Source organism: Rhizobium sp. PRIMUS64 (genome assembly GCF_023006465.1).
In the GTDB taxonomy this organism is placed as follows: Bacteria; Pseudomonadota; Alphaproteobacteria; order Rhizobiales; family Rhizobiaceae; genus Rhizobium; species Rhizobium leguminosarum.
The window spans coordinates 1-54154 of record NZ_JALBGX010000041.1; the positions used below are offsets into that span (position 1 = coordinate 1).

The following is a 54154-nucleotide window of genomic DNA, read 5'->3' on the forward strand; positions in this document are numbered from 1 at the left end:
ACGGCCCAGGCAAGGGTGGCAATGACGGCCCTGGCAATGGCGGCAACGACGGCCCGAGCAAGGGCGGCAATGACGGTCCGGGCAATGGCGGCAGCGACGGTCCGAGCAAGGGCGGCAATGACGGCCCTGGCAATGGCGGCAGCGACGGTCCGAGCAAGGGCGGCAATGACGGCCCTGGCAATGGCGGCAGCGACGGTCCGAGCAAGGGCGGCAATGACGGCCCTGGCAATGGCGGCAACGACGGTCCGAGCAGGGGCGGCAATGACGGCCCAAACAAGGGTGGCAATGACGGCCCAAGCAAGGGTGGCAATGACGGTTCGCACGAAGGCGGTTCCGGCAAAGGCGGCTCGGGATCTAAGCCGAACTAAGCCGATCAGCGAAAAAACGTGAAAGGTGAGGCCGGTCTCCGGCCTCACCTTTTTGGGGATCGTCGGCTTTGTATGGCAAGCGAGATCGGGAAGGCGGCCAGACGCAGGAGCGAGCCTAGCGGGATGACCCGGCGGCTCGGCCATCACAATACCCGCCCGTCAGGCAATAGTGTCCTCGGCCATCGAGCCATCCGCGGCAGATCATGCCTATGAACGGATCGACACCCGCAAGTTCACGACACGCCTTTCGGCGAGCGCGTGGCGATCGTCTAGCGAACACGAGCCGAACTTACGCCGCGCAAGCCTCACATAGACCGCGGATCTCGATCGTCGTTTTCTCGGGCTTGAACTTCTGCCCGCGCACCCAGCTCATCAGCCTGTGGTCGATCTCATGGTCGTGGAACTCCGTCACCTGGCCGCAGCTTTCGCAGATGGCGAAGGCGACGATGCCGTGGCTGTGGCAGTCGTCGCCCGGATGGGCGCAGGCGACGAAGGAGTTGATGCTTTCGAGCCGGTGCACGACGCCGTATTCAAGCAGCTTCTCGAGCGCACGGTAGACCTGCAGGGGCGCGCGAAAACCGTGGTCGCGCAGCTTGTCGAGGATGGTGTAGGCGCTGAGCGGCCCTTCGGCCTTTTCGAGCACGTCGAAGACCAGCGACTGGTTCTTGGTCAATTGCGGTGTCGTCATGAGCCTTGTCCTTGCATGAGCGCGCGGTGGCGCCTGACGGGAAGCAGGCTGAGCATGAAGAGGATCAGCGCCGCGACCACGATCGAGGGACCCGAGGGCGTGTCGTAGGTAAGCGAGCCGAACAGCCCGCCGACGACGGCGACCGCCCCGATCAGCGAGGCGAGCACCGCCATGATCTCCGGCGTCGGCGAGAAGCGCCGGGCCGCAGCCGCCGGAATGATCAGCAGCGAGGTGATCAGCATGATGCCGACGATCTTCATGGCGATGGCGATGACGACGGCCATCAGCAGCATGAAGAACAGCCGCGCCCGCTCTGGCTTCAGCCCCTCGGCCTCGGCGAGCTCGGCATTGACGGTCGCAGCCAAGAGTGGCCGCCAGAGCCAGACCATTGCCACGAGCACGAAGAGCCCGCCTCCCCAGATCAGCGCAATGTCGGTCGTGGAAACAGCAAGGATATCGCCGAACAGGAAGGCGATGAGATCGATCCGCACCCAGCTCATGAAGGCGACCATGACGAGGCCGATCGCCAGCGTGGCATGCGAGAGGATGCCGAGCAGAGCATCGGCCGACAGCGCCTGGCGCTTCTGCAGGAAGAGCAGCAGCACCGACACGAGGGCGGCGACGGCAAAGACAGCCAGTGTCAGATTGAGTTCGAAGAGCAGCGACAGTGCGACGCCGAGCAGCGCCGAATGGGCGATCGTATCGCCGAAATAGGCCATGCGCCGCCAGATGATGAAGCAGCCGAGCGGCCCCGTCGTCAGCGCCAGGCCGACGCCGGCAAGAATGGCGCGCACGAAGAAATCATCAAGCATGGCGCTCTCCCGCTGCATGCGCGTGCGGATGGGCATGGTCGGTATGATCGTGACCATGTTCATGACCGTCATGCCCATGCCCGTGCGCGTGATGGCCATCATCGGGATGGCAATGATCGGTCACCGTGCCGTCGGCATGTTGCACGCGGCCGTCCGGCAGGTGCGTATGATCGTGGTGATGGCTATAGACGGCAAGTGTTTGCGCCGCCCGGCTGCCGAACAGCTGCACATATTCCGGGCTGCGGCTGACGGCTTCGGGCGTGCCGCGGCAGCAGACATGGCCGTTGAGGCAGATGACCGTGTCGGTCTCGGCCATGACGACGTGGAGATCGTGCGAGATCAGCAGGATGCCGCAGCCAGTCGCATTGCGGATCGATTTGATGAGGTCGTAGAGCGCGATCTCTCCGGAAAAGTCGACCCCCTGCACCGGCTCGTCGAGCACCAGCAGATCGGGTTTGCGGGCAATCGCCCGGGCCATCAGCGCCCGCTGGAACTCCCCGCCGGAGAGGTGCTGGACCTCGGCATCGAGCATATGGGCAATGCCGGCGGATTCGAGCGCAGAGAGCATGTCGCGCTCCGGCAGCGGTCCTGTCAGCGTCATCAGCCGGCGCACCGAAAGCGGCAGCGTCCAGTCGATCGACAGCTTCTGCGGGACATAGCCGACCTTGAGGCCGGCCTTGCGCTCCACCCTGCCCTCATCCGCCTTCAACACGCCGATCGCCGCCTTGGCACTGGTCGACTTGCCCGAGCCGTTCGGCCCGATAAGCGTGACGATTTCGCCCCGCGAGACGGAAAAATCGACGCCGCGCACCAGCCACCGGCCATTGCGCAGGATGCCGACATTTTCAAGCGAAACCAGCGGTTCGGCCCTGATACCAGCGGCGGTCTTTGCGGGAGAGAGCATCAAATTTTCCGAAAGTGCTGTTGCGTCCTGCTATTGCACACGTTATAGCATAACGCAATTGATGTAATAACATAACAGTTGCAATTCAAGCGGAGCATGTTGATGAAACGCGCCTTGGGGCCTGCCCTTAAAATTTTGGCCCTCAGAATGCCCACCCTCGCAATCCCGGCCCTGGCGATCCCCGTCCTGCTCTTCGGCAGCACTATGCGCGCAGCCGATGCGCCTGTCGTCGTCACCTCGATCAAACCGATCCATTCGCTGGTTTCGGCGATCATGCAGGGTGTCGGCGAACCGAAGCTGATCGTCGACGGCGCCGCTTCCCCGCATACCTACAATCTCAAGCCGTCCAACGCCCGCGCCCTGCAGGATGCCAGGGTGATTTTCTGGGTCGGTCCCGGCCTCGAGGCCTTTCTCGAAAAGCCGCTGCAGGCGCTGGGTCGGGATGCCAGCATCGCCGAACTCGACAATGCCCCCGGCCTCGTCAAGCTGCCGTTCCGCGAAGGCGGCGCCTTCGAGCCGCATGATGACGCCCCGGAGCACGAAAGTGCTTCCGGTCAGCACGACAGTGCTTCCGACGCCCCGGAGCACGAACACGATCACGCCGAGGCTGACCACGACCACGACGCCTTCGACACACATCTCTGGCTCGACCCGATGAATGCAAAGGCAATGGCGGCGCTGATCACCACGACACTGGTTGCCGCCGATCCCGCCAATGCACTGACCTATCAGGGCAACGCCAAGGCGCTAAACGACAGGCTGGATGCGCTCGACGCCGAGATCAAGGGTATCGTCGCTCCCGTCAAGGGCAAGCCCTTCATCGTCTTCCATGACGCCTACCAGTATTTCGAGCACCGGTATGGCATCCGCGTCGCCGGCTCGATCACCGTCAGCCCCGAAACCATTCCCGGTGCCGAGCGTGTTTCGGAAATCCGCCACAAGGTCGGTGAACTCGGCGCCACCTGCGTCTTTGCCGAGCCGCAGTTCGAGCCGCGCCTCGTCAATGTGGTCATCGAAGGCACACGCGCCAAGTCAGGCGTGCTCGATCCCGAAGCGGCAACACTGAAGACCGGCCCCGATCTTTACTTCACCCTCATGCGCGGCATCGCCGACAGCATGAAGGACTGCCTCTCCAGCACATGACTCTCATGCGCGCTCCGCGCGTCCTGCCGGACACGCGACGCTCAGGAGAGACCGGAAAACGGACAACCCCGTTCCGCCTTTTTTTCGGCACATCAAAGGTAATGATATAACATAAACTATGATCTTATGAGGTTCCCATGGACAACAGACTTCCCGTCACGGTGCTTTCAGGCTTCCTCGGCGCCGGCAAGACGACACTGCTCAACCATGTGTTGACCAATCGCGAAGGCTTACGCGTCGCCGTTATCGTCAACGACATGAGTGAGGTGAATATCGATGCCACCCTGGTGCGTGACGGCGGCGCCAATCTCTCCCGCACCGAGGAACAGCTCGTCGAGATGACCAATGGCTGCATCTGCTGCACGCTGCGCGACGATCTGCTGAAGGAGGTGCGCCAACTCGCCGATCAGGGCCGCTTCGATTACCTCTTGATCGAATCGACCGGCATCGCCGAGCCCCTGCCCGTCGCCACCACCTTCGAATTTCGCGACGAGAATGGCCAAAGCCTTTCCGACGTCGCAAGGCTCGACACCATGGTGACCGTCGTCGACGCCGCCAATCTGCTTGCCGATTATGCTTCGGCCGATTTCCTTGCCGACCGCGGTGAAACGGCAGGCGATGGCGACAACAGAACCATCGTCGACCTGCTGGTCGAGCAGATCGAATTCGCCGATGTCGTGGTGTTGAACAAGATCGGCACGGCAGCCAAGGAGGAGCGCGACGCCGCGCGCAAGATCGTCACCGGTCTCAACCCGGATGCACGCCTGATCGAGGTGGATTTCGGCAAGGTCGCCTTGAAAGACGTGCTCGGCACTCGCCGCTTCGATATAGACAAGGCCGAGACCCATCCGCTCTGGTACAAGGAACTGCACGGCTTCCGCGACCACCTGCCGGAGACCGAGGAATACGGCATCCGCTCCTTCGTCTATCGCGAGAAGCGGCCCTTCCATCCGGCAAAGCTGCAGGCCTTCCTCGATAGCGTATGGCCGGGCGTCGTGCGCGCCAAGGGCTTCTTCTGGCTGGCGACGCGCCCGCACCATGTCGGCGAGATCAGCCAGGCGGGCGCGATCGTGCGCACCGGCAAGATGGGCCTCTGGTGGGCGGCAGTGCCGCGCGAACAATGGCCTGAGGAACCGGCCTTCATGCGCGCCATCGGCCCCTATCTCGACCCCGTCTGGGGCGACCGCCGCCAGGAAATCGTGTTTATCGGCGCCGATCCGATGGACGAGACCTGGATCAGGAAGGAACTCGACGCCTGTCTTATCAGGACAGATGCCTTCGCGCCCGAGCGCTGGCGCGACCTGCCCGATCCTTTCGCCAGCTGGAACCGGCAGGCGGCATGAAGGCGAAGGCAATCAAACGCTATCGCTGCGTCTGCACCGAATGCGAGCCGCTACCGCCGATCGAAGGGCTTCATCCGCTGACGCACGAGCAGGACACCGACGCTGAAGTCGGAAGACCAAGAGGTTTTCTCGGCATCATTGCTGAACGGGTCATACCTTCACGCAGGCAATCCTAAAGCAGGTCATACCTGCCGCCGGCCCTTCCTCCTCCTCCTCCTCCTTCATTCCTATGCTCGTCACAGGAATGAAGGAGGAGGAGGGTGCGAAACGGCTACGCGCCTCCCAGAGTCAAAAAGGCGGCCGAAGCCGCCCTTTCCTCATATATCGACCGATCAACGGCCGGCAATAATGCTGGAGATGATGCCGCTGGTGACGCCGATCAGCAGGTAGTCATTATCGGCCCGCACCCAGCGATAACCGCGGGGCGGAGGCGCCAGCCGGTAGCGGCGGTAGTCGTTGACATCGGAGAACCGGCGACGTTCGCTGGCGTTGACGCGGTATCCCTTCTTCCAATGCGACCGGACGATCACCTTCTTCTGCACGACGACGGGGGAACGGCGATGATCGTCGGCGCTGGCCTGGGAAACAACCATCGGGGAAAGAAGGAAGGAGGCGGAAAGAAGAGCTGCAAAAATCTTTTTCATGTGGGGTTCCTCGTGTTGGGCACGTGACCAAACTAGGGCCGAAAAGATGAACTGAAACTGAAACAAAAATTAAACTTTTGTAATGGAATCCAATAGCTACGGGTCGAAGCTTATATTTTAGGTTAAGCTTATACACGGTGATCGGGGTTTTAGCGCGGCCGGCTGGCTTCGTTCCTCTGAAGCCCTTCGGCCTCTGGTGCTCATCGCCTAGAAGGCGCGGTCGTGGAGGGTTGCCCTGCGGCAGGCGGCATGCTCTCCATTCGATCTAGTCTCGCCCAAAGGTGCTCAGCGATTTGGCATAACGAGATACATAAAAAACTTGAAACGGGCGCATAATCGAGTTTCGAAGCGACACATCCTAGGAACAGGAGAGTTCTGGATGCGCCCCCGCGAAGGGACGATCAGATCAAGACAACGAAGACCACAATGGAGGAAAACATGCCCGGTATCAGCATGCGCTACATCGTCGACGACGTCGACGCCGCAGTGGAATTCTACACGAGACATCTCGGCTTCTCTGTGGCGCTTCGTCCCGCGCCGAGTTTCGCCATCCTGACCAGGGACGGTTTTCGTCTGTTCGTCAGCGGCATGACGGGACCCGGCGGAGCATCTCAAGCAATGCCAGATGGGAGAAAGCCGGAGCCCGGCGGTTGGAATCGCATCCAGATCGAAGTCAAGGATTTGGAAGCAGACGTCGTCGCGCTGCGTCAGGCCGGCGCGCGTTTCCGCAACGAGATCGTGCAGGGCATAGGCGGCAAGCAAATCCTGCTCGACGATCCGGCCGGAAACCCGATCGAGCTCTTCGAGGCGCCCAAGCGATGAATGGCGCGACGCCGGTCACGTCGTTTGCCACACATTTTTGCGCTCCACATCAACGCGCATAAGCCCGATCATGCGGTGCGCGACACAACTGCGCTCCGCATCCGCAGACCGGTGCCTTGATCTCGATCACGGCGGGCTCCGCCGCGAGAATACCAGCTGCGCCTTGCCACCGGTGTGCGAGCGTGTAGGGTCGGACTCGCATCAATTCAGAGGTAGGGAAATATGTCCGAATCCGCGGGCGGGCTCTTCGACTATGTCGGGATACTAGCCGTGTTACTTCTCGTGGCCGCCAATGGCTTCTTCGTCGCCGCCGAATTCGCGCTGGTATCTGTGAGACGCAGCCGTGTTACCGAACTTGCCGCGGCAGGCCGGATGAATGCCTCCGCACTTCAGCGCGCCGTCGACAATCTCGACGCCAACCTTGCAGCCACCCAGCTCGGCATAACCATCTCGTCGCTCGCCCTCGGCTGGGTCGGCGAACCGGCGCTTGCCCACCTTATCGAGCCTCTGCTGTCCTGGCTGCCGGGGCAATGGGCGACAACAGGCGCGCATACCGTCGCCATCGTCATTGCCTTCGTCATCATCACGGCGCTGCACATCGTGCTCGGCGAGCTCGCGCCGAAAAGCCTGGCGCTTCAGCGCAGCGAAGCCACCTCGCTTGCCGTGGTGCGTCCGCTCGGGTTCTTCCTGGTGCTGTTCAAGCCGGCAATCTTTGCCCTGAACGGCATGGGCAACCTCGTGCTGCGGGGTGTGGGTCTCCGCGCCGGAACCGGCGAATCGTCGTTTCATTCGCCGCAGGAGCTCAAGCTGCTGGTCGCCGAGAGCCAGGAGGCCGGCCTTCTCAACCAGGTGCAGCAGCAGCTCGTCGAGCGGGTGTTCAACATCGGCGACAGGCCGATCTCCGACATCATGACCCCTCGTCTCGATATCGAATGGTTTGATGCCGACGACAGCGAGACCGAGATCCTGAAGACCATCCGCGAATGCAGCCACGAGCAATTGCTGGTCGCCCGCGGCTCGATCGACGAGCCGATCGGCATGGTGTTGAAGAAGGACCTTCTCGACCAGGTTCTCGACGGCGGCAAGGTCCGGCCGATGGAGGTGATCAAGCAGCCGCTGGTGCTGCATGAAGGCACCTCGGTCGTCCGCGTGCTCGACAGTTTCAAGGCCTCACCCGTTCGCCTCGCCATCGTCATCGACGAATATGGCAGCCTCGAAGGCATCGTCACCCAGACCGACCTGCTCGAAGCTATCGCCGGCGATCTGCCGGGATCCAATGAAGAGCCCGACATCGTCGTCAGGGAAGACGGGTCGCTCTTGATCGATGCGATGATGCCGGCCTTCGACGCCTTCGAACGGCTGGGCCTGCGCGATCGTCCAGATGCCGATTTCCATACGCTGGCGGGCTTCGCGCTGCATCAGCTCCAGCACATCCCCGAAGCCGGCGAAACCTTCGTCTTCGACAACTGGCGCTTCGAGGTGCTCGACATGGACGGCATGCGCATCGACAAGATGCTCGCGACGCGCATTCCCGCGGATGGGGCGGAGGCCTAGCCGACTGCCAGCGTCCAGATCATCCCTGCGGCTGCGCAGGCTAGCAGCGTCGCGATCACGGAAGCCTTGAAGCGGAAGATCGCGACGGCGGCGGCGGCAGACAGCGCCATTGCCGCCGGCACGGCCGATTGCAGCACGGGAATATCGAGCCGCAAGCCGCCAAGGCGGACGGTCGCAACCTCGGCAAACAGCGTGTGCAGGGCAAACCAGATAGCGAGGTTGAGGATGACCCCGACTACCGCCGCGGTTATGGCCGACATCGCGCCGGCGAGCGCAATGTTGCCGCGCAGTTTTTCGATGAACGGCGCGCCGAGGAAGATCCAGAGGAAACAGGGCACGAAGGTGACCCAGCTCGTCAGTATCGCCGCAAGGGTTGCCGCAAGCATCGGGTTCAGCGCTCCCGGATCCCGGTAGGCGCCCATGAAGCCGACGAACTGGACGACCATGATCAGCGGCCCCGGCGTCGTCTCGGCCATGCCGAGACCATCCAGCATCTCGCCGGGTTTCAGCCAGCCGAAATGCTGCACAGCCTCCTGCGCGACATAGGCAAGTACGGCATAGGCCCCGCCGAAGGTGACGACCGCCATCTTGCTGAAGAACAGGCCGATCTCGGTAAAGACATTGTCAGCACCGAAGGTTACGTAGAGCGCTGCAAGTGGAGCTAGCCAAAGGGCGATCAGCACGGCCGACATACGCAGCGACCAGGCGAGATTCGGCCGCGCATGCGCCGGTATGCCTTCGCCGAGCGCCGACTCGGCATCCGACAGCACCGGGCCGCTCCCGGCCTTGTGGCCGCCGCCCGTCTGGAAGGCGGCAAGCCCGAACCTGCCGCCGAGGAAGCCCGCAATGGCGGCCGCGAGCACGATCAGCGGGAACGGGACATGGAGAAAGAAGATGGCGATGAAGGCCGCGGCCGCGATGCCGACCATGACGCGATTCTTGAGCGCACGGCCGCCGATGCGGATGACGGCCTGCGCGACGACAGCAAGCACTGCCGCCTTCAGCCCGAAGAAGAGGCCGGCGACGATGCCGACGTTGCCGTAGGCCGCGTAGATATAGCTGAGACAGAGGATCGACAGGAAGCCCGGCAACACGAACAGCAGGCCGGCGACGAGACCGCCCACTGTTCGATGCATCAGCCAACCGATATAGATGGCGAGCTGCTGCGCCTCCGGTCCGGGAAGCAGCATGCAATAGTTCAGCGCATGCAGAAAACGGTGCTCACCGATCCATCGCTTCTCATCGACGATGATCCGGTGCATGACGGCAATCTGGCCGGCGGGGCCGCCAAAACTCAGGGCGGCGACGCGCAGCCACACCCTGAAGGCCTCGCCAAACGAAACGCCGTGGTGATGCCCCTCTCCCGCGTCTTCCTCCGCCATTTTGCCGCCGGGAGCACTATCCGTCATCTCGACCATCTCACACCCTCTTCTTTGGCGCGGGCCAATTGTGGGTTTCCTCGGTCGCATCGCGGCACCAGCGGAAAAAAGCGTCGTAGAGAAGCATCCCAGCCTCGAGTTGCTCCAGATCGTCGGAATACATCCTGGAGAGGCCGAGCGATGCCGCAAGCAGGCCCGCCGCCTCAGGCGCGAGGTCGAGCCTCGCTGTATCTGCCGCCCTGACGATCCGCGCCAGGCGCAGAAGCGGTTCCGACGCCAGTCCGAACTCTTCGATCATGACGTCGAAAGTGCAGAATTCGCCGCGATGACTCCAGAACACGTCTTCGATATCGAAGGGCGTCGCCCCGAAGCGCTCGCCGACGGCCAAAACCTCGGGCGCAGGCACGAACAGGAACACGGCGTTCGGATCGACGAAGCGCCGGATCAGCCAGGGACAGGCGATGCGATCGATTTTCGGCCGCGCCCGCGTCACCCAGACGGTGCGCTCTTCAGCGTCGCGCTGCGGCAGCTTTGCATCGGGCACGGCCGGTCCGCCTGCGATCCACGCCTCGAAGCCACCTTCGAGGCTTTCCGCGTCAATCCCGGCATGGCGGAGATAGGCGGCAACACCATGACTGAGCTTGCCGCCTCTCTGGCACACCACGACGACGGCTTCGGCATCGACGCCGCCACACCAGGACGCGACGTCGGCATGAGCGCGCCGGATCGAGCCCGGCACCAATCGCGGATCGAGCGCGAAGTCCTCCTCAGTGCGAACGTCGATAATGCAGGGCGCACCGGGGGTTCCGATGAGGCGGCTCAGCTTGTCGGGAGAAATTTCGAGAAATGACGGCATGACGCGTCCCTCCGTTGATCGGTTTTACTGGACGCGATTCTTCAGCATGACGCCTCGTGGGGTGATCGCGACCCCATGCAGAAATCATGCGCAAACAGACCCCGGCGTGTCAAGCGCGCTTGCATCGAACCGGCACGCACAATGTTCGTTTCGAGACGAAATGAACTTCCGTGGAGGCCCTTCGCCTCGGGAAGCCGAGCGGCATTGGCTGCCGATTCTGGCCGGTAGCAGCCCGGAAATCCCTGATAACAACCGCTTCCCTGCACCCATATGGAACAAAAAGCCAGCTCCGCCATTATTGTTTCACCGAAAGAGGAGAAAGTACCATGACGTACGACCCCAATAATGCCAACGATCCCAACCGCCCACTGAACCCAAATCTCGATCTGCGCACCACGCCGAGCGCGCGCAGCACTAACACGTGGGTTGTCTGGGTCGCTGCATTGGCCGTGATCGCTGTCGCTGCATTCGCCTATTCGCAGTGGAGCACCCCCGGCACATCGCCGGACACGACAGCCTCCACGACCCAATCCGAGCCGGCGCCGGCCAAGCCGATCGCTCCGACCGACAACAGCGCAACGCCCGCACCGGCACCAGCACCGGCCACTCCGCCGGCTGCCCCGGCCCAGCAGTAACGCCTGCTCGGCCGAAAGAAGCCGGCCATATGCCGGCTTCCTTTCTGCTGCGAGCTCTTGAAGATGTTTAAGCAAACCCTATTTAAGGGATATTGAATCTGTCTCTGACGGCTGACCACGGAGGTACTGGCAGTCGTTATCGAGACCGGTCGAGGAAGGTCGTGCGAATTTCGCCCGGCCTTTTTTCTTGTCCTCGTCATCCATGCCGAACAGCGCTTTGGCAACGCCTGGATCGGGATATTATTTGGGAATCCTGTTATAGAAGGACTGCGGATCGTACACGCACTCGTAGTCGAGGAGGCAAAGCTTGCCATTGGCATCCCTCACCCGTGCGGTGTCGTACTTGTCGCCGAGATTGCACCTGGCCGGCGGATAACGGAAGCTGCGGCCGCCAAAGCCCATCCGCACAAAAACCGCCTTGTCCTTGCGGATGATCTGCGCAAGCTCTTCGCAACGGTGATCCCTGGCATTGACCTCCACCGCCTCGACGGCAAGAGCTGCGGACGGAAACAACACTGCGACGGCCAGAACAACGCTTTTCATGGAAACTCCTGAATGTGAGAGAGCGAAGTTAGGGCATCGCACCCCATGCCGCCAGTCCAGAAACCCTCCGAACTGTACGCCTGGGCACAGCCGCATGCACTTCCCGCTCGCTCCCCGTCTCAACCGGAAGCGCCGAGAACCCCGTGCGTCCTTTCGGACGCACAAAGCACGATGCGCTAGGGAAAATTATAAGGCGACGCAGGGTCAAAAACGCAGGCATAATCCAGCATGCACTGCTTTCCCTCGGCATCGCGAAAACTGGTCGTGGTGCGTTTTTCGCCCATGCTGCATTGGGCCGGCGGATAGCGGAAGCTGCGACCGCCGAAGCCGACGCGGACAAAGACCTTTTTATTCTGACGAATGATCTGCGCGAGCTCGCCGCAGCTATGATCGCCCGCTTTGACCTCCATTGCGCCTGCGGCAAAGGCAGGCAACGGCAGAGACAATGCGACGGCAAAAACAACGCTTCTCATAGACCCCTCCTGATACGCGAGAGGGAGATAGGGCGCGCGGATCGACGCGGCCAGTCCTGCGGATAACGCGAACCATGCCGCTTGCTTCGCGACAGTTTCCCACAGACCGGAAAATCCGGTCTGTGTTCAAATATGTCAATCTTTTCAAGAGATTTGGTGGGTGATGTAGGGCTCGAACCTACGACCCGCTGATTAAGAGTCAGCTGCTCTACCAACTGAGCTAATCACCCGTTCGCGCTTGGCTGCGCGGTGTGACGGGGCGTATAAACAGGATCGGCCGGCTTGTCCAGCGCATAGGCGAAATTTCTTTGGTTAATCGCGAAGATTTTTCGGCATGGCTGAAATGCGGCGCACAACCCCGAAAATCCGAATCCATTTTCGGAAAGGATTATGCGCCGATTCAAAGTGATAGAGCGTCCTAAGCGCGTCCTGTCGGACGCGCGGCCTATCGCACGCGCGGCGGTCTGGTGAAATCAAAGGTCGAGCGTGCCGCTGGCCAGCCGCACTGCCTGGCCGCCGATCCGCGCGTTGGAGATCGCTCCGCCGTCGACATCGATATGCAGGTGGATGAAGGACGGCCGGCCCATCTCTACGCCCTGCTCGATCATGATCGGGTGATGCCCGTCCGTCAGCCGGTCGAAATGGTGGATCGCGCCGGAGAGTGCGGCCGCCGCCGAGCCGGTGGCCGGATCTTCGACGATGCCCATGCCGCTTGCGAACATGCGCGCATGGAACTTTGCCACGTGGTTGACGCCGCCGCGGCAGTACACATAAGCCGAGGCAAGAGCGCCATCGACGAAGGGCACGATCTTTTCCCAGAGTTGCGGATCGAATTCCACTCGCTGCGTGGCTCCGACATCGTGCACCGGAATGAGCAGGAAGGGAACGCCGGCGCTCCAGATCGACGGGACGTGATTTTCGAAGCCGATCTCGGTCACCTTCAGCGATAGCGCATCGGCGATGCCGAGCTTGTCGAGCGGCATGACGGCGGGCTGCGATTTGCGCGGCAGGTCGAATTCGGCAAAGCTCGCCTCGCCCTCCCTCAGCCGCACCGCGCAACGCACCGGCCCGACATTTTCCTCGAGCACCGTGACGAGATCGCGCATCGCGGCACCGTGCGCCCGTTCGGCCAGCGCCACCGCCGTGCCGACCGTGGGATGGCCGGCAAACGGCAGCTCGCGCCCAGGCGTGAATATCCTCAGACGCGCCGCATAGGCGGGGTTGGTTGAAGGCTGCACGAAGACCGTCTCCGAGAGATTGATCTCCCGGGTGATCGCCTGCATTGCCTCGTCGCTGAGATCGTCTCCGTCGAAGATCACCGCCAGCGGGTTGCCCGCAAGCTTTCGATCGGTGAACACGTCATAGACGCTGTAGCTTCGCGCCACATCGGCCTCCCTGAATCGTCATCGCGCCGCCAACCTGCCCGACCGGACGAGCGAGTGCAAGGCGCTAAAACGCGTCACGCCAACCGGATTCACATGTCGCGCTTTCGATCTTTACGTGATGCATGTCGTTATCCCAAAACGCTACACGGCTTTAGGCGGCATAGATCAACTCCGCTCGACCTTGCCGAAATACCAGTCGATCACGGGCAGCATGGCGATATTATAGGGGTGCGCCGAGTGATCGGCCGAGCGGATCGCCGCTGCACCCGCGATCTCCTTATCCTCGGCGACGAGCATGTGGCTTTCGATCCGTTCGACCATCTCGTCCGCCGTCATATCGAAACGGAAGAGCCGCAACACCGTCACCGTTCGGTTGGAATGACTGGCAAAGAGCCCTTGCCCCGCCACCGAACGGCCAAGATCCAATCCGGTTTCTTCATGGACCTCGCGGCGCATGTTCGCCTCGATGTCGCAACGCCCGTCGACGATATCCTCCGGCTCCAGCGAGCCGGCGGCGAAATAGACCTGGCCGGGATTGGCGGTATGGGCGCCCATACGGATCGCCACCAGCGCGCCGTCCGAGGTTTCGAGCACCGGATAGGCGAAGATGTGAACGCCGCCCTGACGCTGCGGCTGTCGGCGCCACCACATGAAGGCGGAAAAGGGAATGACATGGCCCTCGCCCGCAATCCCGTTTTCACTGAGCGAGAGCCGCTGCTGAAACACCATGCGCCCGTCGAACAGCGCCGGATTGGCGGCGGTCTCCCGCGCCCAGTTCTCGCGGATCGCTGCTTCCTCGGCGGCGACCAAAGGATGGGGGCCGGGCAGGATGCGCAGATCCACCCCGGCAATCGGGAAGACCGTCGCCTCCGGCGGCCAGCCGGCGAAATCATCGGATATATTGCTGTTGTTGAAATTCGCGTTCAAATTCGCATTCATGGGAGATCCAGTGTCATGACGACGGGGCAGTGATCGGACGCCTTCGGCCTGTCCCAGCCGGTACGCGGATAACGCTCCACCTCCTGCCCCGGCGGGAAGATGGTGCGGTAAGGCTGGCCACTGCGGATGATTTCCGGCAGGCGGCCGACATTGTGGGCGGCGAGTGCTGGCGAGAGCCAGAGATAATCGAGTTGGCAGAGCCACTGCTCCTGCGGCCCGCGTGCGTGATAGAGCGTCCAGCGGTCGAGGGCGGTGCGACGCCGCATCACATTTTCGGCAAAGCCATCGCGGCTGAAAACGTCGAGTGCGCTTTCGGCCTCATCCTGATGCTCGAAACGATAGCCAGCGCCCCGGCGGCCGATGACATCGACGCGCTCCTGATAATCGTTCATGTCGCCACAGATAGCGAAGCCCTTCGTGCCGGCTTGATCTGCCCCGAAGCGGTCCTCGATGATGCGGCGAACGGCGCGCGCCTCGGCGCGGCGGATCGGCATGGTCGATTGCCGCCCGTCCAGTCCGTCGCGCGGATTGCCCATGGACTTGAAATGCACGACGTAGAGCGAAAACGGCCGGCCGCCGATCAGAAGATCGAGCTCCAGGCAATCGCGTTTGAAGATCTTGTCGTCGATACGGTTGGTGAGCGCCAGCTCCTCGTCGAAAAGATCGAGATCACGATAGGTCGTCATCGCATGGCTTTTGATGTCCCTGAGCTCGATCTTCTGGCCGTCGCGCGTTTCCTCGCGCATCAGGACGGCAACATCGATGCCACGGCTGTCATTGCCTTCGACAAGGTATTTCTGCCGGTAACCATTTCCGACCATCCGGAAGAGATAGCCGTATTCGAAAGCCTGAAGGGCGGCCATGTTGTCGATTTCCTGCAGGCAGAGGATATCGGCATCCGCGTCGGCAATCGCAAGCGCCGTCATCTGCCGCGTGTCGTCGGTCGCCGCGATCACGCGGGCCTGCTCGAGCTGCTGATAGACGCCCTCGCTCGACACCTGGAAAAGCTTGATGACGCGGTCCTGGCGCAGCTGGTTGCGAAAGCCGGTGAAATCGAAACGGGTCAGGAGATTTTCGACATTGAAGGTGGCGAGGCGAAGCGACATGGGAAGGATCCGGTTGCGGGGAGTACCTTAACCAGCAGAAGCCGCAGGAAAAGATGGCGAGGCCAAGAAATATGCGGACAACCACCCCTCTTGCAGCCCCGGACGCGATTGCCTGTGACTTAGGCCGCTGACATTCTCCCGCAAGCCCCGAATAATTCGTCCCGGACGACATTCACCAGTTCCGGCGGGAGGCATTTCATGAAACGGATTTCTGCATCGCTGGCGATTCTGACCGTCCTCGCCGGCGCCGGCCCGGCACTTGCCGACAGCTACGGTGCCATCGCCTATTCGCCATCAACAGGCGCTCTCGGCTGGTCCTATGCCCATGACAATCGCGGCGACGCCGAAATCGTTGCCCGGCGCAATTGCGACAGCAGCGCCAATGACTGCCGGATCGCCATCTGGTTCCGCAATGCCTGCGGCGCGGTGGCCGTCGGCCATCGCGGCGGCTGGGGCTCCGGCTGGGGTTACGACAACCGTGAGGCCCAGCGTCAGGCAATCCGCAGCTGCCGAAAACAAACCGGCAGCTGCCGCGTCATCCGCTGGCAATGTTCGGAGTAGGAATGATTCTGGTTGAGTGCGGCGCCTCAAAGCCGCCACGCCGCGCGCACCGATAGCCGGAGGCTGTCACCCGTTCGGACGGGAAAGCGGGTATAGGCCCGCAGCACCTGACTATCGGCGAGGACCAGCTTCAGCGCGTAACGCTCACCCTCGAAGAGAACGGACTCGACCGTCGCCGCGATCCCCTCGCCGGCGGCGATATTCTCGCCGGAGACGACATCCTCCGGCCGGACGAGGACATCCACCCTGTCGCCACTGGCTGCCCCGGCAGCAGCAGCAAACATCGGCTCCAGCGCAGGCCAGTCGAGCGCCCTGCCATCGCCGAAGGGACGAGGCAGCGTCACGATCGCGCCTCGCCCGATCAGCCCGCCAACGACGCGGCCTTCCGGCCGGGCATAGATTTCAGCGGGCGGGGCCACTTGCAGCAGCCGACCCTCCGACATGACGGCTACGTCGGTCGCAAGCGCCATCGCCTCGCTCTGGTCATGGGTGACGTAGATCATCGTCGCGCCCGAGCGCTGGTGGAATTCGCGGAAGGTTTCCTCCATCTCCTGTTTCAGGTGCCGGTCGAGATTGGCAAGCGGCTCGTCGAGCAGCACCACGTCGGGCGATGTCACCAGGCAGCGGGCGAGCGCCACGCGCTGACGTTGACCGCCGGAGAGATCGGCCGGCCGCCGTTCGGCATAATCGGCAAGCCGCACCGTGCCGAGCGCGTCGCGCACCTTCGCCCGGTAGACCTCGCCCGAGATGCCGCGCACCTTGAGGGGGTAGCCGACATTGTCGGCGACACTCATATGCGGCCACAGCGCATAGGACTGAAAGACCATCGCCATGTTGCGCTTTTCCGGTGGCAGCGACTGCGCGGCATCGGCAAGCAACCGCTCGCCGAGATGGATCGAGCCATCGCTCGGCGTCTCGAAACCGGCGATCATGCGCAGCACCGTCGTCTTGCCGCAGCCGGAAGGCCCGAGCAGCGCGAGGAAGCCGCCCTCGCGCACCTCGAGCGAAAAGCCGCTGACGGCGGCCCGCCCGCTGCCAAAATCCTTGCCGAGCTGGTTGAGGATCAGCCTCGCCACGGGACCACTCCTTTCGGCAGTCGTTTGGCCAGAAGCTCAAGCAGCAGCATCAGCACGACGACCATGAGGACGACGAGCACCGAGAGCGCCGACGCAAGGTCGGAACTGCCGCTGTCGTCGAGATTGTAGATGGCGACGCCGAGCGTCTGGGTGCCGGCCGACCAGAGCAGCGCCGAGATCGTCAGCTCGTTGCAGGCGATCAGGAAGACCAGGATGACCGAGGCGCCGGCGGCCGGCGCAATCAGCGGCACGATGATATCGGCAAGCCGGCGGAAAAAGCCGGCGCCGGAAAGCCGCGCCGCCTCCTCGAGCGCCGGATCGAGCTGATGGAAGGCGCTGACCACCGGCTTCAGGCTGACGGCGAAGAACGATGAGAAATAGGCGATCAGGATGATCCAGATCGTGCCGTAAAGCGAGACGTGCAGGATCGGGATGGGTGCAGCGAACACCAGGATGAAGGAAACGGCCATGACGATGCCGGGCAGCGAATAGGGTATTTCGATCAGGCTGGAAACGATACGGGAAACCACATCCTTGCGCCGCGTCAGCGCATAGGCTGCAAGCACCGTCACCACAAGGAGACAAAGCGCAGTGGCACCGGCAAGCGACAGCGAATTGATAAAGGCCGTGCGCGTCACCGCCTGTCGGAACAGGATCTCCTCAAAAGCATGCAGCGACATCGTCTTGAAGGTGAGCGGCACGCCATAGGCCGGCACCAGCGCACCGGCAAGGAGCGCGAAGAACGGCGCGGCCAGCATGAAAAACAGGATCACCCAGACGAGCGGCGTGAAGGCAAACCGCCAGATGCCGAGTTCGAAGGCAGCACTCGCCCCGGATAACCCGATGACGCGGTAGTCACGGCCGCGCAGCGCCCGGTCCTGGATCATCAGCCCGACGACCGAGATGACGGCGATGATCGCCGAGAGCACGGCGACGTCGCCGAAGGTACGGCTGGTGAAGGCGGAAAACTTGGTGAAGATCAACGTCGGCAGCGTGAAGATCGAGGCCGGAATGCCGAGAATGGCGGGAATACCGAAATTGCCGGTGCAGGAGACGAAGGAGATCGCCGCTCCCGCGATGATGCCGGGCAGCGACAGCGGCAGAATGATATCGCGGAACACTCGCAAGCTGGAGGCGCCGGAAAGCCGTGCTGCCTCGACGCCGTCGCGGGGCAGCGTCATCAGCCCGGCCCGAAGCGCCAGGTAGACCAGCGGCGCATGCTGCACGCCATAAAGCAGCGCGATGCCACCCACCGAATAGAGCGGCTGCGGCGAGCCGAGCGGCGGGGCGATATGCAGCGCCTTCAACAGCGGGCTGGAGGGGCCTGACATCTGCACCCAGGCAAGCGCCGTCACCTGCGGCGGGATCATCATCGGCAGCACGAAGAAGAAGCTGAGCAGCCCCTTGGCGCGGATATCGGTCAGCGTCAGCAGGAAGGCGAAGAGGCAGCCGATAACAAGCGAGATCACCGTGCCCAGAATGGCGGTGACGACCGTGTAATAGGTCGCCGACCATAGCGAGGCTTCGCCGAGAACCGTCATCACGCCGCCATCGGCAAAGGCCGCTATCCCGACCATGGCGAGGCGGGCGAGCGGCAGCACGCTGAGGATCAGGACGACGATGACGACAAAAGGAAACAGCCAGGCGGGCTGGCTGTTTCCGGTTTTGATATATCCGTGCATGAAAGGATCAGTTCGAGCCGTAGATGCCCGAGAAGGTCTTGAGATCCTGATCGGTATTCTTCAGAGCGTCTGCGGCCTTGATCGGCAGGACCTTGATGGTGTCGCGCGCGGGGAAGCCTTCCGGCAGCTTCATGCCGTTGCGGGCTGGGATGTAGCCGAGCTTCAGGAAGCCTTCCTGGCCGTTTTCGGAGAGCACGTAATCGACGAATTTCTTGGCGGCATCGGCGTTCTTCGTGCTGGCAAGGATACCGACCGGCTCGGTGACGGCCGAAACGCCTTCGCTCGGGAACACGAATTCGACCGGCGCGCCCTTGGCCTTCTCGCGGATCGGCAGGTAGTCGACGACCATACCGTAGGCCTTTTCGCCCGAGGCGACGGACTTCAGCACGGCGCCGTTGCCGCCGGCCGCGATCGCACCGTTTTCGGCAAGCGACTTGTAGAAGTCCCAACCGAGGCCGGGAACGGCGGCAAGCGTCTGGGCGTGGATCAGGGCTGCACCCGAGGCAAGCGGGCTCGGCATGGTGACCAGGCCCTTGGCTTCCGGCTTCGTTAGGTCCTTCCAGCTCGCAGGCTTCATCGCGGCCGAGGTGTTATAGATGATGCCAGTGGTGATCAGCTTGGTCGAGTAGTAATAGCCGTCGGCGTCATAGAGCGCGGCGTCGTACTCAGCCGCTTCCGGCGACTTGTAGGCCAGGAGCTTGCCGTCTTCCTTGAGGCGCTCCAGCGTCACCACGTCGGCGATGAGGAGGACGTCGGCGACCGGGTTGCCGGCCTGGATCTCGGCCTGGAGCTTCGCCATGATCTTCGGCGTGCCGTCGCGCACCCAGTCGACCTTGATATCGGGATTGGCGGCCATGAAGCCGTCGACCGTCGCCTGCGCGTCCTCGTTCGGCTGGCTGGTATAGAGAACGAGGTTTGCGGCCGAAGCCGGAATGGCAAACAGGCTCGCAGCGACAAGTGCTGCGGCGGAAACGATCGTTTTCATGGGAAGGATCCTCGATTTCGATACCCCTCCCTTATTAGGGGTCGTTGACAGAGATGTGACAGCGCGCCGCAGCCCACCGGGCCCCGGTTTCACAACCCTCGCTGATGTCCACCGGCTGTGCCGACAAGCGGGGCGATCGCCTTTCCCGCAATCTCGCCGGCGTTGTCTTCAACCCTGTGAAAGAGGCGATCATCTGGTATCCTCGCGCGCAAGCGATCTCACACAGGCGTGAACACCCGGCGATTTGCCATTGCCGGGCTTTGCGCTACGTCACTCACGTTTCGATGAAGGAGGAATTTCAATGGAATATCGTCTGCTCGGCCGTTCCGGCCTGAAGATTTCGACTTTGACCATGGGCACGATGACCTTCGGAGGCGTCGGCTGGGCGAAGACCGTCGGCGACCTCGGCGTCTCCGAGGCCCGCAAGATGATCGATATATGCATCGATGCCGGCATCAACCTCATCGACACCGCCAATGCCTATTCAGCGGGTGAATGCGAAAACATCATCGGCGATGTGCTCTCCGGCAAGCGGCCGCAGGGCGTGCTGCTCGCCACAAAAGCCCGCTTCGGCATGGGCGACGGCCCGAACGACCAGGGCCTGTCGCGCTACCACCTGATCCGCGAATGCGAGGCGAGCCTCAAGCGTCTGAAGACCGATGTCATCGACCTTTACCAGGTGCATGAATGGGACGGCCAGACGCCGCTGGAAGAGACGATGGAAGCGCTCGACACCCTGATCAGGCAGGGCAAGGTGCGTTACGTCGGCTGCTCAAATTATTCCGGCTGGCACATCATGAAAGCGCTCGGCATCGCCAAAGAGCACAGGTACCAACGCTTCGTCAGCCAGCAGATCCATTATACGCTGGAAGCGCGCGACGCCGAATACGAGCTGTTGCCGATCTCGATCGACCAGGGCCTCGGCGTATTGGTCTGGAGCCCGCTCGCCGGCGGCCTGCTCTCAGGCAAGCATCGCCGCAACCAGGCAGCCCCCGAAGGCACACGCCAGTTCGCCGGCTGGACCGAACCGCCGATCCGCGACGAAAACCGCCTCTGGAATATCGTCGAGACGCTGGTCGCAATCGGTCAGGAGCGCGGTGTTTCGGCCGCCCAGGTGGCGCTCGCCTGGCTGATCGGCCGCAAGGCGGTGACCTCGGTCATCATCGGCGGCCGCACCGAAGCCCAGTTCCGCGACAATATCGCCGCCGCCGAGCTGAAACTGACGGACGAGGAGCGCAAGCGCCTCGACGCGGTCAGCCTGCCGCCGGTGATCTATCCCTACTGGCACCAGCTGAACACGGTTAGCGACAGGCTTGGTGAAGCCGATCTCGAGCTTTTCGGTCCGCATCTCCAGCAATAGGCGATAAGGGATCTGGCAATGCACGGCGAGAGACAGACGTCACAAAAGATGCACTTTCGCCGTGTTATCGTAAAACCCCGCCACCCGCTGCGAGGTTCTCCATGCTGAAGAATTACACGGTCCTGAAGGGTACGGCGAGCGCCCTTGCCCTCGACGACGACAACGATCCCCATATCGAGATCCGCATCGAGGCGAACGGCATCAGCTACCGTATCGCGCTCAACGTCCGCTCCAAGGAATCGCCGCACGACCTGCTCTACGCCAATATCGTCGACTTCAAGCATTCGTCGCTGACGGAGGCACTCGAGGCTCTGCCGATGGGCCTGACCGACATCCGCAAGGACCGTCCGGAGCTCGCCATCGATTATGTCCGCGGCGGGTTGATCGAGCGCGAGGACATGAATGTCGCGCCCTTCCAGCTCTCCGGGCCGAAGAACGACCTGCGTGACTTCATCGAGCCGATCGTCCAGGAAGGCATTGCCGATTCCGACGTGCATTTCTACGCCTTCGGCGAAGCCTGGGGTCCTGAGAACAACAAGCCGGACCAATATTTCCGTTTCGAGCCGGGCAACGGCATCCACGACATCCACATGAACCAGGGCGACGGCGGCAGCTTCAAGGCCACCAACGGCCCGAACCAGGATGGCGCCCTGCTCGTTCATTTCAACGATACCGACGAATGGGCGGCGATCTTCCTCTGCTTCCAGTCGCAGAACTGGAACACCGATGCGGCGACCGGCCATCCGGTTTCCGACAGTCGCGGCGGCCAGGGCCGCGGCGAAGGCACACGCCGGCCGCAGCCGATCGTCGCCTCGTCGCTGCGCATCGTCGCCGCGCTGATCAACCCGGTGAACGGTGAAGGCGGCACCGAGGCCGAAACGGTGACGATCATCAACCGCTCCGACATGCAGGCGTCGCTCGACGGCTGGAAGCTGGAGGACGAAAACGGCAGGACCCAGACGCTATCGGGATCGTTGAGCGCGGGCGAGCTGCGCACCATAGCGCTCGATGCCGCAGCCGGCGGCCCGCAGCTTGCCAACAGGGGCGGCGACATCATCCTGCGCAATGCCGACGGTGCCGTAGCCGACCGGGTCGGCTACGGCAAGAGCGAGACGGCGAACGAAGGCTGGACGACGATCTTCTGATCGGCGCCAGCCTGGATCAGCCGCCGAGTTCGGCCGAGATCAGCGCGCCGAGGCGGCCGATGCCGTCCTCGATCATCTGCTCGTTGGCGCAGGAGAAGCTGACGCGGAAGGTGTTGGCGCCGGAACCATCGGCGAAGAAAGCCTTGCCGGGCACGAAGGCGACTTTGGCGGTTTCGAGTGATTTCGCTAGCAGCTTGGCGCCGTCCATGCCATCCGGCAACGTAATCCAGATGAACATGCCGCCTTCCGGCTTCGTCCAGCTGATGCCTTCAGGCATGTATTTTTCGAGTGCGGTCAGCATGCAGTCGCGGCGTTGGCTGTAGGCGGTTTTGATCTTGGCGACCTGCGCATCGAAGCCGCGCTCGGCGACATCTGATATCGCCATCTGGTTGATCGTCGAAGAATGCAAGTCGGCCGCCTGCTTCATCAGCACCAGCTTGCGGATGACGGGCGCATTGGCGACGATGAAGCCGACGCGAAGGCCGGGCGCCAGCGTCTTCGAGAAGCTGCCGCAATAGATCGTGCGCGTATCGTTGATATGGCCCTTCTCGGCGATTTCGAGCGCCAGGATCGGCGGGATCGGATCGCCGTCGTAACGCAGCGACTGGTAGGCCGCATCCTCGATGACGGCGATGTCGAGATCTTCCGCCAGCGCCAGGACCTTCTTGCGGCCATCAAGATCGACGGTTTCGCCGGTCGGATTGGAGAAGTCGGAGGAGAGATAGGCGAACTTCACTTTGCCGCCGGCAGCGGAAGCGGCCGCGCGGTAGGACTCGGGCGTCCGGTTGCCGTTCGGCGTCAGTTGGTCGTAGGCCGGTTCATAGGCGTTGAAGGCCTGCAGCGCGCCCAGATAGGTCGGCCATGTCACGAGCGCGGTGTCGTTTGGTGACAGGAAGAGCTTACCGAGATAATCGAGGCCCTGCTGCGAACCGGACACGATGAAGACATTGTCGAGTTCGCAAGGAATGCCGAGAGCGGCCATCTGCCCAACCAGCCATTCGCGCAGCGGCTTGTAGCCTTCGCTGACCGAATATTGCAGCGCCGAATTGACGGCGGCGCCGTCGAAGATATCGGCATAGGCCTGCTTGAACTCCCGATCCGGAAAGAGCGCCGGATCCGGAATGCCGCCGGCAAAGGAGATGATGTCGGGCCTGTCGAGAAGCTTCAGGAGTTCACGGATTTCGGATGCGCGCATGCGCGACGAGCGCGACGCAAACATGGTGTCCCAGTTCAGCATGGGGTTTCCTCGTATTTTCTATATCGCCGACAAACCATGCGGCGGAAATTATGTCAACATTGCTGACCTATTTTCTTGTCATGGTGACAAGTTGAAAATCTTATATTCCAAAGTCTTGGTGCGAGATTAGCGAACGTCTTTGCGACGGCGCTCGATCCCGAATTTGCTGCTCGACGTCAGCCACATCAAGCGATTATTCCTCTGATCAAAGCCGAAACCGGCTGATTCAGACCTTTCCAAGACCAGCTCGGCGGCGGTAGTGTCGCCGCCACTATTCAATTTACTATCAAGGTGCCAGCAATGACCGTAACGTCGGCCTCTCCTGAAATCAAAATCGAACTCCACAAGTCTCCCGTCTCGGAAGCCGATCGCATCCAGGCACTGGAGACGCCCGGCTTCGGCAAGGTCTTCACGGATCATATGGTCCTGGCACGATGGACTGCCGACAAGGGCTGGCACGATGCGAAGGTTACCCCCAGGCGGCCCCTGGAGCTCGATCCTGCGAGCGCCGTGCTGCACTACGCTCAGGAAATCTTCGAGGGCATGAAAGCTTACAAGTCAGACGATGGCCGGATCCTGCTCTTTCGGCCTGAAGAGAACGCACGCCGCTTCGCGCAGTCGGCGACCCGCATGGCGATGCCTCCTGTGCCCGAAGAACTCTTCCTGAAAGCGGTCGAAGAACTGGTCCGCGTTGACAAGGCCTGGATTCCGTCCGGCGACGCCAGCCTGTACCTTCGACCCTTCATGTTCGCCAATGAGGCGTTTCTCGGCGTTCGTCCGGCTCTGGAATATGTCTTCTGCATCATCGCCTCTCCGGTCGGCGCCTACTTCAAGGGTGGCGCGAAGGCCGTCTCCCTTTGGGTCGAGACCGAATACACCCGTGCAGCCAGCGGCGGCACTGGCGCTGCAAAATGCGGCGGAAACTACGCAGCCAGCCTCGTGGCGCAAGCCGAGGCGTCGAAGAAGGGTTGCGATCAGGTCGTCTTCCTGGACGCCGCAGAGCATCGCTGGGTCGAAGAACTCGGCGGCATGAATGTCTTCTTCGTGATGAACGATGGATCAGTGGTGACCCCGCCCCTTGGCGGCACGATCCTGCCGGGCATCACCCGGGCCTCCGTGATCGTGCTCGCCGAAGAAAGGGGCTTGCGCGTCGAGCAGCGCCCCTACTCGTTCGCGGAATGGCAAGAAGACGCTGCCAGTGGCAGGCTCGTCGAAGCCTTCGCTTGCGGCACTGCCGCAGTCCTGGCGGGCATCGGCCTGGTTCGACATGCCGGCGGCGAGTTTCTGGTCGGAGACGGACAGACCGGCAAGTTGACCAGCGAACTGCGCCAGCAGCTCGTCAGTCTGCAGAAGGGCGTAACGAACGATGAGCACGGCTGGACCCGCCTCATCCCGACCTGAACTCCAGACGTTCCACGCGAACGGCGGCGTCAACACCCACATGGTGGGCGCCGCTCTCCGCCTCGCCCGCAACGTCGTCGGGCTGGCGATATATTCCGCGCGAGCTTTCCAAATGGCTGGCACGCGAAAAGGACGAAGAAGCCGTCGACAGCTTCATCGCCTATACCGCGACATGCATGGTTGTTTCGCTCGACACGACACTTGCCCGCCGTGCTGCCGAAATATCGGCAACTCATAAATTCGCCACTGTCGATGCGATCATTTATGCGACCGCGGAACGCCATGATGCCGATATCCTGACGTGCGACGCCCATTTCAAGGATCTCGAACGCGCCATCCCTATCGATAAAAAGACTTATCCTCATGTGACCCAAGCCCTCGACGGCGCAGCACAACGCTTCTATCACAAAATGGAAAATGGTAATCTGGCATCTGAAATGGCTGAAAACCGGCATGTGCGGGCGGCACGAATCCAATGGCGAAAATGACGATCTCGCTTCCGGATCATCTGGCGGAATACGTCGAAAATCGTGTCGCAAGCGGCAGATACAGCAGTGCCGGCGCATTCCTGGCGGAGCTCATTCTGAAGGATCAGCTCCATCACAAACTAGACGACGAAGAACTGCGCAACATCCTGAGGCAGGCCGAGGAAAGCGGCCCGAGCGATCGACGCATTCCCGACATCCTGTCGGAAACGAAGGCCAAGCTGCGTGACAACAACCTATAGGCTGACCCGAACCGCGGACGCCGTGCTATCAGGCATCGACGAATATGCTTGCCTCAACTTCGGCGAGGCGCAGGCAGACGCCTATCTTCTCGACTGGGACAGGATTTTCGTGCTTCTTTCCCACGCTCCCTCCATGGGAGAAGAGTGCGACGAACTCGGCGCTGGCCTTCGCCGGCTCCTCCACATGCGCCACGTCGCCTTCTACCGGGTGGCATCGGAAGGGATTGTCGTCATTGACATCATCGACGCGGACCGGCTTCCCGAAAAACATCTTCAATCCAACCGACGCCCGCGATCGGCCGAACAGCATGCCTCCTGACTGCACCTCCGCCTTCTACGAGGAAAATGCCGAGACGTATGTCAACCGGGCGCGCAGCCTGCCAAAGCAGCGGCTCGATGCCTTCCTCGCTGGCCTTGCACCCGGTGCGGCAATCCTCGAACTCGGCTGCGGCGGCGGGCAGGACAGCGCCTACATGCTGTCGCAGGGTTTCGACGTTATGCCGACGGATGGCTCGGCCAAGCTTGCAAGACAAGCGGAAGTTCTGATCGGCAGACCGGTCAGGGTCATGCTGTTCCAAGAGCTCGACGCCGACAGCGCCTTCGACGGTGTCTGGGCGCAGGCAAGCCTTCTCCACGTCCCGAGGCGCGAGTTGCCCGATGTCTTCGCCCGCATCCGGCGCGCCCTGAGGACAGGCGGCATCATTCATGCGACCTTCAAGGCAGGCGATGCGGAAGGCCATGACAGCTTTGGGCGGTATTACAACTATCCCTCCGCCGAATGGCTGTCGGAGCTTTTGACGAACGGCGGCTGGGGGAACATCGCCATCAGCGAGAGCGACGGCGGCGGCTATGACGGCAAGCCGACCCGCTGGCTGACCGTGAGCGCAGAACGGTAAAGGCCGGAGCTTTCGCCCCGGCCTCCAACCGCAGAATCTTGAAACCGCTTAGTTGACCGACTTGTCGACCAACTTGTTCTTGCCGATCCAGGGCATCATGCCGCGCAGCTTGGCGCCGACTTCCTCGATCTGGTGGCTGTCGTTCATGCGGCGGATGCCCTTGAAGCGCGAGCCGCCGGCACGGTATTCCTGCATCCAATCGGAAGTGAACTTGCCGGTCTGGATGTCCTTGAGCACGCGCTTCATCTCGGCCTTGGTCTCGGCGGTGATGATGCGCGGGCCGGAGACGTATTCGCCCCACTCGGCCGTGTTCGAGATCGAGTAGTTCATGTTGGCGATGCCGCCTTCATAGATCAGGTCGACGATCAGCTTCACCTCGTGCAGGCATTCGAAATAGGCCATTTCAGGCGCGTAGCCGGCTTCAACCAGCGTTTCGAAGCCAGCGCGGATGAGCTCGACCAGACCGCCGCAGAGAACGACCTGTTCGCCGAAGAGGTCGGTTTCGCATTCTTCGCGGAAGTTGGTTTCGATGATGCCCGAGCGACCGCCGCCGACGCCGCAGGCGTAGGAGAGCGCCAGTTCAAGCGCATTGCCGGACGCGTTCTGGTGAACGGCAACGAGGCAGGGAACGCCGCCGCCCTTCTGGTATTCGCCGCGAACCGTATGGCCCGGACCCTTCGGCGCGATCATGACGACGTCGAGCGATGCCTTCGGCTCGATGAGGCCGAAATGAACGTTGAGGCCGTGTGCAAAAGCGATCGCAGCGCCGTCGCGGATGTTGCCGGCGATGTCGGCCTTGTAGATGTCGGCCTGAAGTTCGTCAGGCGTAGCCATCATCAGGAGGTCACCCCATTTGGCAGCGTCGGCAACGGTCATGACCTTGAAGCCGTCGGCCTCTGCCTTCTTGATGGTCGGCGAGCCGGCCTTGAGAGCGATGACCACGTTTGCATGGCCGCTGTCCTTGAGGTTCAGCGCGTGCGCGCGACCCTGGGAGCCGTAGCCGACGATGACGACGTTCTTGGACTTGATGAGGTTGAGATCGGCATCACGATCGTAGTAGACGCGCATTTGAAGTTCCTTCCCTTTGCTTGTCTTGTTGACTGTCATTAAAGCGGAATCAACCGAGAACCGGCATCTCCGCCAGAACCTTGTCCGTGCCATAAAGCCTGAGGAAGGCGGTGACCGCCCTCTCCGCCTGGCGCGCGGTATCCTTGAGGCCTGGCTCACCAAGCAGCATGCGCACATGCAGGTCGGAAACGATCAAGCCGTAAAGCGTGTGATAAGCCTCGTCGGCATCGGAAAAACGCAGGAGCCCTGCCCTCTTCCCCGCATCGATCAGCGCCATGGCGCGCCGGTCGATCTGGCGACGGCCGCGCTCGAGCAGCAGCTTACCGAGCTTCGAGCCGTCACGGTTCGACTGGCCGATCGCCAACCGGTTCAGTGCCAGCGAGACGTCGCCGGCGAGCACCTCGAGCAGGTCACGCGCGAAAATGACGACATGGTCGTGCAGGCTCGCCGCCGTCAGCCGCTCTCCATTGCGCTCGAAGGTGCGCACCTTGCTCGCCTGATAGGCAATCATCGCCGATAGCAGACCGTCGCGATCGCCGAACCACTTGTAAAGGCTTTCCTTCGAGCAATTGGCTGCGCGCGCGACGCCCGAAGTCGTCAGCGCCTTCTCGCCGCCATCGACGAGCAATCGCAGCGCCTGCTCCAGAACGGCGTTCTGGCGCGGCGAAAATTCGCTCGGCTCTGCGGTATCGACAGACACGGTCATGGCTCCCATATACGTACCGTACGGTACGGTTCGCGAGGTTTATGCGATAAACCGATCAGGTCGTCAAGAAGTCCAGATAGATTTTTTTAATACGTGAAACCGCGATGAAACACCAGAATTGGATAGGCGCGAATCCTCGGCGACCGCATAATATCGCGCTATACCATTTGCCCGGAGGCTTCGATGTCACGCCTGTCTGCAGCTCATCTCCTGCTCGGAGCAATCCTCCTTGGCGGCTCAAGCGCTCTCGCGCAGTCCGACAGCGACGTCTATAACCGCATCGAGGAACTACACGGCGATGCCGCAAGCTTCGACCGGCCGCTGCGCCAACTTGTTCGGGCTATGCGCTCAGGCGACGCCGAGACCATCGCCGGCCTTGCCGAATACCCGCTGACGGTCAAGGCCAACGGCCAGACCTACGACGTCGAGAACGCTGAGGATTTCATCGACAATTTCGACGATCTCGTGACGCCCGAGACGCGCCGCGCCGTCGGACGCCAGCAATACGAGGATCTCTTCGTCAACAGCGACGGCGTCATGATGGCAGGCGGCGCCGTCTGGATGGGCGCGGTCTGCGACGACACCGCCTGCGAGGCGAGCCATTGGGCGATCATCGCGATCAACAACTGAAATCTGGCGATGAGGGAAAGCCGATGAAATACCAGATGGTCGCAGCAGTCATCACCGCAGCTCTCGCCATCGTCGCTTTGCTTCGACTGATCAGACGACAAAACTCGACAATACTTGGCTTCCAGACGCGCGCAGCTCTATTCCGCCGCCATGACGTCGCGGGCGCCGTCGACATCGCGGGCCGGCGAGGCGCCGTAGAGGCGGCTGTATTCGCGGCTGAACTGCGACGGGCTTTGATAACCGACGCGGTGGCCGGCCGTGCCCGCATCGAGGCGCTCCACGAGCATCAGACGGCGCGCCTCGTGTAGGCGAAGCTGCTTCTGATACTGCACCGGCGTCATCGCCGTGACCGACTTGAAGTGATGATGGAAAGACGACACGCTCATGCTGACGCGCTCGGCAAGGTCTTCGATGCGCAGTGGCCGCGCGAAATTCTCCTTCAGCCATGCGACGGCGCGCGCAACCCTGTTGCTGTGGCTGTCTGCAGTGGCGATGTTGATCAGCCGCGCGCCATCCGGCCCGGTCAGCACCCGGTAGAGGATTTCCTGTTCGATCAGCGGCGCCATGGCAGGAATGTCGCCTGGACGATCGAGCAAGCGCAACAGGCGGACGGCAGCATCCAGGAGCTCCGGCGGAGCGACGTTCACCGCCATCCCGCGCTGCCCGTCGGTATCGGCGGCTGGGCGCGGAATATCGATGCGGCTGAGCAACTCCAGCAGCTTTTCGGAATCGATTGCCAGCCCCAGGCAGAGATGCGGAACCTCAGGGCTCGCCTCCGTGACGCGCCAGGCGACCGGCAGATCGAGCGAGGTCAGCAGATAGTCGCCAGTCCCATAGCTGATAAGTTCCGCGCCGAGGCGCAGGCTCTTGGCCCCCTGCAGGACAAAGGCAAAACAGGGCCGATAGCTGCTGTGCAGCGGATCGCTGGGCTTGGACCGACGGCTGATGTGAAGATTGCCGATATCAGTCGCGAACTCGCCGTCACCGGTCGCGAAGCGCATCGCGATATCGACAATTTCCTGATAGGGGCTGAAGGGCAAGGTCATGCGGCAACTCTTTCTGTCAACTCTCTGACACCGGCGATACCGCTCTTATCTAGAGTGCCTTCGCCATTTCGCAAACAGGCTGGCGCCTCACTTTTGCAGGATCGTGCAAAAAGCTGAGAGGATCGCTCTAACCCTCTGCCGCCGTTCCGGGCAATAGTCCACCATCTCTTTCAACCCCTACCCACAATCGAAAAGGATGGTTCCCATGCCTATTGCAAGAGGCTACGCCGCGACCGACGCTTCCAAGCCGCTGACCCCTTTCACCTTCGAACGCCGCGATCCGAACCCCGATGACGTCGTTATCGACATCAAGTTTGCCGGCATCTGCCATTCGGACATCCATACTGTCCGCAACGAATGGAAGAACGCCGTCTATCCGATCGTGCCGGGCCATGAGATCGCCGGCATCGTCTCGGCCGTCGGCTCTGATGTGACCAAGTTCAAGGTCGGCGATCGCGTCGGCGTCGGATGCTTCGTCGATTCCTGCATCGGCTGCGCCGAGCGCGACCTCGATCGGGAACAGTATATGCCCGGGCTCGCCGGCACCTACAATGACTTCGAAGCCGACCGCAAGACACGCACCCAGGGCGGCTATTCCGACTCGATCGTCGTCAGGGAAGGCTATGTCATGTCCATTCCGGACAATCTGCCGCTCGATGCCTCCGCGCCGCTGCTCTGCGCCGGCATCACGCTCTATTCGCCGCTGCGCCACTGGAATGCCGGCCCCGGCAAGAAGGTCGCGATCGTCGGCATGGGCGGCCTCGGCCATATGGGCGTCAAGCTCGGCGCCGCCATGGGCGCCGATATCACCGTTCTCTCCCAGAGCCTTTCCAAGAAGGAAGATGGGCTGAAGCTCGGCGCCAAGGAATATTACGCCACCAACGACCCGGAAACCTTCACGAAGCTTGCCGGCACGTTCGACCTGATCATCTGCACCGTCAGCGCCGAGATCGACTGGAATGCCTATCTCGGCCTCCTGAAGGTGGATGGTTCCTTCGTGGTAGTCGGCGCGCCGGAAAACCCGATCCCCGTGCACGCGTTCTCGATCATCCCCGGCCGCAAGAGCATTTCGGGCTCGATGATCGGCTCGATCAAGGAAACCCAGGAAATGCTCGACTTCTGCGGCGAGCACAACATCGTCTCCGAGATCGAGAAGATCAACATCCAGCAGGTCAACGAAGCCTATGAACGCGTTCTGAAGAGCGACGTCCGCTACCGCTTCGTCATCGACATCGCCTCGCTGGCGGCTTGAGGAACGAGGGCGGCTCCTTCGGGGGCCGCCTTTTTTGGCCAAGATCGGTAGTCGCCGCGCTCCTGGCTCAGGATTCACGACATGCCTTCGACATGTCGATGCAGACTCAACAGATATTCGGCACCGTTGAACGGATCGGGTCCTGAGCGCTGGCGCGAGCGCGGCGGACCGGCCATCGGGGCATAGTGATCGAAGCAGGTTTCCATGGTCCCTGCCCCGCTCGTCAGGCCCGGCAATTGCTGCTGGACGCTCTGGATCATCGCGGACGCCATAGTGCCTTCCAGCCTGGCCATGCCGTCGGCGATCACGGAATCCATCGTCGTCGCGGCAGATTTCGCAAGCAGGGTCAGCAAGCCGTTCAAGCACTCCACCGGCGCTTCGAGATAAAAGCGATCGATCGGCGCGCATAGAACCGTCTGCGCGGCCAATAACGCATCTGCCAGCACCCATGGCGTCAGCTGCCGGAAATCGGCGGCGGTGCTTGCGGGCGAGCTGTGGCGGGCTGCCGTCATCGCCACGTGGCAATCGGCGACCTGCCAGCCGAAAATCCCCTGCTTCAGCGTCTCGAACACGGTTTCCTCGACCGCCCGGTAAAAGGCGACCGGCATCTGGCCGACATCTACTTCGAGCGCGAAGCTGTTGCCTGCTCCAGGGGCGCGCGGCTCGACGCGCAGGCCGACGGTCGCGAGAAACGGATTGGGCTCCTTGAAGAGGATCTGCAGGCCGCTCCCGGTCCCTAATGGCCTCTCGACCAGGATGACCGTGCTCTCCTCGAACCTTGCCTCGAGGCCGAAATCCGTCAGCAGGGTCGATTGGATAACCTCCTTCTGCACCTCGCCGTAAAGCGACACGTAGACTTCGTCCGCCTCCTCGTTCCGGCGCAGATTGATCAGGGGATCCTGTTCGGCCATCTGGTTAAGCGCCAGCCAGAGCGTCGCCTTGTCGGAAGGCCGACGGGCAAGAACGCGGGTTTCGAGCGCGGGCGGCGCGAAGTGAGCCCACTCGCCCAAAGGATTTCCGCCCACAGCATCACCGATGCGGGCGCCGGCAAGGCCGCTGACGCGCGCGATCTGCCCGGCGCGGAGGCTCTCGGCGCCATGAACCCGGCCGGCCTCGAACACATGGATCGCGGTAACCCGTTCCGGGCCTTTGGGCAGGCCCAGAGATTGCCGGAGCCGCACCGTGCCGGAGTTCAGGTAGATGTAGGAGAGCTTTTCCCCGCCCCAGCCGCGTTCGATCTTGAAGATCTTGCCCGCCACCGGACCATCCGGATCGGGGCGCCGCTCGGGCAGGATCGTCGCAATGGCCGATGCCAAAGCGGGGATGCCGGCGCCGGTCATCGCAGCGCCCGCGAAGACGGGATGCACGAGGCCTCTCGCCACCTGGTCAGCCAGGCAGCGCCCGAGCCTTGCCTCCGTCAGCCGATCGGGAGCGACGACATAGTCATCGAGCAGCGCCTCGTCATTTTCCCCGAGCGTCTCGCAGAGCGCCGAAAACAGCGGCTCGTCTCCCGGAGCGAGCGCCCCCACGCGGGCAAGCTTGGCTCCGGCGTCGATCACCGAGGACATGGCGATGGGGCGGACCGACAGCTGCGCGGCAAGAGCCTCCATCACATCCCGATAGCGCGCGCCGGGACGATCGACCTTGTTGACGAAGAAGATGAAGGGAACGCCGAGCCGCCGCAGCGCCCGGACCAGCACGCGCGTCTGCGCCTGCACGCCCTCGACCGCCGAAACGACGACGACCGCGGCATCCAGCAATCCGAGCACCCTCTCGACCTCGGCGATGAAATCCGGGTGACCGGGTGTGTCGATCAGATTGACGACCCTCTCGCCAATCACAAAAGACACCACCGCGGCCCTGATCGTGATGCCGCGTTGCCGCTCGAGTTCGAGAGTGTCCGTCTGTGTATTGCCGGTATCGACGCTGCCAAGCTTGTCGATCACCCCGGCCTCAAAAAGCAGTCTTTCGGTAAGGCTAGTCTTGCCTGCATCCACATGGGCGAGAATGCCCAGATTCAAAGTGCGCATGAACCACCAACTTCTCAGAATTTCGAATGTTATTTTCGTGAGAAGTGAATCGGCGCATTGGAACCTCTATCCGCTAATAGCTACGGTCGGATGCGTAACCTCCGGTGGTTTTCGGAAGGCGCGAGCCGAACCGTAAAGGCCTATCCGAAGATATGTCAAGCTTGGCCATATCGCTGCTTCGAGGCTCAGCCTCTGGAGGACAGGAGAAGAGCTACCCCTCCTCCCGCATCGTTTCCCTCTGGGTGATCAGCCGGGCACTGTGCTGGCCGCTCAGATAGATCCACAGCCAGCTCCAGGCGACGGAGAAGCGCGAGCGGGTGCCGATCAGGAAGTAGATATGGGCAAGGCCCCAGATCCACCAGGCGATCCAACCCTTCAGCTTGATCCGGCCGAAATCGATGATCGCCGCACTCTTGCCGATCGTCGCCAGGCTGCCCTGATGCCAGTAACGGAAAGGCGCCGGTGCCGGTTTGCCGGATATGCGGGCGCGAATGACCTTGGCGACGTAACCGCCCTGCTGCTTGGCGGCGGGCGCAATGCCCGGCACCGGCTTGCCGTCCTCGCGCATGACCGACGCGGTATCGCCGACGACGAAGACGTCGGGCAGACCAGGCGCGCTCAGATCCTTCTCGACCACGACCCGCCCTGCCCGGTCGGCTGCAACATCAAGCCACCGCGCCGCCGGCGAGGCGGTGACCCCGGCTGCCCAGACGATCGTCCGGCTGGCAACGAAGGTCTCGCCGATCTTCACGCCGTCGGCGCTGCATTCGGTCACCGGCTTGCCGAGATGGATCTCGACCCCGAGTTTCTCCAGCGCCTTCTGCGCATAGGTCGAAAGCTCTTCAGCGAAGGTCGGCAGCACCCGCGGCCCAGCCTCGACCAGCACGACGCGGGTCTTGCGCGTATCGATGTTGCGGAATTCCTTGGGCAGCGTGAAATGCGCAAGCTCGGCAATGATGCCGGCCAGCTCGACACCGGTCGGCCCGGCCCCGACGATGGTGAAGGTCAAAAGCGCATCGCGCACGGCCGGATCGGACTCCATCTCCGCTTTCTCGAAGGCAAGCAGCACGCGCCGGCGGATCGTCGTCGCATCTTCCAGCGTCTTCAGGCCGGGCGCCACCGGCTCCCATTCGTCATGGCCGAAATAGGCATGCGTCGCTCCGGTGGCCAGCACCAGCGTATCGTAACCAAGAGTCATGCCGTTGCGTAAGGAAACAGTCTTCGCGCCACTGTCGACGCCCGTGACCTCGCCGAGCAGCACTGTCACGTCAGGCCGGTCGGCATAGAGGCGGCGGATCGGCCAGGCGATCTCGGAGGTGGAGAGAATGGTGGTCGCCACCTGATAGAGCAGCGGCTGGAAGAGATGGTGATTGCGCCGGTCGACCAGCGTGATCCTGACGCCGGCACCCTTCAACCCGTTGACGAGCTGCAGCCCGCCGAAACCGCCGCCGACAACGACGACATGATGATCGCTCACGACCTGCCCCTTTGCGCCATTTCGCTCAAAGCCAATGTGGCCTTCGCCGCAAAGGTTGCAACTCCCGTTTCGGCATACCTCCCCTGCATCCCGGTCGGTGGAGCTGACTCAATCGGCGTACCCCACAGGGATTGCCGTGCCGCCCTTCAGAAGCTCCATCGAGATCGAGGCCGAGACGTCGAAGAGCTCGATCTTGCGCACAATCTGCTTGTAGATCACATCGTAATGCTCGACGCGCGGCAGCACGATCTTCAGGATGTAATCGTGGTTGCCGGTCAGCCGGTGCGCTTCGACGATCTCGGGAATGTCACTGATGATCCTGCGGAAGGTCTCCGTCCATTCGTCGGAATGATGTGCCGTCTTGACCAGCGCGAAGACCGTTGTCGGCACGCCCATCTTGTCCCGATCGAGCACGACGATGCGCCGGGCAATATGGCCGCTCTCCTCCAGCCGCTGGATGCGCCGCGAACACGCCGACACCGAAAGCGCCACGCGCTCGGCAAGGTCGGTCACGGATATGCCCGCATCCTTCTGCAGCATGTCCAGAATGCGTCTGTCGCGATCATCAAGCATGTGTCGAACATAAACCTCTCGCCTCTTTTTTGCATGATTTCATAAAATGACGCAAAATCCCATCACCAATCTGAAACGAGAGACAAACAACGCAAACACGCCGCGCCGGGATTGCGGCATCATTTTCGAAGTTCAGAAGCATGGAGAGCATGAAGAAATGGAAACGATCGGCCTGATCGGCGGCATGAGTTTCGAAAGTTCGGCGGTCTATTACCGTGTCGTCAACGAGATGGTTCGTGACCGCAAGGGTGGCCTCGCCTCGGCCGAACTCATCCTGCATTCGGTCAACTTCGAGGAGATCGTCGCCCTTCAGAAGGCCGGCGACTGGGATATGGCTGCCCGTCGCCTCGCCGACGTGGCTCTGCGCCTGCAGATCGCCGGCGCCGGCTGCATCCTCATCTGCACCAACACCATGCATCTGATTGCCGACAAGGTCGCGGAGAAGATCTCTGTGCCACTGATTCATATCATCGACGAGACGGCGAAATCGCTGCATGCGGCCGGCCGGAAGCGCCCGCTGCTGCTCGCCACTCGCTACACGATGGAGCACGGCTTCTACAGCGACCGCATGAAGAGCCTTGGTGTTGATATCATGGTGCCAGATGCTAGCGACCGCACGACCGTGCACGACATCATCTTCAACGAACTCTGCGCCGGCAAAGTGCTCGACAGCTCTCGCGACAAGCTCATGGCGGTGATTGCACACGCCATCGACAACGGCGCCGACAGCATCATCCTCGGCTGCACCGAGATCTGCCTGATCCTCGATCCCGACCATTTGCCGCTGCCGGGCTTCGACACCACAGCGATCCATGCGCGGGCGGCGGTCGATTTCGCGCTCGGTGCAGACGAGACCGCCGAAGAAGAAGCGGCCTGACATCAGCGAATTAGTTGACTCAGTCCATTAAATGCAGGACAAGATCTCCATCTGGAGATTCTTGTCGGCTTGTTGACAAACCTCGTTCTTGACTCGGCGTCCTCCTCGGCCTCATGCCGAGGATCTGCTGCACCCGATGCAGATGCTCGGGACAAGCCCGAGCATGACGAGAGTAGTTGGCCGACTTTATCAGCGGTCTGACAAGATCTCCATTTGGAGATCATCATGTCTAACCTATCGCTCATCGAAACCGCCCGCGATTTCAACCGCTTCTATACGAACTTCCTCGGCCTCTTGAACAAGGCCTATCTCGACACGCCCTTCACGCTGACCGATGCCCGCATCCTCTTCGAGATCGGCTCGCATGAGGGCATCAGCGCTGTAGCGCTTGCCCGCGACCTGCAGCTCGACCCGGCCTATCTCAGCCGCATCCTAAAGCGTTTTCGCGCCGAAGGGCTGATCGAAACCAGCCCCGACCCGGCAGATCTTCGCAGCCAGGTCATCATTGTCACCGATCAGGGACGAGAGACGTTCGAGGAACTCAGCCGACGCTCCAATGCGCAGATCGCCGCTCGTTTCGATCGCTTGGCGACTGGCGAACCGGAAGCCGCCGTCTCCGCCATGCACACGATCCGCGCGCTGCTCGACCCGGCGGCGAAGCCCGCGCCGGCCATCATCCGCGCCCACCGCGCCGGCGATATCGGCTGGATCGTTCAGAGCCAGGGCCGCTTCTACGCAGAAGAGTATGGCTGGGATCTGCGCTTCGAGGCGCTGGTCGCCGAGGTCGCCGGAAAATTCCTCGCCAATTTCGATCCGGCCAAAGAATATTGCTGGATCGCCGAACGCGGCGGCATCAATGTCGGTTCGGTCCTCGTCACCAATGGCGGCGACGGCATCGCCAAGCTTCGCCTGCTCTATGTCGACAAATCAGCCCGCGGTCTCGGGCTCGGCAAACTGCTGGTCGACGAATGCATCCACTTTTCCCGGCAGAAGGGCTACCGCGAACTCTCGCTCTGGACCAACGACATGCTGGAGACCGCCCGCGCCATCTACGTCAAGGCGGGCTTTCGCCTTGTCTCCGAGGAGAGACATAAGATGTTCGGCCCCGAGGCGAACGGCCAGAACTGGGTGCTCGACCTCTGAATTTGCTGCGTCGCAGAAATTTCACTTGATTTGGAAACGTTCATTCCCTAATTAGGCGCCATGACCGTTGCCACTCTCACACCAGAAGCAAAGACCCGCAGCCGTGGCCGTCCGCGTGAGTTCGATATGGACGCAGCACTCGATGCAGCGCTGCGCGTCTTTTCCGAACGCGGCTACCATGCCGCCTCCATCAGCGAATTGACCGAAGCAATGGGCCTTGCTTCGGGGAGCATCTACAAAGCATTCAAGGATAAGCGCGGCATCTTTCTCGCTGCTTTCGCCCATTATCGAAAACTCGGCCGACGGCGGCTGGAAGCGATGATCGCGTCTGCGAAGACCGGTCGCGAGAAGGTCTTCCAGATGGTGATGTATTATACCGAGCTCTCCTATGGCGAAGCCGGCCGCAAAGGCTGTCTGGTCGTTGGCGGCGCCAACGACTTCGCCCTGCTTGACGAAGAAGCCGCTGCCCACGTCGTGACGGCCTTTGCCGCGGACGAAAAGCTGATGGCCGATCTCATCCGCATCGGCCAGGCAGATGGCACCATTCCGAAAACAGTAGACCCGGATGCCGCCGCCCTCGCCTTCCTCTGCTTTACCAAGGGCCTGCGCGTCATCGGCAAAACAGGACGCAGCAGCGAAGAGATGATGTCTGCCGCCGAGGCCGCGATGAAGCTCGTGACCTGAACAGTCCACACCGTGGACGAGAGAAATACCGGCATTCGGTCAAGGATCGGGTGGTCGCAGCCAGCATTTTTGCATTCAATCCTTTCAATCTTTGAATACCGGAGTTTCTGATGAGCATTTCAGCCACCACGCCGGATGAGGCCATTCCCAGGGCGCTATCCCCCTGGCTAACCTTCCTTTTCGCCGCCGCCTGCGGGCTGGTGGCCGCCAATCTCTATTACGGCCAGCCGCTGGCCGGCCCGATCAGTGCCGATCTCGGCTTCACGCCTGCCGCCACCGGTCTGATCGTCACGCTGACACAGATCGGCTACGGCCTCGGCCTGCTGCTGATCGTGCCGCTCGGCGACCTCACCGAAAACCGCCGTCTGGTGTTGATGCTGATCGCCGTCTCCGCAGTCGCGCTCATCGGCGCGGCGCTGTCGTCGACGCCCACGACCTTCCTCATCGCCTCGCTCTCTATCGGTCTTTCATCTGTCGCAGTTCAGGTCCTGGTTCCCTTCGCCGCCAATATGGCGCCGGATGCAACGCGCGGCCAGGTCGTCGGCAACGTCATGAGCGGCCTGCTCTGCGGCATCATGCTCGCCCGCCCCTTCGCAAGCTTCGTCGCCGAGGCCTCCTCCTGGCACGTGGTCTATTACGTCACCGCAGCGCTCATGCTCGTGCTCGCCGTCGTCTTGCGCATCAACCTGCCGGTTCGCGTGCCGAAAACGAAGCTGCGCTATGGCGAACTGCTCGCCTCCATGGGCCATTTGGCGCTCACCTCGCGCGTCCTGCAGCGCCGGGCGCTCTATCAGGCCGGTATGTTCGGCGCCTTCAGCCTGTTCTGGACGACGACGCCGCTGCTGCTCGCGAGCCCGGCCTTCGGCCTGACGCAGAACGGCATCGCCCTCTTCGCGCTTGCAGGTGCGGCCGGCGCCGTCGCTTCGCCGATCGCCGGCCGGCTTGCCGACCGCGGCATGACGAAGATCGCCTCGACGCTTGCCATGCTGCTCGGCATGGCTGCCTTCCTGATCGGCCATTTCGCCAGCGATGGCTCGCTTGGTGCTTTGCTGCTCTTGACGGCAGCGGCAATCCTTCTCGATTTCGGCGTGACGACCAATCTCGTCTGTGGCCAGCGCGCCATCTATGCGCTGAACCCGGAACACCGCAGCCGGCTCAACGGCCTCTTCATGGCAACCTTTTTTGCCGGCGGCGCGCTCGGCTCGGCGCTCGGCGGCTGGGCCTATGCGACCGGAGGCTGGACGATGACGGCCTGGATCGGCTTCTGCTTCCCGGCGTTGGCCTTCCTGCTGTTCCTGACGGAAGGACGCGGCAAGTAGAGGAAAGCGGTCTATTTGTCGGCGGAATCAAATTGAGAACGGGCGGCGCGAACGGCATCATGGTTCGCTTCCGCCCAGTTCAGAAGCTGCGACAGCGGCTGGTAGAGGGAGCGTCCAAGTTCGGTCATCGAATATTCGACGCTCGGCGGCTTGGTCGGGAAGACCTCGCGGTCGATATAACCATCCCTCTGCAGGTCGCGCAGCGTCTGCGTCAGCATGCGCTGCGATATATCGGGGATCATCCGCCGCAGCTCGCCAAAGCGATAAGGCCGATCCGCCAACACCTCGAGTAGCAGCGTCGACCATTTGCCACCGATCTGCTGCATCATGTCTCTGACCGGGCAATTGCCGAAATCGAGGCCCGCGAGATCGATCTCGCGCCGCGCCCCCGGCACCCTGTTCTTCAGACTGACAACCGCACCGCTCATCTGCTGGTTCCCTTTTGGTAACGTAGAGCCTAAAAACTGCCTCCTTTACACAGCCAGGTCAATTCCTATTCTAGTGTTACTCTCTTTTTGAGACCACCTACACAACACAGCCAACACAGAAGGAAACGACGTATGAGCGAAATCATCCTGGTCACCGGCGCTGCCGGGCAGCTCGGCCAACGTGTCATCCATCACCTCATCGAGACCTACAAGGTCGCTCCCGGCAACATTGTCGCGGCGACGCGCAGCCCGGAAAAGCTCTCCGAACTCGAAAAGAAGGGCGTCGTCACCCGCAAGGCCGATTTCGATGACGCGGCAGGCCTGGAGAAGGCTTTCGCCGGCGTCGACCGGCTGCTGATCATCAGCACCGATGCGCTGGACACTCCCGGCAAGCGCCTCGCCCAGCACAAGGGCGCCGTTGCAGCGGCCGTCAAGGCTGGCGTCAAGCACATCGCCTATACCTCTATGCCCGCGCCCGAGGATTCGCTTGTCACCTTCGCACCCGATCATCTCGGCAGTGAAAACGCCATCAAGGCAAGCGGCATCGCCCATACGATCATCCGCGACGCCTGGTATCACGACAATTACCTGCACGGCATGCCGCACAACCTGCAGGGTGGCAAATGGTATAGCGCCACGGGCGACGGCAAGGTCTCGACCATCTCGCGTGACGACTGCGCCCTGGCGATTGCCGCAGCCCTTGCCTCTGGCACCTCGGAGAGCGCCACCTATACGCTGAGCGGCGCGCAATCGCTGAACAACCGGCAGATCGCCGCCATCGTTTCCGAGGTCGCCGGCAAGCCGCTAGAGGTGATCGACGTCAATGATGAACAACTCGGCCAGGGCATGCGCGGCGCCGGCCTTCCCGGTTTCGTCGCCGACATGCTGGTTTCTGCCGACGCCAACACCCGTGCCGGCAAGTTCGACATCGTCACCGAAGACTTCACCAAGCTGACCGGCAAACAGCCGCAGCCGCTGAAGGATTTCTTCGTGGAGCACAAGGCGGCCCTGACCGCCTGAGGCTATGCCGCCCATTGAGCCTTTCGCTGCATCCCTGCGCTTGCTGCAGGGATGCAGCGCCACCGGACTTTTGACGCGAAAAACTTCTTCATTTCAGACTCTTCCTGCGCGGCGCACTGTGTGAATCGCGATCAGAAGCGTCGCGGTTCGATTCCAGTCAAAGCACTGAAAGAGACGCCCTAATCAGACCGCCTGCCCGCAGGCCCGGCAAAAGCGCCGCACCGTTTCCGCCATGCCATATTCCAGCGCATCGGCGGTCAGCCCGTGACCGATCGAAACCTCGGCAAGAGCGGGAATGCGCTTCACCAGCGCTGGCAGGTTTTCCACTGTCAAATCGTGGCCGGCATTGACGGCGAGGCCGATTGCGACGGCTGCATCGGCCGTCCGTCCAAGCGCTTCAAGAATTGGGCCTGCCCGCTCCGGCGCGTCGAAGCAACCGCCATAGGGGCCGGTATAGAGTTCGATCCGATCGGCGCCGACCGCCTTGGCGATCTCAACCGCCTGTGCGTCCCCGTCACCATCGGCAAACAGCGACACCCGGCATCCCATCGTCTTCAGCCGCGCGACGGCATCCGTCAGGAACGCCTGGTGCTTGCGGAAATCCCAGCCGTGATCGGAGGTCGCCTGGGCGGGATCGTCAGGCACCAGCGTCACCTGTTCGGGTGCCGCCCCGGCGCAGAGTTCGAAGAATTCCTCTGTGGGATAGCCCTCGATATTGAACTCGGCCTTGGGGAATTCGTCGTCGATCAGGTTGCGGATCACAGGCAGGTCGGAAAAGCGGATGTGCCGCTGGTCGGGGCGCGGATGCACCGTCAGGCCGCTCGCACCAGATTTCAGCGCGATACGCCCGAGCGCTTCGACGCTCGGCCAGGGCAGGTCGCGCCGGTTGCGCAGCATGGCGACGGCGTTGAGGTTCACGGAGAGCTTGGCGGACATGGCGAGATCCATCGGTCACGGAAATGGGAGGCCCCTGCTTTTAAGCCAACTGCTCCGCGATGGCCAACGAGATTCACAAATGGATGCGATGCCAATCGCTGATGGGCACCGAAATTACGCTGAGCATTTGCCGCGCGCGTACCGCAGATAGTAAATCCCGTCGGCTTTGAAGAGGACCGCCAGATCCCGCAGTGCAGCACATGTTTTTGTGCAACACACCCAAGAACCCGGCAAAATATGCCGGTAAAGTTGCTATCCCATTTAAAAGAGATTATTTTTAGCACTTATAAAAAAGATCGTTCACGCATAACGTGGACATCGTATCGCGTAGAGTACGCCGCGTACTGCTTCTTTCCCACTGAGAAGAACGCCTAGAGGAAACCCCACTCGCCGCGCATGGGAAGCAACTGGCAAAACCGCATGAGGTGCAACAACATGCCCCAGGAGGGTTCATGCCAGACGGTTCCAAACGCCTGTTTGCCACCGCCGGTATCGCTTCGGAGGCCCGATCGAAATATCGGTTCCTGCCTTCAGCCGCGCTACCGCCGGATCTACCGGACGGTCCGGTGCCCATTGCCGACATGGCAAACGCATTCGGCGTCACGCACAGGACACTGCATTTCTATGAAGAGAAAGGGTTGATTTCAGCCAACCGCATCGGCCTGATGCGGGTCTACGGCCAGGATGATGTGATGCGCATGGCCGTCATCACAGTCTGCCGCGATACAGGCATGCCGATCGCGGTCATCCAGGAATTGATGGACGAACTCCGCAACGCTGATTCGCAGGAAACGGCCGAGGCGATGTTCCGCGAGGCCTTGCAGGTACGCAAGCGCGAACTGACGGCGGAGATGTCGACGCTGCACCGCCAGCTCCAGCAGGTCGGCGACCTCCTGGATTACGACGGCAGCGTCGAGGAGCCGCCGTTAAACGACAATCAGGACAGTGCAAGCCTGACCGCAGAGGAGCGGCGTTGCCTGGAACTGATGGCGGAGGGTTATTCCACCCAACGCATCGCCCGGGCGCTCGACCTGAAGCATGACGAAACCCGTGACCTGGAGGCCGGAATCATCCTTAAATTCCGCGCCAACAACCGCTTCCAGGCTATCGCCAAGGCAGTTCTGCTCGGCATCGTGCAGGCCTGAATCACGCCCCGACGGCCGCCACCGTCTCCTCTTTCTTCTGTCCGATCAGCAGATGCGACCTGCGGGTGCGATGGGATCAGCGAACGATCGTCAGCGTCTCCGCCGCGCGGGTGATCGCGGTATAGAGCCAGCGTTCCCGCGTGTCGCGAAACGCCCAGCTCTCGTCGAAGAGCACGACATCATTCCATTGCGAACCCTGCGCCTTGTGAACGGTGAGCGCATAGCCGTAGTCGAACTCGTCATAGCGCTTGCGGGTGTTCCAGGGGATCTCGCCCTCGACGTCCTCGAAGGCCTGCTTCAGCAGCTTGATCTTCGCAGCCCCGCGGTCCATGTCATCGTCTTCGGGGCGGACGAGCAGATTGATGCCGGGCTTCGTCGTTTCCTTGGACGAGGTCATTACCTGCCAGAGCGAACCGTTGAGCAGGCCCTTGGCTGGATCATTCCGCAGGCAGACGAGCTTGTCGCCGGTCTGGGGATAATCGGCATTGAAGCCTTTCAGCTCGCGCAGGCGCTGATTGTAGCGCCGACGCGTCCTATTGGTGCCGACGAGCACCTGGTCGGCGTCGAGGACCAATTGCTGCGTGACCTCGTTCTTCGAGATCACCTTGGCCGTGCCGTAGTCACCGTACATCACCTCATTGCCTTCGCGCACCTGCATGGCGAGCTTGATGATCGGATTGTCGCGCGCCTGGCGGTGGATATCGGTGAGCAGGTAGTCCGGCTCCTGATTGGTGAAGTAGCCGCCACCGGTAACCGGCGGCAACTGGCCGGGATCACCGAGCACCAGGATCGGCGTGCCGAAGCTCATTAGATCCTTGCCGAGCGCCTCGTCGACCATCGAGCATTCGTCGACGATGATCAGCGCCGCCTTCGCGACCGGGCTCTGCCGGTTGATCGAAAACATCGGCGCGATCGAGGTCTTGCCTGTTTCCTCGTCTTCCACCGCCTCCTCGCCGCGCGGCCGATAGATCAGCGAATGGATCGTCCGGGCGTTGGAGGCGCCGCGCGAGCGCAGCACCTGCGCCGCCTTGCCGGTAAAGGCGGCAAACAGCACGTCGCCATCGACATTCTCGGCGAAATGCTTGGCAAGCGTCGTCTTCCCTGTCCCGGCGTAGCCGAACAGGCGAAAGAGCGGCGAGCGCCCTTCCTTCAGCCATTTCGAAACAGCCTTCAGGGCTTCGTCTTGTTGCCGCGCAAATTGCATGATCGGAGGACTTGGCAGGATTCGCGGCCTTTAGGCAAGGCGGAAACTGGCGAGGCAAGGCCAATGACGGCAAATCCGCCCGGCGCCAAACCCGCTGCAGCTTCCGCCGTGCACGATAAGCCGCCCGCCGACGGTCATCCCTCCCACCGCCGGCCCGCGCTGCTCGCGCACATTGACGGGTCCTGCCCGATGGCATCGGTCAGAAAGTCCAGAACCGCTTTGACGCGCAACGGTATGTTTCTTCGTGAGGGATAGACGACATAGATCGGCAGCCGGGTCGGTTGAAAGTCGTTCATGACAGGGATCAGCCGACCGGCGACGATATCCGGCACGGCGACGATGTGGGAGAGCACCGCCAGTCCTGCGCCGGCAAGGGCCGCCCTGTGAATAGCGACGGCGCTGCACGCGGTCAGCCGCGGCGAGATCCTGACGGATATGTCTTCCGAGCCGTTCGAGAACGACCATGAACAGGCATCGCCGGCTCTGCTGTAGCACAGGCATTCATGGTCCTTGATGTCCTTCGGCGTCCTCGGAGACGCCTTGCGCGCGAGATAGGCGGGCGAGGCGACGAGGAATGCCGTCGTCCAGCCGATCCGCCGGCAAACGAGGCTGCTGTCTGCGACGGAACCCAGACGCACTTCGACGTCGAGGCGTTCCTCGATCATATCGGAGCCTTGTTCCCTGAGGAGCAGTTCCACAGAGAGTTTCGGATGGGCGGCAAGAAGATCGCCCAGCCGTTCGCTGAGATAGAGGCCGAGCGGCGCGGGAACGCTCAGCCTCACCTTTCCCGAAGCCACGGCTCCATCCGATCCGGCGGCATCGCCAAGCTCCTCCACGGCTTCGAGAATCCGGAGCGCCATCGGCAGCATGCGCTCCCCCTCCGCAGTCAGCGACAGGCCGCTCGTCGTGCGATGCAGGAGGCGGATGTTGAAATGGCCCTCGAGGGCCGCGACCTGTCGCGAGACCGCCGGCTGCGTCACATCGAGATCGTGCGCCGCCGCCGAAAACGAGCCCGTCTCGACGACGCGCTGAAAGGTCCGCAATGCCGAAACGATATCCATCCCTGCCCCCTCATACTTCTGCGCATAGGCTTTATGCCGCCAGACTAAGCGAGAATGGCTTTACAGTCCAGCAATTAAGGATATCCTTTATCCATAAGGATATCTAATATCCTTAATTAGAGGAGAAATGACATGACCCAGCGATTGAACTACGCCCAGCAGTCCCCCGAGCTTTTCAAGAAGTTCATGGAATTCAGCATGGCTCTGCGCAGCAGCGTGATCGACGAGAAGCTGCAGGCCCTCGTCGAAATCCGCGCCTCGCAGATCAATGGATGCGGCTTTTGCCTCGACATGCATGTCAAGCAGGCAAAGATCCACGGCGAGACCGAACTGCGTCTCTATCACGTCGCCATCTGGCGGGAATCGAACCTGTTCGTTCCCCGCGAGCGTGCAGCCCTTGCCTGGACCGAAGCGCTGACGAACCTTCCCGAGGGCGGCATTCCAGACGAGATTTACGAACGGGTTCGCGGCCAGCTTTCCGAAAAGGAAATCTCGGACCTGACCTTTGTCGTCATGGCCATCAATGCCTGGAACCGTGTCAATGTCGGTTTCAAGACCGTGCCCGGCACGGCCGACAAGGCCTACGGCCTCGATAAGGCCGGCCTGAACTAAACCGCGCAATTCCTTGAGAAGATTCACCTTGACGCTGCCGCACCCCGGCGGCGAACGGAGATCCATTATGAAAATCGTTGTCATCGGCGGAACCGGCCTCATCGGTTCGAAGACTGTCGAACGCCTGCGCAAGCGCGGACATGACGTGATTGCCGCATCGCCGAACTCCGGCGTCAACACAATCACCGGGGAAGGATTGGCGGAGGCGCTCTCAGCCGCCGAAGTTGTGCTCGACCTCGCCAATTCGCCGTCCTTCGAAGACAAGGACGTGATCGAGTTCTTCGAGACCTCGGGCCGCAATCTTCTCGCCGCCGAAAAACTCGCCGGCGTCAGGCACCATATCGCCCTCTCCGTCGTCGGCACCGAGCGTCTGCAGGAAAGCGGCTATTTCCGCGGCAAGCTCGCTCAGGAAATGCTGATCAAGGCATCGGGCATTCCCTATACCATCGTGCATTCGACGCAGTTCATGGAATTCCTCGGCGGCATCGCCCAATCGGGGACGGTCGGCCAGACGGTCCGCCTGTCGCCGGCCTATGTGCAGCCGATCGTTTCCGACGACGTCGCCGATGTCATGGCGGATGTGGCTCTTGCACCGCCCGCCAATGCGACGATCGAGATATCAGGTCCGGAACGAGCGCGCCTCAGCGAACTCGTCGCCCGGTATCTGAAGGCCATGAAGGACCCGCGCACCGTCGAGGCCGATGCCGATGCGAAATATTTCGGCGCGAGACTCAACGATCAGTCGCTCGTTTCCGACAACAACCCGCGGCTCGGCTCGATCACCTTCGAGCAGTGGTTCGCAAAGTCCGCCCAGCCAAAGTGATCCGACTTGCCCTGAGGACGCGGCCACTCGGGCGCATCCTGCCCCACCCTGCAACCATGGAGATTCCGATGATCAGAACATCATTCCTCGCCGGTGCGCTCGCCCTTCTGGCAGCCACGGGCGCTAGCGCCGATGAGGGCAGCAAAGCTGCCAAGGTGACGCTCGTCTATGAACACGAACTTCCAAACGTACCGGGCAAGAGCATCAAGGGCGTGTTGGTCGAGTACGGCCCAGGCGGCTTCTCCGAAGGCCACACCCATCCCGATACGGCCTTCATCTACGCCACCGTGCTCGAAGGAGCGATCCGCAGCCAGGTCAACGACGGCCCCGTCAAGGTCTATCATGCCGGAGAGAGCTTCTCCGAAATGCCGGGCGACCGCCATGGTGTCAGCGCCAACGGCAGCAAAACGAAGCCAGCCCGCTTGCTCGCCGTCTTTGTCGTCGATACCAAGCAGAAAGAGCTGACCTATCCGCTCAAGAAGTAATGATCCGCATTACAGCGCCGCGCGTCTTTCAGACGCGCAAAGGACGCTGTAACACTTTCAACCCTCGCATCGTGCTTTCCAAAGATCGGTTCCGATTTTCGGGCCGATGCGAAACCGCCCGCGCAAGCCCCGATGCTTGCGTGGGCGGTCGAGATGCTGAATCATGGGCGGCTCGCCCCATTCCGGAGACAGAGAGATGATTGACGACGCGCTCTTCGGTAAACCTCTGATATCCCTCATTACGATAGGTTTGGCCGGTATCGTCGTCTGGCATCTTCTCTCCCGCCAACGGCCGACGACGCGACTGGTGGTGCAAATCCTCTTCTTCGCGATGATGACGTTGATCCTCGTCGTCAGCGGCATCGAACCACACCGGTTTCAAGGATATGAATCCGAGGATCCGCAGGCTTTGCTCGTCATCGTCGCGAAATCGCTCTGGTGGATCCATCTGGCGTGGGCCGTCATCGGTTTCATCAGGCTGTATCTGGTGCTGGAGGGCAGTCCGCGAGAGGCCCGCCTGCTCCAGGATCTCGTCATCGGCGTCGTCTATATCGGCATGGCCCTGTCAGTTCTGGCCTTCGTCTTCGGCGTGCCGATCGGCACGCTCGTCGCGACCTCGGGCGTCGTCGCCATTATTCTCGGCCTTGCGCTCCAGAACACGCTCGCCGACGTCTTCTCCGGCATCGCGTTGACGCTCGGCCGGCCCTACATCATCGGCGACTGGATCCTTCTCAGCGACGGTACGGAGGGGCGCGTCGTCGAAAGCAACTGGCGCGCGACACACATCCTGACCAGCGCAAACAATGTCGTCGTTCTGCCGAACAGTTTTCTGGCAAAGCTCGGCCTGACGAATGTAAGCCGGCCGGACGAGACCCATCTCCTGGTCCTCACTATCCGCATCGCTCCGACGCGGATGCCGGCATCAGTCCGGCACGTCATGGCAACGGCGCTGGCGAGCTGCAATTCGATCGTGCGCGAGCCGCCGCCGGTCGTGGCGCTCAAGGGGCTGGATGCCACGGCGCTGGAGGTCGAGCTGCAGTTCCGGGTGACGAGCCCGAGCCAACGGGTGACGGCACGAAACGAGGTGCTCGATCTCGTCTATCGTCACTGCAAATCGGCCGGACTGCTTTTGGCTGTTCCGGCCGCGGCCTCAGTCCTGACGGGCGATCTGCCGACCGAAGAAAGCGCACGACCGCCCCGTGTAACGCCGCTCGAACTGATCGAGGCCATTCCGATCTTTGCGACGCTGACATCAGATGAAAAGCAGAAACTCGCCGAGACCACGGCCGTGCGGGAATTCCGCAAGGGCGATGTCCTCGTGCGGGAGGGCGAAATGCTCCCGTCGCTGATGATGGTGCGGGCGGGCATCATCGCGGCGCGGCACGGAGATGAGGAGCGCGGGCGGCTCGCGCCGGGTGATTTTTTCGGAGAGACCGGCCTGCTCGCGGGCATGCAGGAAGCCTGCACCCTGGAAGCTCTGACCTCCGTGACCGCGTATGAGATCGATCAAGAGGCCTTCGCGCCGCTGCTAAGCGAACGCCCCGCGCTGGCGGAAGAAGTCGCCGACCATCTCGCCAGCCGCGCCGAGCGTTTCCGCAACGGCGCCTCCTTGCCCCCGGAACATGCCCGCAGTGCGCATGCCATCCTGAAGACCATCAGGACCATCTTCAAGGCGTAGAGATCGGCACCCCCGCTCAGCCGGCGCGCTTGAGCACCCATTCGAACGTGCTCCGCCAAATGTCGGCCGGCACTTCCTCGGACAAGGTGCCGACCAGATCGGAAAGCCGGACGCGCCTCAGCGTATCCCGCCAGGCCTCGTCGGCCTCCCACATGATGCGCGCGACCGCGCATGGCTTGCTGTCGCAGTATCCTTCCGGCCGGCAGGGATTGTTCGCCCGGATGTTCGTACAGGTGAAGCTGCGGGCCTTCCCCTCGACCGCCTCGACGATCTCGAGAAAATTGATATCCGAGGGGGTCTTGGCAAGCCTGTAGCCGCCACTCGGGCCGAGGGTGGTCTCGACAAGCGATGCCTGCGAAAGGCTTTGCAGTGCTTTGGAGAGATATTCCTTCGGCAGACCATGAAGCTCGGCGAGCGCCTTGGTGGAAAGATACCTGCCCTCCGGCAGGCCCGCGAGAATGGCGCAGCAGTGAAGCGCCCACTCGACCTGGCTTTTCAGGATCATTCAGCAACTCGTGTGATGGCTGGCTCTGCCAATGGAATTAAGGACACATCATATCCGAAAACCGACCCGAAGTAAATGAGCCGCAAAAGCAGCGTGTTGCTGGCTGAACGGCGATGCGGGCTCCGATCTCCACTCAGCCCGCGTTCTCATCCTCTCCCCGCGCCTGCTCATTTTCAATTCCGGCGATCAGCTTGCGCAGCAGCGCAGCGAGCGCCTCGCGCTCCTTTCCGTCAAGAGCCTGCAGAAAAGAAGCTTCGCTCGCCATGTCGGTGCGGAAAGCCTTTTCGGCGAGTGCCGCACCCGCTTCGCTCAATGCCACCAGCACGCTGCGCCCATCGCGTGGTGATTTCTCCCGGCGGATCAGCCCCGCCTTCTCCAGCCGGTCAAGCCTGTGGGTCAGGCCTCCCGAGGAGATCATCAGCGCCGAATACATCTCCGTCGGCGTCAGCCGGTAAGGCGTTCCGAAACGGCGAAGCGTTGCAATCACGTCGAATTCGCCACGGTCGAGGCCAAAATCGGCAAAGGTCGCCTCGATGCTGGGGCGCACCAGGTTCGACAACCGAAAGGCCCGCCCCAGGATCGCCATCGGCTCCGTGTCGAGGTCCGGCAGTTCCACCGCCCATTGCCGGCGCAGCCGGTCGACATGGTCATCCCCAGGGCGGTCCTCGTCCCCCGGGCGGTCGCGGTCCCCTTCAGTTCCATTCATCATTCTCTGCCTCATATCACCACAAGCGAGACATACACCTTCCACCCGAGTCACGGAAGATATCTTGACAAGAAGATAGTTTTAAGAATATATCTTCTCGCGAAGATAGTTTTGTGTTCATAGACAGAACGAGCGGGAGGCACGTGATGTTCAGGATTCTTCGCCACCAGGAAGTGCGACCCGATCAGAGCCGCACTGTCCGCTTCGAAGGCCGCGACTATGGCGGCGAGATATCGCTCTTCCTCGTCGACAACGAGCCCGGCCAGGGGCCCGACCTGCACGTCCATCCCTATTCCGAGACATGGGCGGTCAGGAAGGGCGAAGCCGAGTTCACCGTAGGCGACGCCAAAACCCGCGCCTTTCCAGGCGATATCGTCGTAGTAGCCGCCAACATTCCCCACCGTTTCGAGAATGTCGGCACCGGACGGCTCGAAATCGTCTGCATTCATGCCAGCGATACGATCGTGCAGGAGTTTGTGTGAGAAGAAACCGTCGCCCCGAAAGGGGAAGGAAGAGGAGGAAACTGCCATGCCCAAGATGATCTTCGTGAACCTGCCGGTGAAAGACCTTGCCGCTGCCACCCGCTTCTATGAAGCGATCGGGTGCACCAAGAACGAACAGTTCAGCGATCGCCAGGCGTCGAACATGGTCTGGTCCGAAGCCATTATCTTTCACTTGCTGACGCGCGATTTCTTCGCGAGTTTCACGCCGAAACCCGTTGCCGAAGCGCAGAAGGCGAGCGAGATGCTGATCGCGCTGACGATGGACAGCCGTGAACAGGTGGACGCCATAGTCGAGGCGGCCGGAGTGGCCGGCGGCAGGGCCGATCTGCGCGCGCCGACGGACATGGGCTGGCTCTATAATCGCGCCTTCGAGGATCCCGATGGCCATATATTCGAAGCAGTGTGGGTCGACATGGCGGCGGCGGCCGCCACCGGAGAGTAGCCAACAAGGCGCCGGGCGCGACGTGCGCGACGAAACCGGCTTCGGCCCGCCACGCCCGCCATCAAAACTTTTCCGGCGCTTTGGAATAAAACCGCCTCGCCTCGTGTCTCATCTCAGGTATCGCAAGACTGCGTGCCCAATCTGAGGAGAGACACCATGAAATCCGTGAAATTTCTGTCCGTCGTGGCGGCTGCCACCTTTGCCGCGACCGCTGCTTTCGCCGCGCCTCCTGTCAAAACAGTCGAATCCGAAAAGGGCAAGGTGCTTGCCGGCGAAAACGGCATGACGCTCTACACCTTCAAGAAGGACGTCAAGGGCGTCTCCAATTGCAACGACGACTGCGCCAAGAACTGGCCGCCGCTGATGGCCGCTGGTGATGCCAAGGCCGATGGTGCATATTCGATCGTCGATCGCAAGGATGGCACGAAACAATGGGCCAAGGACGGCATGCCGCTCTATTTCTGGGTCAAGGACAAGAAGGCCGGCGACATCACCGGCGATGGCGTCGGCGGCAACTGGGATCTTGCCAAACCTTGATCGCGAAGACCCCGATCACAAGAAAGCTGCCGGCGTGAAAACACCCGCACCCGAAACCTTCGAGGGCCAGATCCTGGCCCTCCTGCCCTCGCTCAGGCGCTATTCGCGCAGCCTGACACGCTCGGATACCGATGGCGAGGATCTGCTCCAGGATTGCGTCGAGAAGGTTCTCACGCGCCGCGGCCAATGGCGCGGCCTCAACCTGCGCGGCTGGGTCCTGACCATCATGACCAATCTCTACCGCAACGGCCGACGCGGCAAGGCGCGCGACGGCCTCGTCGAGCTTGACGCCGCAGAGGATCTGGCCGCGTCCGAACCGCCGGCCGATCCGCTGGAGCGCGCCCGCCTGGATGATGCGCTGAACAGCCTTTCAGAGGAGCACCGCGCCGTGCTGATGCTCGTGGTCATCGAAGGATACACCTATGGGGAGGTCGCCGCCGCGCTCGATATCCCGATCGGCACCGTCATGTCCCGCCTGTCACGCGCCCGCCGGCGCGTCGCCGAGCGATTGAAGGCCGACAACATCATTACGCTTCGGAGACCGAAATGAACGAGACCAATCCGAGCGTCACCGAAGCCGACCTCCACGCCTATGCCGACGGCCAACTGCCGGAAACGGCGCGCGCCCGCATCGAGGCCTTCCTGGCCGACAATCCCGACGAGGCGGCGATGCTCGCCGAATGGCAGGCGCAGAATGGGGCCATCCGGTCGCTGTTTGCCGGTTATGAGAAGGCGAAGGACACCGATCGTCTGCTCGTCGCCCCACCGCGCGCCGTCTCATCGGGGCCGAAACGCTGGGCGATCGCCGCATCAGCCCTCCTCGTCTTCACGCTCGGCGCCCTCAGCGGCCATTATGGCCCGGCACTTCTGGAAAAGCCGGAGCTGCAGCTTGCCGGCTCCGAAACCCTGCCGAAACAGGCTGAGACCGCCTTCACGGTCTATGCCGCCGAGGTTCGCCACCCCGTCGAGGTCTTCGCCGACGAGGAGGCTCATCTTGCCACCTGGCTCGGCAAGCGTCTGGCAATCCAGAATCTCAAGATCCCGAACCTGCAGCCGCTCGGCTTCAAGCTGGTTGGCGGCCGCTTGCTGCCGGTCGATGGCCGGCCAGGCGCCATGTTCATGTACGAGAACCAGGCTGGCGAGCGCCTGACTGTCCTGGTTGGCCGCAACACGGAAAATAGCACGACGAGCTTCCGCTTCGCCTCATCAGGCAATATCGAGACCTTTTACTGGATCGACGGCGAACTCGGTTATGCCGTCACCGGCGAAATCTCCCGCGAGACGCTGCGGGAGGTAGCAGAAGAGTGCTACAAGCAATTCCCGTCGTGAGGATCAGCGTGAGGGATCGTTGCCGAGCTCGATCGGCCGGCCGTGCGGCGTCGCTTCCGCCGCCCGCTGCCAACTCTGTTGCAGTGCCTGGATCGTATCCGCATCGGCGATGCCGCGGTTGACGATGAGGTCCGAGAGAGCAGCCACCCAGCAGTCAAAATAGTCGCTGCCATCTTCGGCCCGGCCAGGCTTGTGCAGTTGCGCGGAAAGCGTTTCAGCCCATTCGCTCCAACTGAAGAGGCCTTTTGCGTGCAGGTGCACGGTCATGGCAAAAGCTTCCGCCGCCCACGGCTCGGGAAAAACCGGCTCGCCCTTCGGCGACCTCGGCAGCCCGGACGATTGCATCAGCGGCGATGTCTCATGCCGGCTCAAGATAGCCCTCCCAGGCATCGATCGACACCGTCAGCGTTGGATCGGCATCCTCGCCCCAGATCTCCGCACCGTCGAAAACGACCGTATAGAGCCATTGCGGGTTCTCGCCCTTGCCATGCGCATTGTCGTCGGGAAAGACGAACGAACCCTGCACCGCCTCGACCACACCGGTCCTGGCGCGGGCATAACGCGGCAGGCGCGTATGCGTCGCCGGATTGAAGTTCTTCGTCCTCACCGCCTCACCGACCACGAAGAGCGGCGCGGTCTCGACAGGACGATCACAAGGCCCGCCCTTCGCCAGCACGGCGGGCACCATGTCCGCCTTCAGCACGCGTTTTGGAACCGCTCCTGCCTGCTGCGCATGACCGGACAGCAATTCCGCACGCGTCGCAAAGCCATGCCGTTCGATCAGCTTGTCGATGCCGCGGATCCAGATCTCGTAATAGCTGGCGGCGAGGTAATCGGCCGGCGGAATATTCTCGCGCGCATGCCGGCTTTCATCGATCGTCCATGCGCCGAAAGCGCCGCAGGAAAGCGTGATGCCGAGTGCCCGCTTTTCCCAATCGGCATGGAAATAGGGCTCGTCCTTTTCGGGCGCGACAGGCCCGAAGCCCATCTGCCCGCCGAGATCGTGCGGTCCGTTCATGTGGCGCTCTCCGACTTGCGGGCAACGGCCGTGCCGATCATCGCATCGCGGCTGACGAGATCGGCAAGCGACTGCTCGTCCATGCCTTCCGTACCTTCGGGCCGCTCGGGAATGACGAGGTAACGCAGCTCCGCCGTCGAATCCCAAACGCGGATCTTCTGGTTCTCAGGCAGCATCAGCCCGAATTCGGCCAGCACGCCGCGCGGATCGATGACGGCGCGCGAGCGATAGGCCGGCGCTTTGTACCAGACCG

The 54154-nt window shown here is 62.0% G+C and carries 60 protein-coding genes, 1 tRNA gene and 2 pseudogenes (1 of these 63 cut by a window edge); 32 read left to right on the plus strand and 31 right to left on the minus strand.

Going from position 1 to position 54154, the window contains the following annotated elements; all coding sequences use genetic code 11:
* Window positions 1-368: pseudogene (locus MOV76_RS17575) on the plus strand (hypothetical protein); the annotation flags it as partial.
* Window positions 369-657: 289 nt separating this feature from the next.
* Here the strand turns inward: MOV76_RS17575 and MOV76_RS17580 are convergent.
* The 3 genes from MOV76_RS17580 to MOV76_RS17590 are packed head-to-tail and all read right to left on the minus strand — an operon-like array spanning window position 658 to window position 2772.
* The gene (locus MOV76_RS17580; protein ID WP_130729209.1) at window positions 658-1056 is read right to left on the minus strand and encodes a Fur family transcriptional regulator; all 399 of its coding nucleotides are present in this window, start codon (window positions 1054-1056) and stop codon (window positions 658-660) included.
* Window positions 1053-1868, minus strand: a complete 816-nt coding sequence (gene znuB, locus MOV76_RS17585) for a zinc ABC transporter permease subunit ZnuB (RefSeq protein WP_047623352.1) — start codon at window positions 1866-1868, stop codon at window positions 1053-1055. The genes MOV76_RS17580 and znuB overlap by 4 nt, the downstream gene beginning before the upstream one ends.
* Window positions 1861-2772, minus strand: coding sequence for a metal ABC transporter ATP-binding protein (locus MOV76_RS17590; protein WP_247264981.1), 912 nt, complete (start codon window positions 2770-2772; stop codon window positions 1861-1863). Before MOV76_RS17590 ends, znuB begins: the two co-directional genes overlap by 8 nt.
* Window positions 2773-2874: 102 nt before the next feature.
* Between MOV76_RS17590 and MOV76_RS17595 the strand changes: the two genes are divergently transcribed.
* The 3 genes from MOV76_RS17595 to MOV76_RS17605 all read left to right on the plus strand — a co-directional run bounded on the left by MOV76_RS17595 (window position 2875) and on the right by MOV76_RS17605 (window position 5434).
* A complete protein-coding gene (locus MOV76_RS17595) occupies window positions 2875-3915 on the plus strand; it encodes a zinc ABC transporter substrate-binding protein (RefSeq protein ID WP_309506200.1) in 1041 nt (346 codons plus the stop codon).
* A 137-nt stretch (window positions 3916-4052) separates the two neighbouring features.
* Window positions 4053-5258: a zinc metallochaperone GTPase ZigA gene (zigA, locus tag MOV76_RS17600; protein ID WP_247264982.1), complete on the plus strand. Its 1206-nt coding sequence runs from the start codon at window positions 4053-4055 to the stop codon at window positions 5256-5258.
* The gene (locus MOV76_RS17605) at window positions 5255-5434 is read left to right on the plus strand and encodes a hypothetical protein (protein ID WP_018446459.1); all 180 of its coding nucleotides are present in this window, start codon (window positions 5255-5257) and stop codon (window positions 5432-5434) included. The genes zigA and MOV76_RS17605 overlap by 4 nt, the downstream gene beginning before the upstream one ends.
* A 156-nt stretch (window positions 5435-5590) precedes the next feature.
* Here MOV76_RS17605 and MOV76_RS17610 read toward each other — a convergent pair whose 3' ends face one another.
* Entirely contained in the window at window positions 5591-5902 is a 312-nt protein-coding gene (locus MOV76_RS17610) for an RcnB family protein (protein ID WP_247264983.1), read from the minus strand.
* 438 nt (window positions 5903-6340) lie between these two features.
* On the opposite strand from MOV76_RS17610, the gene MOV76_RS17615 reads away from it, so the two are divergent.
* Window positions 6341-6724, plus strand: a complete 384-nt coding sequence (locus tag MOV76_RS17615) for a VOC family protein (RefSeq protein WP_026188460.1) — start codon at window positions 6341-6343, stop codon at window positions 6722-6724.
* 222 nt (window positions 6725-6946) lie between these two features.
* On the plus strand, window positions 6947-8278 hold the full coding sequence (locus MOV76_RS17620) for a hemolysin family protein (RefSeq protein WP_112904012.1): 1332 nt from the start codon (window positions 6947-6949) through the stop codon (window positions 8276-8278).
* On the opposite strand, the gene chrA is transcribed toward MOV76_RS17620, so the two are convergent.
* Both chrA and MOV76_RS17630 read right to left on the minus strand, forming a co-directional pair.
* Entirely contained in the window at window positions 8275-9696 is a 1422-nt protein-coding gene (gene chrA / locus MOV76_RS17625; protein ID WP_130652720.1) for a chromate efflux transporter, read from the minus strand. The two genes, MOV76_RS17620 and chrA, sit on opposite strands and share 4 nt — an antisense overlap.
* 1 nt (window position 9697) lies before the next feature.
* Complete coding sequence (locus tag MOV76_RS17630) at window positions 9698-10513, minus strand: sulfurtransferase/chromate resistance protein (RefSeq protein WP_130652721.1); 816 nt, start codon at window positions 10511-10513, stop codon at window positions 9698-9700.
* Between the two features lie 326 nt (window positions 10514-10839).
* On the opposite strand from MOV76_RS17630, the gene MOV76_RS17635 reads away from it, so the two are divergent.
* On the plus strand, window positions 10840-11148 hold the full coding sequence (locus MOV76_RS17635; RefSeq protein ID WP_080764175.1) for a hypothetical protein: 309 nt from the start codon (window positions 10840-10842) through the stop codon (window positions 11146-11148).
* A 240-nt stretch (window positions 11149-11388) separates the two neighbouring features.
* Here the strand turns inward: MOV76_RS17635 and MOV76_RS17640 are convergent, their stop codons facing one another.
* From MOV76_RS17640 to MOV76_RS17665, 6 genes are all read right to left on the minus strand, one after another.
* Window positions 11389-11691, minus strand: coding sequence for a hypothetical protein (locus tag MOV76_RS17640; RefSeq protein WP_247264984.1), 303 nt, complete (start codon window positions 11689-11691; stop codon window positions 11389-11391).
* Window positions 11692-11867: 176 nt separating this feature from the next.
* Complete coding sequence (locus MOV76_RS17645) at window positions 11868-12164, minus strand: hypothetical protein (RefSeq protein ID WP_047623359.1); 297 nt, start codon at window positions 12162-12164, stop codon at window positions 11868-11870.
* A gap of 154 nt (window positions 12165-12318) precedes the next feature.
* Window positions 12319-12394 (minus strand) — tRNA-Lys (locus MOV76_RS17650).
* 243 nt (window positions 12395-12637) lie between these two features.
* On the minus strand, window positions 12638-13549 hold the full coding sequence (locus MOV76_RS17655; RefSeq protein ID WP_247264985.1) for a PhzF family phenazine biosynthesis protein: 912 nt from the start codon (window positions 13547-13549) through the stop codon (window positions 12638-12640).
* Window positions 13550-13714: 165 nt separating this feature from the next.
* A complete protein-coding gene (locus MOV76_RS17660; RefSeq protein WP_130652724.1) occupies window positions 13715-14488 on the minus strand; it encodes an NUDIX hydrolase in 774 nt (257 codons plus the stop codon).
* Window positions 14485-15594 carry an endonuclease/exonuclease/phosphatase family protein gene (locus MOV76_RS17665; RefSeq protein ID WP_247264986.1) on the minus strand — a complete coding sequence of 370 codons (1110 nt, stop codon included), beginning with the start codon at window positions 15592-15594 and terminating at the stop codon, window positions 14485-14487. The genes MOV76_RS17660 and MOV76_RS17665 overlap by 4 nt, the downstream gene beginning before the upstream one ends.
* 198 nt (window positions 15595-15792) lie before the next feature.
* Here MOV76_RS17665 and MOV76_RS17670 point away from each other — a divergent pair, with 198 nt between their 5' ends.
* On the plus strand, window positions 15793-16155 hold the full coding sequence (locus MOV76_RS17670) for a DUF4189 domain-containing protein (RefSeq protein WP_018242754.1): 363 nt from the start codon (window positions 15793-15795) through the stop codon (window positions 16153-16155).
* A gap of 26 nt (window positions 16156-16181) precedes the next feature.
* Here MOV76_RS17670 and MOV76_RS17675 read toward each other — a convergent pair whose 3' ends face one another.
* Genes MOV76_RS17675 through MOV76_RS17685 form a run of 3 tightly spaced genes read right to left on the minus strand, consistent with a single transcriptional unit; the run spans window position 16182 to window position 19898 of the window.
* Window positions 16182-17231 (minus strand): ABC transporter ATP-binding protein, encoded by a 1050-nt coding sequence (locus tag MOV76_RS17675; protein ID WP_130729219.1) that lies wholly within the window; start codon window positions 17229-17231, stop codon window positions 16182-16184.
* A complete protein-coding gene (locus MOV76_RS17680) occupies window positions 17219-18913 on the minus strand; it encodes an iron ABC transporter permease (protein WP_112904030.1) in 1695 nt (564 codons plus the stop codon). Before MOV76_RS17680 ends, MOV76_RS17675 begins: the two co-directional genes overlap by 13 nt.
* 7 nt (window positions 18914-18920) lie before the next feature.
* Window positions 18921-19898: an ABC transporter substrate-binding protein gene (locus MOV76_RS17685; RefSeq protein WP_247264987.1), complete on the minus strand. Its 978-nt coding sequence runs from the start codon at window positions 19896-19898 to the stop codon at window positions 18921-18923.
* A 301-nt stretch (window positions 19899-20199) separates the two neighbouring features.
* Here MOV76_RS17685 and MOV76_RS17690 point away from each other — a divergent pair, with 301 nt between their 5' ends.
* On the plus strand, window positions 20200-21258 hold the full coding sequence (locus MOV76_RS17690; protein WP_131704265.1) for an aldo/keto reductase: 1059 nt from the start codon (window positions 20200-20202) through the stop codon (window positions 21256-21258).
* A 101-nt stretch (window positions 21259-21359) separates the two neighbouring features.
* Window positions 21360-22403 (plus strand): DUF2278 family protein, encoded by a 1044-nt coding sequence (locus tag MOV76_RS17695; RefSeq protein WP_247264988.1) that lies wholly within the window; start codon window positions 21360-21362, stop codon window positions 22401-22403.
* Window positions 22404-22419: 16 nt separating this feature from the next.
* Here MOV76_RS17695 and MOV76_RS17700 read toward each other — a convergent pair whose 3' ends face one another.
* Window positions 22420-23640, minus strand: a complete 1221-nt coding sequence (locus MOV76_RS17700) for a PLP-dependent aminotransferase family protein (protein ID WP_247264989.1) — start codon at window positions 23638-23640, stop codon at window positions 22420-22422.
* Window positions 23641-23940: 300 nt separating this feature from the next.
* On the opposite strand from MOV76_RS17700, the gene MOV76_RS17705 reads away from it, so the two are divergent.
* The 5 genes and pseudogenes from MOV76_RS17705 to MOV76_RS17725 all read left to right on the plus strand — a co-directional run bounded on the left by MOV76_RS17705 (window position 23941) and on the right by MOV76_RS17725 (window position 26664).
* Complete coding sequence (locus tag MOV76_RS17705) at window positions 23941-25041, plus strand: branched-chain amino acid aminotransferase (RefSeq protein WP_018242762.1); 1101 nt, start codon at window positions 23941-23943, stop codon at window positions 25039-25041.
* A 101-nt stretch (window positions 25042-25142) separates the two neighbouring features.
* A pseudogene (locus tag MOV76_RS17710) lies at window positions 25143-25394 on the plus strand (PIN domain-containing protein); the annotation flags it as partial.
* A 122-nt stretch (window positions 25395-25516) separates the two neighbouring features.
* On the plus strand, window positions 25517-25768 hold the full coding sequence (locus tag MOV76_RS17715) for a type II toxin-antitoxin system ParD family antitoxin (RefSeq protein ID WP_018242765.1): 252 nt from the start codon (window positions 25517-25519) through the stop codon (window positions 25766-25768).
* Window positions 25752-26087, plus strand: coding sequence for a type II toxin-antitoxin system RelE/ParE family toxin (locus MOV76_RS17720; RefSeq protein ID WP_018242766.1), 336 nt, complete (start codon window positions 25752-25754; stop codon window positions 26085-26087). Before MOV76_RS17715 ends, MOV76_RS17720 begins: the two co-directional genes overlap by 17 nt.
* Window positions 26077-26664: a bifunctional 2-polyprenyl-6-hydroxyphenol methylase/3-demethylubiquinol 3-O-methyltransferase UbiG gene (locus MOV76_RS17725; RefSeq protein ID WP_018446481.1), complete on the plus strand. Its 588-nt coding sequence runs from the start codon at window positions 26077-26079 to the stop codon at window positions 26662-26664. The genes MOV76_RS17720 and MOV76_RS17725 overlap by 11 nt, the downstream gene beginning before the upstream one ends.
* Before the next feature lie 48 nt (window positions 26665-26712).
* Here the strand turns inward: MOV76_RS17725 and ilvC are convergent, their stop codons facing one another.
* Together ilvC and MOV76_RS17735 are read right to left on the minus strand one after the other, a co-directional pair.
* Window positions 26713-27732 (minus strand): ketol-acid reductoisomerase, encoded by a 1020-nt coding sequence (gene ilvC, locus MOV76_RS17730; protein WP_026188461.1) that lies wholly within the window; start codon window positions 27730-27732, stop codon window positions 26713-26715.
* Window positions 27733-27781: 49 nt separating this feature from the next.
* On the minus strand, window positions 27782-28447 hold the full coding sequence (locus MOV76_RS17735; RefSeq protein ID WP_018242769.1) for a TetR/AcrR family transcriptional regulator C-terminal domain-containing protein: 666 nt from the start codon (window positions 28445-28447) through the stop codon (window positions 27782-27784).
* Between the two features lie 174 nt (window positions 28448-28621).
* Here MOV76_RS17735 and MOV76_RS17740 point away from each other — a divergent pair, with 174 nt between their 5' ends.
* Complete coding sequence (locus tag MOV76_RS17740; protein ID WP_247264990.1) at window positions 28622-29068, plus strand: hypothetical protein; 447 nt, start codon at window positions 28622-28624, stop codon at window positions 29066-29068.
* A gap of 137 nt (window positions 29069-29205) precedes the next feature.
* Here the strand turns inward: MOV76_RS17740 and MOV76_RS17745 are convergent, their stop codons facing one another.
* Window positions 29206-30114 (minus strand): AraC family transcriptional regulator, encoded by a 909-nt coding sequence (locus MOV76_RS17745; RefSeq protein ID WP_018446484.1) that lies wholly within the window; start codon window positions 30112-30114, stop codon window positions 29206-29208.
* Between the two features lie 205 nt (window positions 30115-30319).
* Here MOV76_RS17745 and MOV76_RS17750 point away from each other — a divergent pair, with 205 nt between their 5' ends.
* On the plus strand, window positions 30320-31366 hold the full coding sequence (locus MOV76_RS17750) for an NAD(P)-dependent alcohol dehydrogenase (protein ID WP_018242772.1): 1047 nt from the start codon (window positions 30320-30322) through the stop codon (window positions 31364-31366).
* 74 nt (window positions 31367-31440) lie between these two features.
* Here MOV76_RS17750 and MOV76_RS17755 read toward each other — a convergent pair whose 3' ends face one another.
* The 3 genes from MOV76_RS17755 to MOV76_RS17765 all read right to left on the minus strand — a co-directional run bounded on the left by MOV76_RS17755 (window position 31441) and on the right by MOV76_RS17765 (window position 35446).
* A complete protein-coding gene (locus MOV76_RS17755; protein WP_247264991.1) occupies window positions 31441-33396 on the minus strand; it encodes a translation factor GTPase family protein in 1956 nt (651 codons plus the stop codon).
* Window positions 33397-33607: 211 nt separating this feature from the next.
* Complete coding sequence (locus MOV76_RS17760) at window positions 33608-34873, minus strand: NAD(P)/FAD-dependent oxidoreductase (protein WP_247264992.1); 1266 nt, start codon at window positions 34871-34873, stop codon at window positions 33608-33610.
* 108 nt (window positions 34874-34981) lie between these two features.
* On the minus strand, window positions 34982-35446 hold the full coding sequence (locus tag MOV76_RS17765) for an Lrp/AsnC family transcriptional regulator (protein WP_018446488.1): 465 nt from the start codon (window positions 35444-35446) through the stop codon (window positions 34982-34984).
* A 157-nt stretch (window positions 35447-35603) separates the two neighbouring features.
* On the opposite strand from MOV76_RS17765, the gene MOV76_RS17770 reads away from it, so the two are divergent.
* The 4 genes from MOV76_RS17770 (at window position 35604) to MOV76_RS17785 (ending at window position 39469) form a co-directional block, all read left to right on the plus strand.
* Window positions 35604-36323: an aspartate/glutamate racemase family protein gene (locus tag MOV76_RS17770; RefSeq protein WP_247265004.1), complete on the plus strand. Its 720-nt coding sequence runs from the start codon at window positions 35604-35606 to the stop codon at window positions 36321-36323.
* A 225-nt stretch (window positions 36324-36548) separates the two neighbouring features.
* Window positions 36549-37466, plus strand: a complete 918-nt coding sequence (locus MOV76_RS17775; protein WP_247264993.1) for a helix-turn-helix domain-containing GNAT family N-acetyltransferase — start codon at window positions 36549-36551, stop codon at window positions 37464-37466.
* A 60-nt stretch (window positions 37467-37526) separates the two neighbouring features.
* Window positions 37527-38150 carry a TetR/AcrR family transcriptional regulator gene (locus MOV76_RS17780; protein ID WP_247264994.1) on the plus strand — a complete coding sequence of 208 codons (624 nt, stop codon included), beginning with the start codon at window positions 37527-37529 and terminating at the stop codon, window positions 38148-38150.
* Window positions 38151-38260: 110 nt separating this feature from the next.
* Window positions 38261-39469 (plus strand): MFS transporter, encoded by a 1209-nt coding sequence (locus MOV76_RS17785; protein WP_018446492.1) that lies wholly within the window; start codon window positions 38261-38263, stop codon window positions 39467-39469.
* A gap of 11 nt (window positions 39470-39480) precedes the next feature.
* On the opposite strand, the gene MOV76_RS17790 is transcribed toward MOV76_RS17785, so the two are convergent.
* Entirely contained in the window at window positions 39481-39897 is a 417-nt protein-coding gene (locus MOV76_RS17790) for a helix-turn-helix domain-containing protein (protein ID WP_018446493.1), read from the minus strand.
* 132 nt (window positions 39898-40029) lie between these two features.
* On the opposite strand from MOV76_RS17790, the gene MOV76_RS17795 reads away from it, so the two are divergent.
* Window positions 40030-40917, plus strand: coding sequence for an SDR family oxidoreductase (locus MOV76_RS17795; protein WP_247264995.1), 888 nt, complete (start codon window positions 40030-40032; stop codon window positions 40915-40917).
* Window positions 40918-41100: 183 nt separating this feature from the next.
* Here the strand turns inward: MOV76_RS17795 and MOV76_RS17800 are convergent, their stop codons facing one another.
* Complete coding sequence (locus tag MOV76_RS17800) at window positions 41101-41853, minus strand: pyridoxine 5'-phosphate synthase (RefSeq protein WP_028732794.1); 753 nt, start codon at window positions 41851-41853, stop codon at window positions 41101-41103.
* Between the two features lie 452 nt (window positions 41854-42305).
* Between MOV76_RS17800 and MOV76_RS17805 the strand changes: the two genes are divergently transcribed.
* Window positions 42306-42998 (plus strand): MerR family transcriptional regulator, encoded by a 693-nt coding sequence (locus MOV76_RS17805; protein ID WP_018446495.1) that lies wholly within the window; start codon window positions 42306-42308, stop codon window positions 42996-42998.
* Window positions 42999-43074: 76 nt separating this feature from the next.
* On the opposite strand, the gene MOV76_RS17810 is transcribed toward MOV76_RS17805, so the two are convergent.
* Window positions 43075-44202, minus strand: a complete 1128-nt coding sequence (locus tag MOV76_RS17810) for an ATP-dependent RecD-like DNA helicase (RefSeq protein ID WP_247264996.1) — start codon at window positions 44200-44202, stop codon at window positions 43075-43077.
* A gap of 134 nt (window positions 44203-44336) precedes the next feature.
* A complete protein-coding gene (locus MOV76_RS17815; protein WP_247264997.1) occupies window positions 44337-45263 on the minus strand; it encodes a LysR family transcriptional regulator in 927 nt (308 codons plus the stop codon).
* Between the two features lie 132 nt (window positions 45264-45395).
* Here MOV76_RS17815 and MOV76_RS17820 point away from each other — a divergent pair, with 132 nt between their 5' ends.
* From MOV76_RS17820 to MOV76_RS17835, 4 genes are all read left to right on the plus strand, one after another.
* On the plus strand, window positions 45396-45875 hold the full coding sequence (locus tag MOV76_RS17820; RefSeq protein ID WP_018242786.1) for a carboxymuconolactone decarboxylase family protein: 480 nt from the start codon (window positions 45396-45398) through the stop codon (window positions 45873-45875).
* A 67-nt stretch (window positions 45876-45942) separates the two neighbouring features.
* Window positions 45943-46698 carry an SDR family oxidoreductase gene (locus MOV76_RS17825; RefSeq protein WP_247264998.1) on the plus strand — a complete coding sequence of 252 codons (756 nt, stop codon included), beginning with the start codon at window positions 45943-45945 and terminating at the stop codon, window positions 46696-46698.
* A 68-nt stretch (window positions 46699-46766) separates the two neighbouring features.
* Entirely contained in the window at window positions 46767-47183 is a 417-nt protein-coding gene (locus MOV76_RS17830; RefSeq protein WP_018242788.1) for a cupin domain-containing protein, read from the plus strand.
* Window positions 47184-47379: 196 nt separating this feature from the next.
* Complete coding sequence (locus MOV76_RS17835; protein ID WP_018242789.1) at window positions 47380-48861, plus strand: cyclic nucleotide-binding domain-containing protein; 1482 nt, start codon at window positions 47380-47382, stop codon at window positions 48859-48861.
* 16 nt (window positions 48862-48877) lie between these two features.
* Here MOV76_RS17835 and MOV76_RS17840 read toward each other — a convergent pair whose 3' ends face one another.
* Together MOV76_RS17840 and MOV76_RS17845 are read right to left on the minus strand one after the other, a co-directional pair.
* Window positions 48878-49366 carry an Rrf2 family transcriptional regulator gene (locus MOV76_RS17840; RefSeq protein WP_012758212.1) on the minus strand — a complete coding sequence of 163 codons (489 nt, stop codon included), beginning with the start codon at window positions 49364-49366 and terminating at the stop codon, window positions 48878-48880.
* A 133-nt stretch (window positions 49367-49499) separates the two neighbouring features.
* Window positions 49500-50075, minus strand: coding sequence for a MarR family winged helix-turn-helix transcriptional regulator (locus MOV76_RS17845; protein ID WP_018446498.1), 576 nt, complete (start codon window positions 50073-50075; stop codon window positions 49500-49502).
* A gap of 143 nt (window positions 50076-50218) precedes the next feature.
* Here MOV76_RS17845 and MOV76_RS17850 point away from each other — a divergent pair, with 143 nt between their 5' ends.
* The 5 genes from MOV76_RS17850 to MOV76_RS17870 all read left to right on the plus strand — a co-directional run bounded on the left by MOV76_RS17850 (window position 50219) and on the right by MOV76_RS17870 (window position 52883).
* Window positions 50219-50554 carry a cupin domain-containing protein gene (locus MOV76_RS17850; protein WP_247264999.1) on the plus strand — a complete coding sequence of 112 codons (336 nt, stop codon included), beginning with the start codon at window positions 50219-50221 and terminating at the stop codon, window positions 50552-50554.
* 46 nt (window positions 50555-50600) lie between these two features.
* Window positions 50601-51017: a VOC family protein gene (locus MOV76_RS17855; protein WP_247265000.1), complete on the plus strand. Its 417-nt coding sequence runs from the start codon at window positions 50601-50603 to the stop codon at window positions 51015-51017.
* A gap of 156 nt (window positions 51018-51173) precedes the next feature.
* On the plus strand, window positions 51174-51554 hold the full coding sequence (locus MOV76_RS17860) for a hypothetical protein (protein WP_018242793.1): 381 nt from the start codon (window positions 51174-51176) through the stop codon (window positions 51552-51554).
* A 34-nt stretch (window positions 51555-51588) separates the two neighbouring features.
* Window positions 51589-52104: an RNA polymerase sigma factor gene (locus MOV76_RS17865; protein WP_026230682.1), complete on the plus strand. Its 516-nt coding sequence runs from the start codon at window positions 51589-51591 to the stop codon at window positions 52102-52104.
* The gene (locus tag MOV76_RS17870) at window positions 52101-52883 is read left to right on the plus strand and encodes an anti-sigma factor (protein ID WP_247265001.1); all 783 of its coding nucleotides are present in this window, start codon (window positions 52101-52103) and stop codon (window positions 52881-52883) included. Before MOV76_RS17865 ends, MOV76_RS17870 begins: the two co-directional genes overlap by 4 nt.
* 3 nt (window positions 52884-52886) lie before the next feature.
* On the opposite strand, the gene MOV76_RS17875 is transcribed toward MOV76_RS17870, so the two are convergent.
* The 3 genes in view from MOV76_RS17875 to nthA are tightly spaced (each overlapping or abutting the next) and all read right to left on the minus strand, a layout consistent with a single transcriptional unit that may run on beyond the window.
* Complete coding sequence (locus tag MOV76_RS17875) at window positions 52887-53255, minus strand: nitrile hydratase accessory protein (RefSeq protein WP_018242796.1); 369 nt, start codon at window positions 53253-53255, stop codon at window positions 52887-52889.
* Entirely contained in the window at window positions 53242-53901 is a 660-nt protein-coding gene (gene nthB / locus MOV76_RS17880; RefSeq protein WP_018242797.1) for a nitrile hydratase subunit beta, read from the minus strand. The genes MOV76_RS17875 and nthB overlap by 14 nt, the downstream gene beginning before the upstream one ends.
* Window positions 53898-54154, minus strand: partial view of a nitrile hydratase subunit alpha gene (gene nthA, locus MOV76_RS17885; RefSeq protein ID WP_018242798.1) — the 3' end only. 397 nt of this gene lie beyond the right edge of the window; the window shows 257 of its 654 coding nt (coding positions 398-654); its start codon lies beyond the right edge, outside the window; it ends in the stop codon at window positions 53898-53900. Before nthA ends, nthB begins: the two co-directional genes overlap by 4 nt.

Bases quoted from the DNA above. Each gene is read 5' to 3' on its own strand.
- MOV76_RS17610 (WP_247264983.1), bottom strand. From the start codon at position 5,902: ATGAAAAAGATTTTTGCAGCTCTTCTTTCCGCCTCCTTCCTTCTTTCC.
- MOV76_RS17750 (WP_018242772.1), top strand. From the start codon at position 30,320: ATGCCTATTGCAAGAGGCTACGCCGCGACCGACGCTTCCAAGCCGCTG.
- MOV76_RS17630 (WP_130652721.1), bottom strand. From the start codon at position 10,513: ATGCCGTCATTTCTCGAAATTTCTCCCGACAAGCTGAGCCGCCTCATC.
- MOV76_RS17755 (WP_247264991.1), bottom strand. From the start codon at position 33,396: ATGCGCACTTTGAATCTGGGCATTCTCGCCCATGTGGATGCAGGCAAG.
- MOV76_RS17795 (WP_247264995.1), top strand. From the start codon at position 40,030: ATGAGCGAAATCATCCTGGTCACCGGCGCTGCCGGGCAGCTCGGCCAA.
- MOV76_RS17870 (WP_247265001.1), top strand. From the start codon at position 52,101: ATGAACGAGACCAATCCGAGCGTCACCGAAGCCGACCTCCACGCCTAT.
- MOV76_RS17770 (WP_247265004.1), top strand. From the start codon at position 35,604: ATGGAAACGATCGGCCTGATCGGCGGCATGAGTTTCGAAAGTTCGGCG.
- MOV76_RS17680 (WP_112904030.1), bottom strand. From the start codon at position 18,913: ATGCACGGATATATCAAAACCGGAAACAGCCAGCCCGCCTGGCTGTTT.
- MOV76_RS17765 (WP_018446488.1), bottom strand. From the start codon at position 35,446: ATGCTTGATGATCGCGACAGACGCATTCTGGACATGCTGCAGAAGGAT.
- MOV76_RS17635 (WP_080764175.1), top strand. From the start codon at position 10,840: ATGACGTACGACCCCAATAATGCCAACGATCCCAACCGCCCACTGAAC.
- MOV76_RS17745 (WP_018446484.1), bottom strand. From the start codon at position 30,114: ATGACCTTGCCCTTCAGCCCCTATCAGGAAATTGTCGATATCGCGATG.
- MOV76_RS17835 (WP_018242789.1), top strand. From the start codon at position 47,380: ATGATTGACGACGCGCTCTTCGGTAAACCTCTGATATCCCTCATTACG.
- MOV76_RS17670 (WP_018242754.1), top strand. From the start codon at position 15,793: ATGAAACGGATTTCTGCATCGCTGGCGATTCTGACCGTCCTCGCCGGC.
- MOV76_RS17830 (WP_018242788.1), top strand. From the start codon at position 46,767: ATGATCAGAACATCATTCCTCGCCGGTGCGCTCGCCCTTCTGGCAGCC.
- MOV76_RS17805 (WP_018446495.1), top strand. From the start codon at position 42,306: ATGCCAGACGGTTCCAAACGCCTGTTTGCCACCGCCGGTATCGCTTCG.
- znuB (WP_047623352.1), bottom strand. From the start codon at position 1,868: ATGCTTGATGATTTCTTCGTGCGCGCCATTCTTGCCGGCGTCGGCCTG.
- MOV76_RS17810 (WP_247264996.1), bottom strand. From the start codon at position 44,202: ATGCAATTTGCGCGGCAACAAGACGAAGCCCTGAAGGCTGTTTCGAAA.
- MOV76_RS17695 (WP_247264988.1), top strand. From the start codon at position 21,360: ATGCTGAAGAATTACACGGTCCTGAAGGGTACGGCGAGCGCCCTTGCC.
- MOV76_RS17840 (WP_012758212.1), bottom strand. From the start codon at position 49,366: ATGATCCTGAAAAGCCAGGTCGAGTGGGCGCTTCACTGCTGCGCCATT.
- MOV76_RS17800 (WP_028732794.1), bottom strand. From the start codon at position 41,853: ATGTCCGCCAAGCTCTCCGTGAACCTCAACGCCGTCGCCATGCTGCGC.
- MOV76_RS17690 (WP_131704265.1), top strand. From the start codon at position 20,200: ATGGAATATCGTCTGCTCGGCCGTTCCGGCCTGAAGATTTCGACTTTG.
- MOV76_RS17665 (WP_247264986.1), bottom strand. From the start codon at position 15,594: ATGTCGCTTCGCCTCGCCACCTTCAATGTCGAAAATCTCCTGACCCGT.
- MOV76_RS17595 (WP_309506200.1), top strand. From the start codon at position 2,875: ATGAAACGCGCCTTGGGGCCTGCCCTTAAAATTTTGGCCCTCAGAATG.
- MOV76_RS17815 (WP_247264997.1), bottom strand. From the start codon at position 45,263: ATGGATATCGTTTCGGCATTGCGGACCTTTCAGCGCGTCGTCGAGACG.
- MOV76_RS17620 (WP_112904012.1), top strand. From the start codon at position 6,947: ATGTCCGAATCCGCGGGCGGGCTCTTCGACTATGTCGGGATACTAGCC.
- zigA (WP_247264982.1), top strand. From the start codon at position 4,053: ATGGACAACAGACTTCCCGTCACGGTGCTTTCAGGCTTCCTCGGCGCC.
- ilvC (WP_026188461.1), bottom strand. From the start codon at position 27,732: ATGCGCGTCTACTACGATCGTGATGCCGATCTCAACCTCATCAAGTCC.
- MOV76_RS17850 (WP_247264999.1), top strand. From the start codon at position 50,219: ATGTTCAGGATTCTTCGCCACCAGGAAGTGCGACCCGATCAGAGCCGC.
- MOV76_RS17790 (WP_018446493.1), bottom strand. From the start codon at position 39,897: ATGAGCGGTGCGGTTGTCAGTCTGAAGAACAGGGTGCCGGGGGCGCGG.
- MOV76_RS17855 (WP_247265000.1), top strand. From the start codon at position 50,601: ATGCCCAAGATGATCTTCGTGAACCTGCCGGTGAAAGACCTTGCCGCT.
- MOV76_RS17735 (WP_018242769.1), bottom strand. From the start codon at position 28,447: ATGGGAGCCATGACCGTGTCTGTCGATACCGCAGAGCCGAGCGAATTT.
- MOV76_RS17615 (WP_026188460.1), top strand. From the start codon at position 6,341: ATGCCCGGTATCAGCATGCGCTACATCGTCGACGACGTCGACGCCGCA.
- MOV76_RS17780 (WP_247264994.1), top strand. From the start codon at position 37,527: ATGACCGTTGCCACTCTCACACCAGAAGCAAAGACCCGCAGCCGTGGC.
- MOV76_RS17660 (WP_130652724.1), bottom strand. From the start codon at position 14,488: ATGAATGCGAATTTGAACGCGAATTTCAACAACAGCAATATATCCGAT.
- MOV76_RS17605 (WP_018446459.1), top strand. From the start codon at position 5,255: ATGAAGGCGAAGGCAATCAAACGCTATCGCTGCGTCTGCACCGAATGC.
- MOV76_RS17845 (WP_018446498.1), bottom strand. From the start codon at position 50,075: ATGATGAATGGAACTGAAGGGGACCGCGACCGCCCGGGGGACGAGGAC.
- MOV76_RS17645 (WP_047623359.1), bottom strand. From the start codon at position 12,164: ATGAGAAGCGTTGTTTTTGCCGTCGCATTGTCTCTGCCGTTGCCTGCC.
- MOV76_RS17580 (WP_130729209.1), bottom strand. From the start codon at position 1,056: ATGACGACACCGCAATTGACCAAGAACCAGTCGCTGGTCTTCGACGTG.
- MOV76_RS17700 (WP_247264989.1), bottom strand. From the start codon at position 23,640: ATGCTGAACTGGGACACCATGTTTGCGTCGCGCTCGTCGCGCATGCGC.
- MOV76_RS17685 (WP_247264987.1), bottom strand. From the start codon at position 19,898: ATGAAAACGATCGTTTCCGCCGCAGCACTTGTCGCTGCGAGCCTGTTT.
- MOV76_RS17740 (WP_247264990.1), top strand. From the start codon at position 28,622: ATGTCACGCCTGTCTGCAGCTCATCTCCTGCTCGGAGCAATCCTCCTT.
- MOV76_RS17825 (WP_247264998.1), top strand. From the start codon at position 45,943: ATGAAAATCGTTGTCATCGGCGGAACCGGCCTCATCGGTTCGAAGACT.
- MOV76_RS17785 (WP_018446492.1), top strand. From the start codon at position 38,261: ATGAGCATTTCAGCCACCACGCCGGATGAGGCCATTCCCAGGGCGCTA.
- MOV76_RS17775 (WP_247264993.1), top strand. From the start codon at position 36,549: ATGTCTAACCTATCGCTCATCGAAACCGCCCGCGATTTCAACCGCTTC.
- MOV76_RS17715 (WP_018242765.1), top strand. From the start codon at position 25,517: ATGGCGAAAATGACGATCTCGCTTCCGGATCATCTGGCGGAATACGTC.
- MOV76_RS17860 (WP_018242793.1), top strand. From the start codon at position 51,174: ATGAAATCCGTGAAATTTCTGTCCGTCGTGGCGGCTGCCACCTTTGCC.
- MOV76_RS17640 (WP_247264984.1), bottom strand. From the start codon at position 11,691: ATGAAAAGCGTTGTTCTGGCCGTCGCAGTGTTGTTTCCGTCCGCAGCT.
- MOV76_RS17705 (WP_018242762.1), top strand. From the start codon at position 23,941: ATGACCGTAACGTCGGCCTCTCCTGAAATCAAAATCGAACTCCACAAG.
- MOV76_RS17820 (WP_018242786.1), top strand. From the start codon at position 45,396: ATGACCCAGCGATTGAACTACGCCCAGCAGTCCCCCGAGCTTTTCAAG.
- MOV76_RS17590 (WP_247264981.1), bottom strand. From the start codon at position 2,772: ATGCTCTCTCCCGCAAAGACCGCCGCTGGTATCAGGGCCGAACCGCTG.
- MOV76_RS17725 (WP_018446481.1), top strand. From the start codon at position 26,077: ATGCCTCCTGACTGCACCTCCGCCTTCTACGAGGAAAATGCCGAGACG.
- nthB (WP_018242797.1), bottom strand. From the start codon at position 53,901: ATGAACGGACCGCACGATCTCGGCGGGCAGATGGGCTTCGGGCCTGTC.
- chrA (WP_130652720.1), bottom strand. From the start codon at position 9,696: ATGGTCGAGATGACGGATAGTGCTCCCGGCGGCAAAATGGCGGAGGAA.